The organism is Gottfriedia acidiceleris, from assembly GCF_004138285.1.
Classification (GTDB): domain Bacteria; phylum Bacillota; class Bacilli; order Bacillales; family Bacillaceae_G; genus Gottfriedia; species Gottfriedia acidiceleris_A.
The window spans coordinates 57672-115342 of the sequence record NZ_SCFN01000012.1; the positions used below are offsets into that span (position 1 = coordinate 57672).

Genomic DNA, 57671 nt, shown 5'->3' on the forward strand with positions numbered 1-57671 from the left:
AAAAAGTTACCTATCGTTTACGCGATTGGTTATTCTCTCGTCAAAGATATTGGGGAGAGCCAATTCCAGTAATTTTCTGGGAAGATGGTACTATGACAGTTGTTCCTGATGAGGAATTACCATTAATTCTTCCGAAAACAGAAGATATTCGCCCAAGTGGTACTGGAGAGTCACCATTAGCGAATATTACTGAATGGGTTAATGTAGTTGATCCAGTAACAGGTAAAAAAGGAAGACGTGAAACAAATACAATGCCACAATGGGGCGGAAGCTGCTGGTATTACTTACGTTATATTGATCCAAATAATAACGAAGCAATCGCAGATTCTGAATTACTAAAGCATTGGTTACCAGTTGATGTATATATTGGAGGAGCAGAGCATGCAGTGCTTCACTTACTATACGCTCGTTTCTGGCATAAATTCCTTTATGATTTAGGTGTAGTTCCTACAAAAGAGCCATTCCAAAAGCTATTCAACCAAGGAATGATCTTAGGGGAAAATAATGAAAAAATGTCTAAGTCTAAAGGAAACGTTGTAAATCCTGATGATATCGTTGCTAGCCACGGTGCTGATACATTACGCTTATATGAAATGTTTATGGGTCCATTAGATGCATCAATCGCTTGGTCAGAAAATGGATTAGATGGTTCTCGTCGCTTCTTAGACCGAGTATGGCGTTTATTTGTTACTGATAATGAAGAGCTTTCAGATAAAATTGTTGAAGGCGTTACTTCTAGCAGTCTTGAAAAAACATATCACCAAACAGTAAAGAAAGTAACAGAGGACTTTGAAGGTTTACGCTTTAACACTGCAATTTCACAAATGATGGTGTTTATTAACGAAGCATATAAAGCTGACCAATTACCAAAAGAAATGGTTGAAGGTTTCGTAAAATTAATAGCACCAGTTGCTCCTCATATCGGTGAAGAGCTTTGGAGTAAACTAGGGGCTAGTGATTCAATCGCATATGCTACATGGCCAGCATACGATGAAGCTAAACTTGTAGAAGACGAAATTGAAATCGTAGTACAAATTAATGGTAAAGTAAAAGCGAAATTACTTGTTGCAAAAGATGCTTCTCGTGAGCAAATGGAGCAAATTGCATTATCAGACGATGCAGTTAAGGAACAAGTTGAAGGTAAAACTGTTCGAAAAATCATTGCTGTACCAGGTAAATTAGTAAATATCGTTGCTAACTAAATAGCTAATTCGAAAAAACCTCTTATGAGGTTTTTTCTTTGTTTATTACTTATTACCTAACTCAAGATCCCTATATGAGTAAGTAAATTTCATCATTTTGCTTATTTACTAACGCATGAACCCTTTAAGAAAGAATCAAGTTGGCAAGAAAATTGTGTTTACTTTGCCCTAAAGACTTTTGTAAATAGAACTACTTATGTTTAATCTGCAAATTTATCCAATTAAACTTACTTTTTGCATAGAAAATAATTAGTTGTTAAGATGTTGCTATAAAGAAAGGATGAATAAAGATGAATACGATTTCTGCAAATGAAGTTAAAGAGCGTTTAGAATCAGGAGAAACGCTATTTTTAGTAGATGTACGAGAGGACTATGAGGTTGAGTACGGGAAAATTCCTGAAGCAGTTCATATTCCAATGGGGCAAATTCCTAGCAAATTAGATGTTTTTAATAAAGAATTTGAATACATTTTTATTTGTAAGGCAGGCGTTCGTAGTGAGAATGTTTGTGAATATTTAAATGAGTTAGGCTATAAAGCGATCAACATGGAAGGTGGAATGATGGCCTGGGAAGGCGAGATCGAATAAAAAAATCAGTCTGTATCCATATTTTGTCTAACTACTGAAATCCAACGTTTTTGTTGGATTTTTTTATTTTTTTGGTTTAAATTGGGCTAATGTTTTTTGACATAATGTATATTAACCATGGAGTTGTGACATATATTAAAGTAGAACCTCATATATTTTTTCATTGAGGTCTTTGCTTGTTAGAAAGGAGGGGGTTGATTTGCCTAAAACATTAAAAATTGATATTACCGATAAAATAATTGGTAAATTTAAAGATGGGCATATGGAGTTGTATTCTTCAAAGTATTTAATTGGAAAGTTTTACTTTAAAGACTTAAAACAATCTTTCCAATTGGCAGATGGGTATGTTGAAGAGGATGGACGATTCTATTTATTAGTGAACTTGCAACACGAACAATCGAACGCTCGCCTTTGACCTTAAATTAGGGACGGTGGATTTGTGCCAAAGAAAAATATAATAATTGAAAAGCATAAGTTAATATTAGAAAATCAGTTTGATTGTTTTTCGAATACAACTATGGCAATAACCTTGGGGAATAACAGTTTAACTTTTATAAAGTTTCTTATGAAACAATCCTTATGCTTTTCTATATGTAAAGATTATAGGACCTAGCGAAAAAATGTATTCGTTCGGTCCTTTGTTTATTTGTTAAAAATTCGTTTGAGAGTATTCTGCAGCTGATGCTCCTGCTAATCTACCAGTTACCAAAGCAGCGGTTATGTTGTAGCCACCAGTGTAACCATGAATATCTAATATTTCTCCACAAAAATAAAGACCATTCATGATTTTAGATGACATTTCTTTTGGATGAACTTCCTTTGTTGATACGCCACCACCTGTAACGAATGCTTTCTCAATTGAAAGAGTGCCGTTTACTACAAATGAAAAGCTCTTAAATAATTGGACAAGCTCTCTTAATTTCATAGTAGCGATTTCATTACAAGGAGTTGCCTCATCAATTCCACATTTTGAAAGCAGAAATAGTAAATATCTTTCAGGTACATAACCTTTAAGTACGTTCTTAATCGCTTTTTTTGGTTCTTCTTTTAGAATACTGTTTACTTCTTGAAATAGTGATTCCTCGTTTTGCTCTGGGAAACAATCAATCGCCATCAATACATTTTTTGTTTTAAACTTTTGTTGTACTTTATATACAAATTGGCTACAACGTAGTGCGGCTGGGCCTGAAATTCCAAAATGAGTAAAGAGCATGTCCATTTTATGGGCTATCACTTTTTTGCCTTTTGGATTTAATACACTTAATTCTATGTCTCTTAAAGCAAGGCCTTGCAATGATTTATTTTGAATGAATTCTTCGCTTGAAGTAATAGGTACTTCTGTAGGAAAGAGTTCAGTAATTGTATGACCAGCTTTTTTTGCCCAAGCATACCCGTCACCCGTCGAACCAGTGTGTGGAACAGATTTACCACCTACCGCAAGGACTACACTTTTTGAGTGAATGACTGTTCGATCATCCAATAAGATTCCTACTACTTTACCATCTTCATAGAGTACGTCTTTAACGGTTCTATTCGTTTGAATATCTACATGATGTTTTTTTAGTTTTTGCATTAATGCATTTAATACTGATTTTGAGTCATTTGAAACAGGAAACATTCTCCCGTGATCCTCTTCTTTTAATGCGACTCCCATGTTTTCAAAAAACTGTATGATATCCTCGTTATTATATATAGAGAATGCGCTATATAAAAACCGGCCATTTCCAGGTATATGCTTAATCACTTCCTCTATAGGTAAGCGATTTGTTACGTTACAACGACCACCACCTGATATAAGGAGTTTTTGTCCTAATTTAGTTCCTTTTTCAAGTAAAAGTACTTTAGCTTTGTTTTCAGCAGCGCTAATTGCGGCCATCAGACCAGAAGTTCCGCCACCAATTACAATCACGTCATAAACCATTATTTCACTACTTTCGTTACAAATTTCTTTTAGTAAGTTTACCATTATTTCAAGTAAGCTCCAACTTCTTATCATTTTTTAATTTTTTCTTTTTATATGATATGGTAAGATAGATTAGTTAGTTTGATCGAGAATTGGTAGGAGGCAGTTTATGTCAGATTCAAAATTGCTACGAGGTACCTTCATATTAACTGCTGGTACGTTTTTAATAAAATTTCTAGGAATGATTTATACATTCCCTTTTTATGCGTTAGTTGGTTCAAAAGGGTCTGCATTATATAATTATGGCTACGTTCCATATACATTGTTCATCAGTATAGCAACTGCAGGTGTTCCGTTAGCTGTTGCAAAGTTCGTTTCGAAGTACAATGCTATTGAAGAATATGAAACAAGTAGAAGGCTTTTTCATGCAAGTCAGCTACTCCTAATATGTACAGGTATTTTTTCATTTTTAACGTTATATATCATTGCACCTTATATTGCACCTCTTATGATTCCAAAGGATTCAAAAGGTAATAGTGTAGAAGATGTAGTTACAGTTATGCGAATAGTAAGTACTGCATTAATATTAGTACCTTCTCAAAGTTTATATAGAGGTTTTTTCCAGGGGCATCAATCAACAGGCCCAACTACTGTTTCTCAGCTAATTGAACAAATTGTACGTATTGTTTTTACACTAGTTGGAAGTTATATCATTCTAAAAGTTATGGGTGGAACAATTACTCAAGCAGTAGGCTTATCGACGTTTGCAGCTACAATTGGTGCTGTAGGTGGTATTTTAAACTTACTATGGTATTGGAGAAAGCGAAAAGTTCATTTAGATGAACTTCTACCAAAATCAAAAGGATTAATCTATCCTACTAAAATAGAAATGTTTAAAGAGTTATTTTCTTATTCAATTCCATATGTGTTTGTTGGACTTGCAATCCCGTTATATCAGTTAGTGGATCAGTTTACATACAATAGAGCAATGGAATCAATTGGATTAAAAGATATTGCAGAGAATACTTATGTAATGTTTTCATACACAAGTCACAAACTAGTAATGATTCCAGTGTCATTAGCAACGGCATTTGGTTTAACACTTGTTCCCGCTATAACTGAAGCATTCGTAAATAACAATCATAAAAAGCTACAAAGTCAAATTACCCAAACCTACCAGGTTGTATTTTTCCTTACTCTTCCTGCTGTAGTAGGTATATCAGTTTTGGCTGAACCGATTTATAGTGCTTTTTATCAAAAAAGTACACTTGGTGGAAGTATACTAGGCTTTTATGCTCCAGTAGCTTTATTGTATTCACTTTTCACAGTAAATGTAGCCATTTTACAAGGTTTAGATAAACAAAAATATGCGATTATTGGTTTAATAGGCGGAGTAATATTAAAAATTGTATTAAATGTTCCATTAATCTATTTATTTAAAACATATGGTGCGGTATTAGCGACCGCGTTAGGCTATTTATTTTCAATCGTATACAATTTCTATTATATTCGTAAAAATGCGCAGTTCTCTTTCAATAAAGTGTTTAGAAGGATCATCTTTATGATTATCTTATCTGGAATAATGGCCGGAGCGGTTTATGCTGTAGAATACTTATTAGGATTCTGGTGGACTTATAAAGATGGTAGAATGATTTCAATGTTCCTTGTCATCATTGGAGCAATTGTAGGGGCTATTGTTTATTTAGGTGTTGCATACAAATTAAACTTATTTGAAATTATTTTAGGAGCTCGTTTAAAGAATCGTTTTAAGTTTGGAAAAAGAGGATAAAAATATATGGTGAACCTTCTTTTGTAGTGGTTCACCTTTTTTTACACATTAAGAAAGTATAAATTGACAGCGGAGAAAAAAACGACGTAGTAGCTAATTTCAGGGATTAATTATAAGTGCAACTACGTCTGGTGACTACGCTAAAAAGCTCGCTAATCGGCGAGTTTTCTTAAACTTTTATTTAGAAAGAAAAGGTGCTAATTAATGAGAATTGATAAAATTTTAGCCAATATGGGATATGGCAGTAGAAAAGAAGTAAAGTCTCTACTAAAACAAGGTGTTGTAAAAGTTGGAGATAATATTGTAAAAAGTCCAAAAGAGCATGTTGATATTGAACAGCAGGTTGTAACGGTAAATGGTGAAGTAGTGGAGTATAAAGAGTTTGTTTATTTAATGATGAACAAACCACCAGGTGTTATATCTGCCACAGAAGATTCTGAGCATGAAACTGTAATCGGATTATTAGAATATGAAGATATCATTTTCGAGCCATTTCCAGTTGGACGTTTAGATAAAGATACTGAAGGATTGTTATTAATAACGAATGATGGTCATTTGGCACATCAATTACTTTCTCCTAAAAAACACGTACCAAAGAAATATTATGCAACGATTGATGGAGTAGTAACCGAAACTGACATTAAAGCATTTGAAAAAGGCGTAACACTAGAGGATGGTTATTTAACGAAACCTGGTTATCTTACTATTCTTAAATCCGGAGAAGAATCTGAGATCGAATTAGTTATTATGGAAGGTAAATTCCATCAAGTAAAAAGAATGTTTGAAGCAGTAGGAAAGAAAGTTACTTATTTAAAAAGGCTAGAGATGGGTCCTTTAAAGTTAGATGAAGATTTAGAATTAGGTGAATATCGAGAACTGACTGATGGAGAGATTGACCTACTAAAGTCGGTTAACGAAGAGAAATAAAGTGTTACTTAAAAATGGGTTAAGCTGAGTCAAAATGTAATTATTGGAGCATTTTGTGTGATCAGGTGTGACCTACGAAAAACGAGCAACCGTAAAACGGATATTAACTAATATAATTCTTAATAGAGAGCCAAAAGAAAAACAAAAACCCTTGATTAGACGTCAGACAAGACAATCATAGGTTTTTGTTTTTCTTTTTTACGAAGAAGCTTTTACTTTTTTCCCTGTTACGGCCCATTTTCCCCTACTTGGACTATAAACTAGATTATTAAACTCTAAAATGTTTAAATCTCGTTGGATTGTTCTAGGTGTAATACCAAACTCCTCCACTAGGTCTTTTGTAGAAACGGTGCCATTTTCACTAATATACATGTAAATGGCTTTAATTCGAGTCAGCATTCGAGAAGTTCCAGAATTCAAAAAACCACTCCTTTACCTACCGCATTGTTTCATAACAGGTTAGTTAAGTATATTACTAGTTAAGCTTATATTTTCATTTTACTCTTTTTCAGTAGTTTCATAACGAAATTTATGAAAATAATACAAAAATTTAATGAAAATTTGCGCAAACGTAATCATTTTGCAAGTTTAAGGTAATATATTCTACAAAGAGTGTCATATTCCTTCTTTTTTCGTTCCATTTATTAATAAATTATGTTTAAATTTTAAAAGATGATAAACTAATTATATTAAAGGAGGTATTTCTATGACACAAATTAATTGGATGGAAGAAGTTTTAAAACGTAAAGAAGAATATTTAAAGCAAACGATTGAACTTCTTAATATTGAAAGCGTTTATGATGAAGCGACAATTTCAAAAGAAGCACCTATGGGTAAAGGTATTAATGAAGCACTTACATACATGTTAAATTTAGGTGAAAAAGACGGTTTTATTCCAAAAAATGTTGATGGATATGCTGGCCACTTAGAAATGGGAAGCGGCGAAGAACTAGTAGGAATTCTTTGTCACTTAGATGTTGTACCTGCTGGCGATGGCTGGTCTCATGATCCATTTGATGCAATTATTAAAGATGGAAATATTTATGCACGTGGCGCAATTGATGATAAGGGTCCTACAATGGCTGCTTATTATGCAATGAAGATTGTTAAAGAATTAGGTTTGCCTATTAATAAACGCGTACGTATGATTCTTGGAACAGATGAAGAAAGCCAATGGCGTTGTGTTGATCACTACTTTGAAAAAGAAGAAATGCCAACAATGGGCTTTGCACCTGATGCAGATTTCCCGATTATTTACGCTGAAAAGGGCATATTAGATATTAATTTTAAACAAGTACAATTAAATGAAGATAACGAGAGTGAATATAAATTAGTATCATTCTCTTCAGGTAGAAGAGTAAATATGGTACCTGATTATGCAAAAGCAATCGTTTCAGGACCAAACTTTGATCAAGAAGCATTTACAAAACATATTAGTGAGTTAGGTTGCAAAGCTCAGGTTTCTGAAGAAAATGGACACCAAGTTTTAGCAGTAGAAGGCGTTTCAGTACATGGAATGGAACCTGATAAAGGTAAGAATGCGGGTATTGCATTAGCAAGCTTCTTAAATCAATTTGAATTTAATGTTAATGCTGATCGTTTCTTAAAATTTATCGTTGATAACTTCAAAGGTGACTCTCGTGGCAAAAACATGGGCGTTGCGTTTAATGATGATATTACTGGAGATTTAACAATTAATTTAGGAATTATGCAATACGAAGAAAATAATGGTGGTTCATTTGGTTTAACTTTACGTTATCCAGTGACAACTGATATTGACTTTGTTATTTCAACACTTACTGAACGCGGAAGTAAATATAGCTTTGAGTATAATGAAATTAAAAATTCGAAGCCTCACCATGTTCCAAAGGATCACCCATTAATTCAAACTTTACAAAAAGTATATGAAGAGCAAACGGGTGAGGAAGCAACGTTGTTAACAATCGGTGGTGGCACATACGCACGCTCATTAAGTGCAGGTGTAGCTTTTGGACCATTATTCTTAGGGAAACCGGAAGTAGCTCACCAAAAAGACGAATATGCTGAAATTGATGATTTATTAAAAGCAATTGCAATTTATGCACAATCGATTGCTGAATTAGTTAAGTAATGATAGTTTTTAGACTGATTAAACGACTCGATTTTTTGAGACAATAAGGTGTAACGAGCGTTTTTCGTCAGTAAGGGGAGAAATTTCCTCCCCTTTTTTATGTATTTTTTTAGGAGTTGAGAATAATTTTGAACACATTACAAGCACGTAAAAATAGCATCTTACTAATTTTTAAGGGCTATTATTTTTGTTTATTTTTTGCAATAGGATCGCTAGGACCTTTACTTTCTTCTTACTTTAAAAATGTGTTGGATTTATCAACTTCACAAATTGGAATATTAATGTCTCTAACACCAATCGTTGCTATTTTTTCACAGCCACTATGGGGAATGGTTAGTGACATGACGCTTAATCCTAAAAAAATGTTGCTTATAGCGCAAATCTCCACAATCGTAATTGCACTTTTCTATTCTACAATCACTTCGTATGGCATGCTTTTATTTGTTGTCATCATGTTATCAATGACACAAAGTGCTTTAATTCCTCTGTCAGATAGTATTGCACTGAATTATGTCCAAAAAATTGGTGGGAATTACGGAGCTATTCGATTATATGGCTCAATTGGTTTTGCTTTTGCTGTATTAGTTTCGGGAAGATTAGCTGAAGTTTTCGGTTTAGTCATTATATTTTTCGTATTTGCTTTTTGTATTTTAGTCGGTTTAGGTATTTCAATCTTTATTCCTAACGCTACGACAATTAGCAAAAGGGAGCCAATCTTAAAAGGGGTCCCGATTTTGCTATCTAATAAAAGATTTTTACTATTTTTAATTTGTGCCTTTTTAGTTTTTGGACCAATTAGTGCAAATAATACTTACTTCGGTTTATATATTCAATCTTTAGGTGGAACATTAACAGGTGTTGGTATTGCATTCTTAATTTCTGCAGGTAGTGAAGCACCATTTTTGCAAGTAGCCAAGAGATTAATTAATCGATTTGGGATATATAATATATTAATTGCAACCGCTTTAGTATCAGCCTTAAGATGGTATTTTTATTTTACAAATCCTCCGATTTCGATTCTTTTTATATCCTGTCTTACACAAGGGCTATCGGTTGGATTATTTATTCCTGCAGCTCTCCAGTTTGTGAGAGATCAAGCACCGGATTCTTTAAAAGCAACAGCTGTTACAATTTATTCTGGTTTAGGTCTAGGGATGGGAGAATGGTTCTGTACTTTCATAAGTGGATTCATATCAGAGGCATTTTCAATTAAAGCAATTTATATTTTATTTGGCTCTCTTAGTATAGTTGCAGTTGGAATCATGCAATACTTAAAAAAGGATTCTAACATAAATGATAAAAAGGAGATTGCGTAATTTGAGTGAACATTATTTTCTTGCTGTTCCTTTGCCTATACAAATAAAAGAAATTTTAGATGATTTTTCAAAAAAATGGTATACAAAATTACCTTTAAAGAAATGGACTTTTAAAGATGATTTTCATATTACTTTATCTTTTTTAGGTCCAGTTACATATACAAAAAGTGTAGAGCTTATGAATCAATTACAAAAAGAGCTTAACGAGTTTAAAACTTTTGATTTGTCGATTCATCAGTTAGGTGTTTTTGGGAGTACTGTACAGCCACGTGTATGGTGGTTTGGTTTAGAGAATAGTGTTGAATTAATGGAGTTACAAAATAGAATTCGTAAGATATGTGAAGAAATCGGTTTTTCAATTGATAAACGTCCATATAATCCGCATATTACAATTGCAAAGAAATATAATGATAGGTTTGATAAAGAATTTGAAATCCCACTTAGTTGGGAAGAAAAACCTTTAAATTTCAAAGTGAATGAAGTCGTTTTATATAAGATTCAACCTTCTAAAAAACCGAGTTACCACATTGCTGAATCAATTAAATTAAAGTAAATAAATATTACCCGAAAATCTTGAACAAATTGATGAAATATAAGAAATATTTGAAGAAACTAACGAATACTTTCAGTAGAAGCATTAAAGCGGAATGAATTGACATTCAAAATAAGTGGGTAGCAAATCATTAAGTATTTGTTTTGAATCCATTTTATCTATTTGTGAATATACTAATCATATCGATTTAATAAATAACGAAAATGCATAGTTTTTATCTAAAAGGTTTAAATTTATAGTCTGGATGGTGAATAGCGTTGTTTCATATTAAAAGGGCTTTTGAAGCTTATATAGATGGATTTCAAGAAATAACAATGATTATTCCCAAATCGAACAAACATACAGTGCAGTCATATTTTGAACTAATTGAAGAGGATGGTCGGAAAACTAGGCTTCCTGTCGTATCTCGAATAGAGTTTGATAGATTTTTTAAATATACTGTTTTGACTACTGAAGTCCTTTTGTTAGAAAAAAAGTATGAGATTGAAGATGAATTTGGTATTCGCACAGATTTACAAGTAGGTGGAGTTATTCGTTCAAAGGACTTTGATGAAAAATATGCCTATGATGGAGAGGATTTAGGTGCGATTTACACACGTAAATCTACACAATTTAAATTATGGGCACCTACTGCTTCTAAGGTTAAGTTAAGAATTTATCAAGAATACGGTGAAGAAGAAAAGTTTACTGAAATGTTTATGGAGCGAGATGGAAAAGGGACATGGAAAGCAGTAATCGATCGTGATTGTGACGGTTTAATATATAATTTTTTAGTATGTGTGAATCTGATTTGGAGAGAGGCTGTCGATCCTTATGCAAAAGCAGTTACTGTAAATGGTAAACATAGTGTAGTGATTGATTTATCAAAGAGTAGCAAAGTTAGTAAAGTAAATAGTACACCACCCAGTAAGTATACTGATTGTATTATTTACGAAGCCAGTATTCGAGATTTCACTTCACATCCACTAAGCGGTATTCAAAAAAAGGGGTCTTTTCAAGGATTTCATGAAAAAGATACGATGTACAATGGTTTTTCAACAGGTTTGGATTATATATGCAAGCTAGGAGTTACACATATTGAATTATTACCATTTTTTGATTTTGAAGGAATAGATGAAAATAACCCTTTCCAAGGCTATAATTGGGGCTACAATCCATTGAATTTCAATGCACCAGAAGGTAGCTATAGTTTAAAACCGGATGAACCAATCCAAAGAATAAATGAATTAAAGAAACTTATTTCAGTTTATCATGAACATGGTTTACGGATTATCATGGATGTAGTTTATAATCATGTTTATGAATTACAAACTAGCCAATTCGAAAAAATTGTGCCAGGATATTATTTTAGACAAGATGAACGTGGTTTACCATCGAATGGAACAGGTGTAGGGAATGACTTTGCATCTGAAAGGTTGATGGCTAGACGTTTTATACTGCAATCAATAAAATATTGGACTAAAGAATATGACATCGATGGGTTTAGGTTTGATTTAATGGGAATATTGGATACGGTTACAATGAATGAAATTGTAACTGAACTGACAATCTTAAAACCAGAAATAATCATTTTTGGAGAAGGTTGGGATTTAAATACATCATTAAGTCCATCTTCTCGAAAAGCAACAATAAACGAAAGTCATCAACTATCAATGGTAGGGTTTTTTAATGATAAATTTCGCGATGGAATAAAAGGAAGTACTTTTTCATTTCAGGAAATAGGGTTTATACAAGGCAATAACATTCATAATGAATACTTGTCCGACTTACTTTTAGGAAGTGTTGGGATTAATAAACAAGTAAATTTATTTAAAGAGCCATATCAATCGATAAATTATGTAGAATCACATGATAATCACACTATGTGGGATAGATTAAAGCTTTCCAATCAGAAAGAGTGTGAGGAAATACTAAAGAAAAGGCATATACTTGGAACAAGTATTGTATTATTTTCGTTTGGTGTACCGTTTCTTCATAGTGGCCAGGAGTTTTTTCGAACAAAAAAGGGGATAGAAAACAGTTATAATTCAGGCGACACAATAAATAGTATTGATTGGGCAAGAGCTGAACGCGAAGCGTCATCGATCAAAATTGTTAAAGAATTTATCGCAATTCGAAAGCGCTTTAAATGTTTCCGTTTTTCTTTAAGAGAAGAAATAGAAAAGTATGTAACGCCAGTCAATCTTCATCGAGATCTAATTGGTTACCGAATTAGCGGATTAGAAGAAATCGACCAAGTTAAAGAGATAATGGTGTTATTTCATAATGGTCTTATTGATAATTATATTGATTTAGGAAATGAAGAAGACAATTGGGAATATATATGGGATGGACATAATCATTATGTTAATAAAGGGATGAAAGTGGAATGTAATAAATTACCAATACCATCGCTTTCGACTGTTGTATTAGTAAAATACTAGCAACTACTTGCAGATTCTAATTAAACAATGTAAACTTGTAAAAGATGGCTTATTACAGCTGATTGTAATAGGCTATCTTTCTTTTTGTAATAAAATAATTTTAAATACAAACATATATAACAACAAGGAACGGAAGAACAATGGATAATTATATAAAAGAAATACTCGGAAAAGAATGGACAATCTCGCCAGCCGGTGGTTTTACTGGTGAAGCGTATATAGCAGAAAATAATGATAAGAGATTATTTCTAAAACGAAATTCTTCTCCTTTTTTGGCAGTTTTATCAGCAGCTGGCTTTGTTCCAAAATTAGTTTGGACTAGAAGACTAGAAAATGGTGATGTACTTACTGCTCAAGAGTGGGTGATCGCACGTAGTTTAGAACCTTTTGAGCTCTCTGCGAAAGGGGTTGCGCAATTTTTATATCGCATCCATTCTTCCAAAGAATTGTTATATATGTTAACGAAGCTAGGGATTAATCCATTAGAACCTCAGGATTTACTGCAAACAATTGTAGGCAATCTTACTGAAGAGTTTACACAAAGCCAGATAATTGTAAAAGGCATCGAATATTTAGAGGAAAATATGCCATCTTTTGATTCAGAGGATTTAGTCGTTTGTCATAGTGATTTAAATCATCATAATTGGTTACTTACTGAGACAAATAATTTATATTTAATCGATTGGGATGAGGCAATCATTGCTGATAAAGCATTTGATTTGGGCATGTTTTTATTCACTTATGTAGAGCAGAACGATTGGGACAAATGGCTTCGAAATTATGGAATAAAATTAACTGAAGACCTATTAAATCGAATGACTTGGTATGTAGTCGCTCAAACAATCATTTGGATTAAATGGTATACTCTTCGTGAAAATGAAAAGCAGACTCAAAAAATGAAGAGCCTGCTAGAGAAGATACTAGATTAAATAAAAATTTCCTCGGAAATTGTCATATAGATTAAGAATAAGAATTGAAATCAGTCACCCATTGAGAGAGTTGATTTTGGTGGTTTGTAATGTGCTGATCTAAATCAGCAGAATACTTTCCAGACTGACTATAATAATAAACGTCATTTAACATGCTTTTTACATCATCTGTTATTTGGTCGTTCGTTAATAAGGATTGAACAAGTCTTTCTAATTGCTCACATTCTGATATAGTTCCACAACAGTCAGATTGGTGATTCATTAAAATATCACGTAAAATTGTTAATTGATGTTCATGATTTAAAGGCATAAATTCACATCCTTTTTTTAATAAGTACACTTGAAATAGTTTGTGTTACAAGAAATGATTTTATACTATACCTGAATAACCGAGTGCCATAGTGCTTGGTTTTTTCTTTGAGTAAATATAAATTGCAAAATCGAGAGGGAGTAAAATCTTATGAGATTAAGACATAAGCCAGGTGCGGCAGATCAAGTTAAACAAAATGCTCATTATGTAATTCCAAATCCGTCTGAACAAAAAGGAAAGTGGAAAGAAGTTTTCCAAAATGATCAACCAATTCATATCGAGGTTGGTACGGGTAGAGGTCGTTTTATGGTCGGTATGGCTAAAGCCAATCCTCATATTAACTATATTGGCATTGAGAAATATACAAGTGTAATTTCTGATGCATTAGATAAATTAATTGAAGCTGAAGTTCCGAACTTAAAGCTGTTAAATGTAGATGCTCAAAAATTAACGGATTTCTTTGAGGACGGAGAAATAGATCGAGTATATTTAAACTTTTCTGATCCATGGCCAAAGGTTCGTCATGAAAAACGTCGATTAACACATAAAACATTTTTAAATATGTATCAACAAATCTTGAAAAATGATGGGGAAATTCATTTTAAAACAGATAATCAAGATTTATTTGAGTTTTCAATCATGAGTATGGCGAACTATGGAATGACAATGCATTTCTTAAGCTTAGACCTTCATAATAGTGATTTTGAAGGAAATATTATGACTGAATATGAAGAAAAGTTTTCTTCAAAAGGTAACCGTATTTACCGAGTTGAAGCTGCTTATAGAGACTAAACTAAAAACAAAAGACTATCGTGATATATTTAATCATGATAGTCTTTTTTATTTTGCTACAACACAAGAAATTTTAATAAAATCTTTATGTTTAAGCAATCAAAACGATTTTTCATTTTATATTCACTATGGATTCCTTTCTTTTGCCTATTCCTGCTCTTAAAATATTCAGTAAATTCGTAAAAGTGGTATAATATTTAGGTCTAGTAAAACAGAAGGGGGATAAGTATGGAACAGTTAAAAATTGGAACTTGTACAATTCAATGGCTTACTGGAGGAAATACCCATTTAGATGGTGGAGCAATGTTTGGAGTTGTTCCAAAGGCACTTTGGTCAAAAAAATATATTGTTAATGAGAAAAACCAAATTCCTTTACGAACTGATCCGGTATTTATTCAAACAAATAGTTTAAACATTATCATTGATAGTGGCATCGGTGTTAACAAATTAAATGAGAAACAAAAAAGAAATTTTGGCGTTACCGAGGATTCAGCGGTAGAAGAATCATTAGCGAAGCACGGATTAAAACTAGACGATATTGATTATGTCATTATGACGCATTTGCATTTTGATCATGCTAGTGGATTAACTAAATTTGTAAATGGTGAATTCAAACCTGTATTTTCGAATGCAAAAATTATTACATCTCAAATTGAATGGGATGAGATGAGAAATCCGAATATTCGTTCAAGTAATACTTATTGGAAAGAAAATTGGGAAGCAATTCAGCACCAAGTAATTGCATTTGAAAAAGAATATTCCTTAACGGATGAAATAACGATTATTCACACAGGTGGACATAGCGATGGGCACAGTATTATAAAAATTGAAACTGAAGATGAGCTATTATTGCATATGGGAGATTTAATGCCTACACATGCACATCAATCACCATTATGGGTTATGGCATATGATGATTACCCAATGACATCTATTTATGCAAAAGAAAAATGGGTTAATTTTGGTTTGCAAAAAAAATCTTGGTTTACGTTCTATCATGACGATGTAATTAGAGCAATAAAATGGAGCGCTGAAGGACAAGTATTACAGTCGATCGAACGCTCCAAATAATTTGGCTAGTGTTGTTAAACAATTTGAGCAGAAATTAGCTCACCATTTACTGCATTAATGATGAATGAATAGTTTGTAGTATCATTATCTGATTCTACTACTGTAAAACCACCTTCATAAACATCACCTTCATAATCAGGTAAATCTGCCCACTTTGGTTCTGAATGAATCCAAGTTCCAGTTACATTACCATATGAAAGAAATACTGGTTTAATTGTTTTTAATGCTTTTTCTGCTGGAATATATTGTGAAGATAATTTTTTTTGTAAATATAGTCCACCAGCAACACCTAAACCTAAGCCAATTAAGACGCGTTTAAGTTTCATTTGTACCACCTCTATTTATGTATTATGCGCTTGAAAAAATATTCTACTACTTATCTTAGTCAAACCGGGGCAACATTTCAACGGTTAGCATTGGTATTATGTGATATTTTTAGATAAAATAAAAAAAGAAGTTATGTTTTGTACAGAGAGGAACGAAATTATGAATCAAGACACTCTACAGCTTTTTAAATTTTTAACAGAATTACAAGGTGCACCAGGATTTGAGCATGAAGTTCGTCACTTCATGAGAAAAGAACTTGAGAAATATACAAATGAGATTGTGCAAGATCGTTTAGGAAGTATTTTTGGAGTTAAACGTGGAACTGAAGATGGACCTACTGTAATGGTGGCAGGTCATATGGATGAAGTTGGTTTCATGGTTACTCAAATTACAGAAAACGGGATGTTAAGATTTCAACCACTAGGAGGCTGGTGGAACCAAGTATTGCTTGCTCAAAGAGTTCAAGTAATGACAGAACAAGGACCAGTTATTGGAGTGATTGGTTCAATTCCACCGCATTTATTAAGCGATGAGTTAAGAGCTAGACCAATGGATATGAAAAATATGCTAATCGATATTGGTGCAGATAATAAAGAAGATGCAATAAATATTGGTGTTCGTCCAGGTCAACAAATTGTTCCAGTATGTCCGTTCACTCCTATGGCTAATGAGAAAAAAATCATGGCAAAAGCTTGGGATAACCGTTACGGCTGTGGACTTGCGATTGAATTATTAAAAGAAGTTCAAAACGAGACATTACCAAATATTTTATATTCAGGTGCTACTGTTCAAGAAGAAGTTGGACTAAGAGGGGCACAAACAGCTGCAAATATGATTAAACCTGATATCTTTTACGCACTAGATGCAAGCCCAGCTAATGATATGTCAGGATCGAAATCCGAGTTCGGTCAATTAGGTAAAGGTGTTTTATTACGAATTTTAGACCGCACGATGGTTACTCATAAAGGAATCCGTGAATTTATTTTAGATACTGCAGAAACGAATAAAATTCCTTACCAATATTTTGTTTCACAAGGTGGAACAGATGCTGGACGAGTTCATGTTTCAAACGATGGCGTACCATCTGCTGTAATTGGTATTTGCTCACGTTACATTCACACTGCAGCATCAATTATTCATGTTGATGATTATTTAGCTGCAAAGGAATTACTGGTTAAGCTAGTTAAAGCGACTGATAAAACAACCGTTGAAACATTACGTAATTATTAAAAAAGTAAGAAAGAAGCCTAAAAAAGAGGCTTCTTTTTTTATTGAAAAACCTTGATCTTGCCTTTCTTAATCCTCCACTTTATATCTTTTCCAATCCTTATCCCTTTGATCTTTGAGCCTTAACTCTTCTTTAAATTAATGTTATTAATAAATTCTTAACATGCAGTTAATGTGGGTTTTACGAAGTTGTTTTATGATAAAACCGTAATAATCATTAATGAAAATTAAACAATCCACATTATTAAGAGGAGATTAAACATGAAAACTGATTTTAAGAAGAAAAGTTACAAGGCGATTCAAGGTGTTGTTATAGGTATGACAGTTCTAGGATTAACAGCATGCGGAAAAGCTGTGGATTCGAAAAGTGAATCTGTATTAAATCCAAATTCATTAACTCTTAATGAAATTCAAGCAAAAGCAAAAAAAGAAGGTGAAATTAATAGTGTTGGTATGCCTGATTCATGGGCTAACTGGGGTGAAACTTGGAATGAAGTTAATGAAAATTATAATTTAAAACATATTGATACGGATTTGTCTAGTGCAGAAGAGATTGCAAAAATGGAATCTGAAAAAGAAAATGCTACTGCGGATATTGGGGATGTTGGAATGTCTTTTGGTCCAATTGCTGAACAAAAGGAATTAACTATTCCTTACAAAACATCTTACTGGGACGAGATTCCTGATTGGGCAAAGGATGATAATGGAGACTGGGTAGTTGGATATCAGGGAACTATTTCTTTTATGACAAATAAAGAATTAGTAAAAACACCTCCTAAGTCTTGGGACGATATTTTAAAAGGAAAATATAAAGTAACAGTTGGAGATGTTCAGCGTGGTACTCAGAACCAAATGGCCGTACTTGCAGCAGCTATTGCATACGGTGGTGATGAAAAAAATATCCAACCGGGAATCGACTTTTTTATAAAGCTAGCAAAGCAAGGTCGTTTAAGCTTAACGGATGCTAAACCAGCAAATATCGAAAAAGGAGAGGTTGAAGTAGCGCTTGTTTGGGACTTTAATGCGCTTGGATATGCTGAAGCTATTAATCGTAATCAATTTGATGTATCTATACCTAGTGATGGCTCAGTGGTTAGTGGATACTCAACTATTATCAATAAATACGCTAAACATCCTTATGCTGCTATGGCTACAAGAGAATATATTTTAAGTGATGAAGGACAAATAAACTTAGCAAAAGGATTTGCACGTCCTATTCGTGACGTAGAACTTCCAAAAGATGTAGCTGAAAAAATGATTCCAAAAGAGCAGTACAAAAATGCAAAACCAATAAGAGATTTTAAAGCTTGGGAAGAAACAGCAAAAACATTACCACAAATCTGGCAAGAAGAGGTGTTAGTAAATGTCAAATAAAGTTATAGCTATTGTTGTTGATGGTATGAGATATGACAAAGCATGTGAAGCTCTCGGGTATGTACAACATTTGGTTGAATTAAATCAAGCGGCACTTTACAAAATGAAATCGGAGCTTCCTAGTCTTTCACGCCCATTATATGAAGTGTTATTGACCGGAACACCATCATCAGTAAATGGAATTACCTCTAATCAAGCAGTTCGTTTATCTAATGAAAAAAGTATCTTTCACCTTACAAAGGAAAATGGATTGAGAAACGGAGCGGTATCTTATTATTGGGTAAGTGAGTTATATAATCGAGCACCATTTAATTTTATTGAAGATCGAGAACAAGATGATATCTCTAAAGCGATTCAATATGGGAAATTCTATTGGGATGATGACTATCCAGACTGTCACGTTTTTGCGGATGCAGAAACTTTACGTAGAAAATATGATCCCAACTTTTTATACATTCACCCTTTAGGTGTAGATGTTAAAGGAGAAAAATATGGTTCGGAATCAAAAGAATATCGTGAACAAATTTTAAAAATAGGAAGCTTGTTAGCGCAACTTCTTCCAATTTGGATGTCAGAAGGTTATCACATATTAATTACATCTGATCATGGAATGAGTGAAACTGGAAATCATGGAGGAATAACAGCAGGCGAACGAGATGTACCACTGTTTATCATCAGTCCGAAAGTTGAGCCTGGTGTTTATGACGAAGTAATTCCTCAGTTGGCATTTGCACCCCTTGTTTGTGAACTCTTAAATATTGAGCCGTCGGATAAGATGATTTCATATCGTTTACCCGGATATAAGGAAAAAAGTGAAGTTTATTGAAATGAAAATTTTAAGGGAAGGAGAATTGGTTTAGCGAAATTTTACCAATTCTCTAATGTTTAAAGAATTTAAGGGAGCGAGAAGTTTTGCAAAAAATAAAAAAACATAAGATTTACTTATTAGCTCTTTTATTGCCATTTGTATTGTTTGTAATAGGTTTTGAATTAGGGCCAATGATGGCAATGATTAAGAATGGTTTTTATGCTGATGACGGAAAACATCTTACTATTAATCAATATATAACTATATTTAAAAGTAAGTTTTACTTACAAGCTATTAAAAATAGTATAGTTATTTCTATTATTTCGGCAGTTATTTCGATTCTAATAGCTGTTGTCATGGCTTATTCTTTTACAAAGTTTTCACGTAAAATACAAAATCGTCTATTAATGATTGCTAATATGACTTCAAATTTTGAAGGAATCCCTCTTTCTTTCTCATATATTATTTTACTTGGAAACAACGGATTGTTTACTTTGCTTTTTGCAAAACTTGGTTGGAATTTATTTTCTGATTTTAATTTATATTCATGGACCGGACTGATACTTGTCTATATTTATTTCCAAATTCCTCTAGCAATATTGTTGATTTATCCTTCGTTTCAAGGAATTAAACAACAATGGAAAGAAGCCTCTGCGTTATTAGGAGGATCAACAATATCATTTTGGCTAAGAATTGGAATTCCAGTACTCTTACCAAGTATAGTAGGTACATTTAGTATTTTATTTGCTAACGCTATGGGAGCTTATGCTACAGCCTACGCATTAGTTGGTAGCAATTATAATTTATTGTCATTGCAAATTGCCTCACTTGTCGCAAGTGATGTTACATTAAAACCACAATTAGGTAGCGCACTAGGAGTCCTTCTAGCAACTACAATGATAGGTTCGATGTGGATTAATGAAAGAATGATGCGTCGCATTAGGAGGGATTTACGATGAAATTATCATCAACGTATTTTAAATTATTAGTTGGATTACTTGTAATCTATTTATTAATTCCGCTAGTAGGTACATTTTTATTTTCAATTGCAAATAAATGGGATCATTCAATATTACCTGAAAGTTATACATTAAATTGGTATATTGAATTATTTCAAGATGGACGATTTTTTGATGCTTTTCAACGAACATTATTTTTAATTGTCATAACTGTCTTTCTAAGTGTTTCAATCATGCTTCCAACAATCTTTATCATAACGGTATATTTTAGTAAATTTGAAGGAATTCTCCAAGCAATTGCGATGCTTCCATATGGCATTCCACCTATTGTAGGAGCAGTTGGGTTAATTAAGCTATATTCTGATGGCCCATTGCAAATTGCAGGTACTCCATGGATATTAATTGGAGCTTACTTTATAACGATTCTGCCATTTATGTATCAAGGTATTCGTAATAGTCTTAGAACATTAAATGCCATTCAACTTGTAGATGCAGCAGAGTTACTTGGTGCAACTAAATTTCAAGCATTTAGAACTGTTGTACTTCCTAATATCTTATCTGGAATATTAGTTTCAAGTTTATTATCTGTAGCTCTTTTATTTAGTGAATTTGCTTTTGCTAATTTACTAGTAGGAGGAAGATTTGAGACCCTGCAAATATATCTTGTCGATAAATTAAATAGCAGTGGACATTTAACAAGTGCCATAGTTATTACTTATTATTTAGTGATTTTACTCTTAACTGGAACGGTCTTAAAACTCTCGTTTAGAGCTAAAAAAAATCCAGTTATGTTAAATAAAAAGTGGTCTATTTTAAAAAAACAAAGTCATTATAAAAATACAGCAATAGAAGGTGAAGTTAAATGAGTTTCGTAACTATTGATCAAGTGACTAAAAAATTTCAAAATCAAGTCGTATTAAATAATATTTCCTTAACATTTAATAAAGGTGAATTCGTGACGCTTCTAGGTCAAAGCGGATGCGGAAAGAGTACTTTATTACGTTCTATTGCTGGTCTTGAAGAAGTTGATGTAGGAAATATATTAATTGATGAGAAAAACATAACAAATTTACCTCCACGCCAACGTGAAGTAGGTATGGTATTTCAGTCTTACGCACTTTTTCCAAATATGACAGTGATTGAAAATATTGCATATGGTCTAAAAATGAAAAAAGCTAAAAACATTCATGTAAGAGTAAAAGAGATGATTGGATTAGTAGATTTATTAGGTAAAGAAGAATCATACCCTCACCAATTATCAGGAGGACAACAACAAAGAGTTGCTTTAGCTCGAGCGCTTGTCATGGAACCAAAAGTACTTTTATTAGATGAACCGTTAAGCGCATTAGATGCAAAAATTCGAAAAAGCTTACAAAAGGAACTAAAAAGAATACAGAAAGAATTAGATATTACAACAATTTTCGTTACACATGATCAAGAGGAAGCAATGACAATGTCCGATCGAATTTTTGTTATGAATAATGGAAATGTAGTACAAGCAGGTACGCCTTCTGAAATATATACAACACCAGTAAATAAATTCGTAGCAAAATTCATCGGAAATTATAATGTTTATGAGATGGACGTTTTCAATAAACTTATTCGTAGTAATGAATTAATTGGAAATGATGTAGCTATACGACCTGAAGTTTTAAAAATAGTAGCTGTAGGGGATGATCGAATGGATTTACAGCGAAACTGGGGAATTAAGGGGGTTATTACAGATGTTACTATGACTGGTAATGTTTTAAGGTACGAAGTTGAAACCGAAGAATCTTCATTTCTAGTAGACAATCTTAACCACCGAGGAGAAATGTTTCAGCAAGGGGCGCATGTTAACATTGTTGTACCAAAGAAAGAATGCGTTATTTTATAAATTATTAAAGTTTCTGGAGGATTAAAATGTCTGTTTTACCTGAGGAAAGAAAAAACGAGATTTTAAAAGAACTTCATAAAAATGGAAAAGTTAAAGTTGTTGAATTAGTTGAACAATTTAATGTATCAGAGGAAACGATTCGTCGAGATTTAATGATATTAGAGGAAAAAGGTCTTTTAAAAAAGGTGTACGGTGGAGCAATAAAAGCAGTTTATCAAAATGAGGAACCTCCTTTTATGCAGCGTACGACTGTGAATCAGGAAGCAAAAGTTAAAATTGGTAAAAAAGCCATAGATCTAATTTCCAATGGAGATGTAATTGCAATTGATGTAGGCACAACAATGCTTGAATTTGCTCAGTGTATTGAAAATAAAAAAGACATTACGATATTGACTAATTCATTACCAGTGTCTTCTCTGTTAACAGAATCATTAAATCAAAATAAATTTACCGGACAAATACTATTACTAGGTGGAATAGTTGATCCAAAGCAACAGTCAATTAGTGGAAGTATTACAGAACAACTATTGAGTCAATTTAATATTGATAAGGCATTTATTTCAGCGGGTGGAGTTTCAACTCAAAACGGAGTAAGCAATTATCATTTACATGAAACCTTAGTTTCTCGAAAAATGGTGGAAGTATCAAAGCAAGTCATTTTATTAACAGATTACTCGAAAATTGGTGTAGATACATTTTGTAAAGTTTGTTCTCTTGAAAAAGTAGATGTAATCGTGTGTGATCATTCATTTCCTGAAGAATGGAATGAGCATGCAAAATTGGAAGAAATCAAATGGATTCAAGCAAATTAAAAAAAACGGACAATATAAAAATTATTTTTTTATGTTAAATGGACAAGAACGTAACTAATGAACCGTTTTTGTCCTTCCTAAGCATGCAATTCGAGTGATGCCCGATTTTTGAACACTATTAAACTATATGAAAAGCATAATGGATTAAAGGGGATATAATCAATGAGTTTCATTGCAATAGATTTAGATGGAACATTATTAAATAACGAGAATGAAATTAGTGAGGAAAATATTAAAGCAATTAAATTTGCTGGTGAAAATGGAATTGAAATAGTTATTTCAACCGGTCGAGCGTATTTTGATGTTCAAAAAATTTGTGGAGAATCTAGGCTATCATCATATGTGATCGGAACAAATGGAGCAACTATCCATTCTAAAAACGGAGAATGTATCTCCTCAATTACAATTTCAAAAACTAATGCTGAACAAATCATAAAGTGGCTTGATGAGGGAAACTATTATTTTGAAGTTTTTACAGATAAAGGCATTTACGCTCTTAAAGAAAGAAGAGAACTTTTCCAAAATGAGATTAATAGCCTTAAAAAAGTTGAGTTAGATAAAGAAATGAAGGAATTAGTTAATGTTGCTGAAAGACAATTCGATCAGTTTGGGTATGTTTTAGTTGATCATTATCAAGAAATAATTCAACGAAATGAAGAAGTTAATAATATATTAGCATGTACGTTTGATAAGAAAAAATTAGAAGAAGCTAGAAATCAATTTAATAAATGTAATGAGTTAATGGTTGTTTCATCTGCGGAGCATAATATTGAGATTACGAGTCGCTCTGCATCAAAAGGATTAGCATTAGAAAAATTAGTTTTTTTATTGAGGGGTTCATTAGACCAGTCCATGGCTATTGGAGACAGTAATAATGATATTTCGATGTTTGAAAAAGTAGGATATAGTGTTGCAATGGGGAATGCAAAAGAAGATATCAAAGCAATTTGTACAGAGACAACTCTAAATAATTATGAAAATGGTGTTGCTCATGCTATTTATCGATATATTGATACTTTTGTAGTTCAGAAATAAAAAGTTTGGAAATAGTGTTTCTATGTTAAATTGATAGTGAACTTTTTGCTCTAATCGAAGCAATGGTAATCGAGTAAACAGAAACATGCCATAGATATAATTAATAGGCGAGATAATTGGAAAGGTGCTTTCATTTTGAAAGTATCTTTTTTATTGTATATTAAAAATATATTTAAATAACTTAATAAAACATTAGACCAGTGAATGGGAGTTACAGCAATGAAAATAATAATAGGTTCTTTAAATCCGACAAAAGTAGAAGCGGTACAAAAAGTCTTTAAACAGTTTAAAGTTGAGGGACTAGATGTTCCATCCAATGTTTCAAACCAACCGATGACTGACCGTGAAACGATGGAAGGTGCGATTAATCGAGCACACAATGCGAAACGGGATGGGAATTCTGATATTGGCATAGGTTTGGAAGGGGGAGTAATCATTGAAGATGATCGATTATTTCTTTGTAACTGGGGAGCACTTGTATATGAAGATGAAGTAATATTAGCCAGCGGAGCAAAAATTTTATTACCTAGCGAATTTATTAATGAGCTACGAAATGGAACTGAGCTAGCTCTATTAATGGAACGATATACGAATGAAAAAGATATACGTAGTAAAGAAGGGGCAGTAGGTGTATTTACAAATGGCCGAATTACTAGGACAGAAATCTTTGAACATATTTGTGAATTACTATTTGGACAATATGAATTCAAGAAACGAAAAGAAGAAAACAATTGAGAGTCGTCCTTTTTGCATATCGATAAAAATAAGATAAAATAAAAGAAAATGAATTAAGCGAGGGAAAAAGAATGGAAAAGATTACATCAGTTGAACAATTCGAACAAGCGAAACAAGGAGAAAAAGTGGTTTTCCAATTTTCAGCAGATTGGTGTCCAGATTGCAGATTTTTAGATATGTTCTTTCAAGAAATAATTGATGAAAATAAAGATTTTACGTTTTATTATGTAGATCGTGACCAATTTATTGAATTATGCCAAAATCTAGATATTTTTGGCATACCAAGCTTTGTAGCGTTTAATAATGGTGAAGAAATCGGTCGTTATGTAAATAAGGATCGTAAAACAAAAGAACAAGTAGAACAGTTTCTTGAAGGATTAAGAGGCTAATAAGGTAGGTAAAACAATTGGCTAAAAAAACAACACTAGACTTAAAAAAAATGATAGAAAACCGCCTTGGAAATGAAGATTGGCGTTTTATCTATGATCGTGAAAAAGAAGACCTTCGAATTGAAGGGATTGAAAGTAATAAAGGGATGAGTGTCTCTTTAAATAGTGCAGTAGCAAAGTATGAAGCAGAAGGCGAAGAGGCATTTAATGAATTAATTTATTATATAAAAGAAGCACTTTCTGCAATGCACTCTGAAACTGTATTTCTTGAAGAACAAATTCGACCAGTTATTCGAGCTACATCGTTTCCGACAGAAAAGGAAGAAGGAAATTTATTTGTAACTGATGAGCATACTGCAGAAACTAGAATTTACTATGCTATTGATTCAGAAAAAACGTATCAACTAATCGATGAAAATTTATTAGTAAAGTCAGGTTATACAAAAGAGCAGCTCCATTCTATTGCTTTATTTAATTTAAGAAAAATGCCTGTTCAAGTAAAAGAAGATATTGTTGCCGATAATACTTTTTATTTTGTACGTACAAATGATGGATACGATGCGAGCAGAGTACTGAACAGTACTTTTATAAAAGAAATTCAATCAAAAGTAAAAGGTGAATTATTAGTAGGAATTCCTCATGGAGATGTACTAATCCTTGCTGACATTCGAAATAACATAGGTTATGATATAATGGCGCAAATGAATATGAGTTTCTTTGCAAGTGGGAAAATACCAATTACATCATTGTCATTTGCTTACGAAAATGAGAAGCTAATGCCAGTATTTATTTTAGGGAAACAAAAGAAGCAATAGAGAGGAAGAAATCAGTGAATATTTTTTATAACAAAGAGGGAATCGGCGATACTCTATTAATTACATTAAAACAAATTCCATCAGAAGATCGTCAAGTTGAACGAAAAGGGAATATTGCACGCGTATATAGTGTAGTTACGAATGAAACGGTTGCTATTAATGTATTTGAGGCGTCTACTTATGTAGATGTTCAAGAAAATGGTATCGTTACGATTACTGAACACATTGTTAATACGGTTAATGAACTACTAGCAAAAGAAGGATTTGAAGATACATTAGTATTGGATCTTTCACCTAAATTCGTTATTGGATATGTGATCGAAAAAGAAAAACATCCAAATGCTGATAAATTAAATATTTGCAAAGTAGATGTTGGAACAGATACATTACAAATTGTTTGTGGTGCTCCAAATGTTGAACAAGGACAAAAGGTTGTTGTTGCAAAAGTTGGTGCAGTTATGCCATCTGGATTAGTCATTAAGGATGCTAATTTACGTGGAGTGGATTCATTCGGTATGATTTGCTCTGCACGTGAACTTGATCTACCTGACGCTCCACAAGAAAAAGGGATATTAGTTCTAGAAGCTGATGCTGAAGTTGGAAAAGCTTTTTTTAACTAAATAATTGATCGTATAAATGCTAGGCCATTAATTGGTCTAGTATTTTTTTATGTTTTTCAATAAAAGAATTATTATTTTAATAATAATTTGATTAAATTATATATTTGATATGGAAATATGATTGAACTAGCGCAATTTGTAATAATAATGTGTTTTTTGTCATTATGTCACATGGTAAAATAAAAGGTATGAAAAGAAATAGAGAGAGTGAGAAAAATGAAAAAATGGTTAAAAAGCCTTTTTAAGGCGAATAGCCTTAATGAGATTGAAGATGAGTTTGAAGAAGGGTTTGAAGAAAATCCTGTTGAGGAGAAAGTATATCAATCACACTCTATCGAAAAAAAGAGAAACGCTTTAAATGAGCGTCCGAAATTTAGATTTCCAATTGAATTAGATGAAGAATTACCGTCACAAAAGCCGATAAAGGAAACAAAAATTGAACCAGTTTTTAAACAAGAAAAAAATGATGATATTTGGCAAAAGTCACCAAACAATTTATCACCAAACAATTTAAATAAAGAATATAAACCTACATATAATCAGAGTAATAATTTTGTAAGAAATACTTTTCAAAGTAATCAATACGATAAAAGTAATTTATCTAGTCGACTTGAAAAAAATCAGGTCTCGAAAAGTGAAGAACCAGCTAAAGTAGAAAAAGAAGAAAAGGTCGATATTGTATTTCGTCCAAAAAGAAAAACACCATTTCGACCAAGTGAATATATTTCACCAATTTATGGTTATCAAAAGCCTACGATAAAAGAAGAAAATGCTACTGATTCTGACCTTTCTTCAACTAAAGAAGAAATGAGAGTTGAAGCTTCTCAAATAAATAATGAACTTGAAAATTCATTTGAAAAAATTGAAATCGACACTTTCGAAAAAGGAAGTTTCGGCATTCAAAATCAAGAAATAATTGAAGTATTAAATCTAGTCGAAAAAGAAGACATTCAAACTGTAGCTAATCAAGTTGAAAAAGAAGATTTACAAACTGAAGTACATCAAAATGAAATAGAACATGCGTTAAAAGTTGAAGAAGTTGAAACTCATGTAATTGAAGCTGAAGAGAAGTATGAAGATTTAGAACCTGTTGATGACAAGACGAGTGAAGGTGCACAGAATGAGGCCCTTCAAATTGAAGCAGCAGTAGAAGTGAAAGATGAAGAAGTACAACTCGACACCTTTAAAATCAAAGCAGAGGCTGATGTTGAGGTTAAAGAAGCACAGCTTGAAGTAAATATTCATGAGTCGGATTTTGTCTCCATTAAAGAAGACGGAGTAAACGATGACCATACTCTTATTAATCTAAATATGGAAGACATCATTGAACAAAATGAGTCGAATGATCACAATGTTGAGACTTTGGTCCAATTTGATGAAAAAGAAGACAAAGGTATTGAGCTCGTACAAAATAATGAAGCGTATGATGTAGCGTCGGAATTAACAGAAGAGTCAGATGTGGATCTAATAGAGATTAAAGAAGAAGTGGTACAGCATGAAAGTGCAAATGAAGAAACTAAAGTAGAAGGATCCGTTGAAATTAATCAACATTCTGATACGAATTCTAATGAACAGATAAAAACTGAAATTGAAACTAATAAAGAGGAATCTGAACCTAAACCAATCGAGAAACGTCAGAAAAAACGCCATTTTCCTTTTAATGTAATGATGCTTAGAAGTGACGTAGAGGCGTCAAGAAAAGCAAATATAATGAAACAACTTCGTGAATTACAAAATGAATCTGTTGCAACAGTAGAAAAGGTAAATGAAGAAGTTGAGACAAAACAAAATGAACAGATGTTCGAGAATGCTAGTTTATCTGTACAAAGTGAAATTTTAACTTCAGAGAAAGTTCAACCAAGTGAAATAATTGCTGAAGCAGTAATTCATGAAATTACTCCTGAAGGAATTCAAGATAAGCCAGTTCTTGAAAATGAAGAAAGTAAAACAGAAACGAATTTAACTAAAGAGATTGGTCAGGCTGATGAGACTAATAGTATAGATAAATTGCCACCAGTACTTTATGAATTACCAGAATTAGATTTATTAGTTGAACCCCCAATTGAACAATTTAATGATGGAGATTGGGTTGAAGATCAAAAACAGCTACTTCAAGAAACATTACTCAATTTTAATGTAGGAGCTAAAGTAATTGCCGCAACTCAAGGTCCAACAGTAACTCGTTTCGAAGTACAGCCTGATCCTGGCGTGAAAGTAAATAAAATAACGAACTTACAAGACGATATTAAATTGAGCTTAGCAGCTAGAGATATTCGAATTGAAGCACCGATTCCTGGTAGAAGTGCCATTGGCATAGAGGTACCAAATAAAGAAAGTAAGCCTGTGTACTTAAGAGAATTAGTTAATCAGGATAAATTTTTGCAAAGCGAGTCACCTTTAACTGTTGCGCTAGGACTTGATATAGGTGGTGAGCCTGTCTTTGCAGATATTTCAAAAATGCCACACGGGCTAATTGCCGGGGCAACAGGATCTGGAAAGAGTGTATGTATTAATTCAATTTTAGTTAGCATTTTATATAAAGCGAAACCTCATGAAGTGAAATTAATTTTAATCGATCCTAAGATGGTTGAGCTTGCACCGTACAATCATATTCCACATCTTATTTCGCCAGTTATTACTGATGCTAGAGCCGCGACTGCAGCTTTAAAGTGGGCATGTGATGAGATGGATCGACGTTATGATTTATTTGCTCATGCTGGTGCAAGAGATATTAAGCGATTCAATGATTTAGCGAAGAAAAAAGGTGCTTATAATGATGAGTTACCTTACTTAGTCATTATTATCGATGAATTAGCGGATTTAATGATGGTATCTCCTGGAGATGTAGAAACTTATATTTGTCGTATTGCCCAAAAAGCGAGAGCATGCGGAATCCATTTATTAGTTGCAACTCAAAGACCTTCAGTTGATGTTATTACAGGTATTATTAAATCAAATATACCGACACGTATTGCGTTTACAGTTTCTTCACAAGTAGATTCTAGAACTATTATTGATATTGGCGGAGCTGAAAAGTTACTTGGACGAGGAGATATGTTATTCTTAGATAATGGAAAATCTCAAGCAATTCGATTACAAGGAGTTTATGTTTCGGATGATGAAATCGAACATGTTGTAGAGATTGTTAAAGACCAACAAAAACCGAATTACTTATTTAACCAAGAGGAACTTGTAGCAAAAGCGGATGCACATGATGTTGATGATGAACTTTTTGAAGAAGCAGTGGAGTTTGTCATTGATCAAAAAGGTGCTTCTGTTTCAATGTTACAAAGACGTTTTCGAATTGGATACAACCGTGCAGCTAGATTAATTGACCTAATGTTTGATCACGGGATCGTATCGAATCAAAATGGAAGTAAACCTCGTGATGTACTGATTACATCATTAGAGGAGTTTCGTTCTGAGTGATAAATTAGAAATTCGATAAAAATTAAGTAACGAATGTTAAAGTTTTTTTAACCCATACTAGAAAAAAAAGAACGATACTTTTCAGCAGGTGAAGATTCATGGAAAAAGAATTAGATTTAAAATTACAAGGTAAAATAAGCCGATTAACGAACCAAACATTTAAATTTGATGAGAGAATCGGAGAGGGCTGGTTTTCAGCTGTATATTTTTTAAAAACTAGAGAAATCATTCGAAAAAAGAAGCCAGATACAGAAGTAACAATGCAATTTTTCCAAAGAGAAAGTGCAGTATTATGTGGCACGGATGAAGCAATTGCGATTTTACAAACTTTTGCAGATCATCCAGAAAATCTTATTGTTCATTCATTAAAGGATGGAGATATGATTGAACCATTTGAAACTGTATTAACAATTAAAGGTAAATATGCTGATTTTGGCTATTTAGAGGGAATTATTGATGGTATTTTGGCTAGACGTACTTCTGTTGCTACTAATGTATACAATGTAAAACATTCTGCAAAATCTGCAGGCATTAAAAAGCCTGTTATTTTCATGGGAGATCGTGATGATCATTTCACGACACAAGCAGGTGACGGTTATGCTGCATTTATCGGTGGAGCAACTGCACAAGCAACTCATGCAATGAATGAATGGTGGGGCAATGAAGGTATGGGTACAATGCCTCATGCACTGATCCAAATGTATAATGGTGATGTTGTGGAAGCTGCGCGTGCATACACAGAAGTTTATCCACAAGATGATTTAATTGTCTTAGTAGATTATAATAATGATGTCATAAATGACGCTTTAAAGGTTGCACGAGAATATGGTAGTAAATTAAAGGCTGTACGTGTAGATACATCGAAAACAATGATTGATCAGTATTTTATTGGTAATCCAGAATTATTAGGAAGTTTTGACCCTAGGGGTGTAAATCCTCCATTAATTTTTGCTTTACGAAATGCACTAGATCAAGAAGGGTATCAGCATGTACAAATTGTAGTAAGCGGTGGATTTACTGTAGAAAGAATCTTAGCTTTTGAGAAACAAGGTGTACCAGTAGATTTATATGGTGTAGGCGGAAGTTTATTAAAAGTTAATGTAGGCTTTACAGGAGATAATGTCGAGTTAAATGGTGTGCAACAAGCGAAAGCTGGAAGAAAGCTTCGTGAAAATCCTCGATTAGAAAGAGTAGAAATGAGCCCTAGACTATAAAGGGACAAAAAAATCAATTTAAGATTGATAGTATTTTAATATAAGCAAATAACTTAAAGTATTTATCTTTCCATCTATTTCCTAATAGTGTGACTTAAAATAAATAGTCCTATGGGAGTTAAAGTGATATAATACTAATTGCGTAAAAATTTAAGTTAGTTATCATTTAAAAAATAACTAGACTCGGCAAAGTAACAATGCATCAAATTTATAAAATATTGATGCCATTTCTTTTATTCACACATATACTGTCTAAGAGATAGGCCGTTGTATTAGTGATCGATTTTGGAGGTTCTTTTAATATGACAGTTTACCATTTTGTAGGAATTAAAGGTACTGGAATGAGTGCTTTGGCACAAATATTACATGATTCTGGTTTGACCGTGCAGGGATCAGATTATGAAAAGCACTTTTTCACTGAAAATGAATTACGAAAAAAAAATATTACGATTTTACCATTTGATAAAGCAAATATTAAAGAAGGCCAATTCGTTATAGCAGGTAATGCATTTCCTGATACTCATGAAGAAATTGCAGCTGCTATTGAAAAAGGAATTCCGATGGCACGCTATCATAAATTCCTAGGGGAATATATGAATAAATTTACTAGCGTTGCAATTACTGGAGCACATGGTAAAACCTCTACGACAGGTTTATTAGCCCATGTAGTTTCTGGTGCGCGTCCAACTTCTTTTTTAATTGGAGATGGTACTGGTAAAGGTGAAAAGGACAGCGAGTATTTCGTATTTGAAGCTTGTGAATACCGTCGTCATTTTCTTTCATACTTTCCAGACTATTGCATCATGACTAATATTGATTTTGATCATCCGGATTATTATAAGAGTGTAGATGATGTATTCGATGCTTTCCAACAAATGGCTGATCAAGTAAAGAAAGGTATTATTGCATGTGGAGATGACGAACATCTTCAACGAATTTATGCAAAAGTACCTGTAATGTATTATGGATTTAACGAGGACAATGATTTCCAAGCTCGTAATATCGAAAAACATACAAATGGTACAACATTTGATGTATTCGTCCGTAATACGTATTACGCTACTTTTGATATTACAGGATATGGTGATCATAGTATTTTAAATGCTTTAGCAGTAATTGCGCTTTGCCATTATGAAGAAATCGATGTTAATATTATTAAAGCAAGATTATTAACATACGGTGGCGTAAAGCGTCGTTTCAGTGAAAAACGCTTCGGAGATCAAATGTTAATTGATGATTATGCTCATCATCCAACTGAGATCCAAGCGACGATTCAAGCAGCACGTCAAAAATATCCTGATCGTGAAATCGTAGCAGTGTTCCAACCACATACATTTACACGCACAAGTAAATTTTTAGATGAATTTGCTGGTACATTAGAAAAAGCAGATAAAGTTTACTTATGTGATATTTTTGGTTCTGCAAGAGAAGATAAAGGTACTTTAACAATTGAAGACCTTTCTTGTAAAATTGCAGGTGCTGAACTATTGACTGATGACAATATCAGCAATTTACAAAATCATAAAAATAGCGTATTAATTTTTATGGGTGCTGGAGATATCCAAAAATACCAAGCAGCATACGAAAAACTATAAAAACTATAAAACCCGTTTATGAATAATCATAGACGGGTTTTTTGTTTTATAGAAAAAGCTTGTTTTACAAAAATTGCTTAGTTAAGAAGGTAAATTGTAAAAACAAAAAGAATATGTCATACGAATGAAGTAGGTAAGGAGTGAAATGATTGAATAATCATTATGATGTAATTATTGTTGGAGCGGGCTCTATGGGAATGGCAGCAGGATACTACTTATCAAAAGGAAATCAAAATACATTATTAATAGATTCTTTTGATCCACCTCATAGCTTAGGTAGCCACCATGGCGATACTAGAATCATTCGTCATGCATATGGAGAAAGTAGAGAATACGTGCCGCTAGCATTGCGAGCACAACAATTATGGGAAGAACTAGAACAATTGTCTGGAAAACAATTATTCTCGAGAACAGGCGTTTTATGTGCTGGTGCACCTGGCTCGACTTTTACTAATGAAGTAATAAATAGTGCAAAAGAATTTTCGTTGCCGCTAGAAATAATAAATAGTGAAGAGATTAATGCAAGATGGCCGGGCTTACGTTTACCTGAAGGATTTATTGGTTGTTTAGAAACGTCTTCCGGAATTCTTTTTAGTGAAGAATGTATTCGAGCGTATAGAGAACTATATATCCAGAAAGGAAATAGTCTTAAAACAAACTCGCCTGTTATAGATGTTGAAGTAGGTACTAATAAGACACTAGTTCGTACAGAGAATGCTGTTTACACAGCAGATAAACTTGTAGTATGTGCAGGAGCTTGGTCTGGTAAAATTCTTGAAAAGACTGGTATTTATATACCTGTAAAACCTATACGTAAAACAGTTGCTTGGTTTGAATGTGATCATCAGCTATATGATTCGAGTTCGCTACCGGCATTTACAATCGATCTAATTGATCGACATTATTACGGCTTTCCAAGTCTGCATAATAGCGGACTGAAAATTGGTCGACATGATGGAGGACAAATTGTCGATCCGAATCAATTTAATCGAGAATTTGGAGAGTTCATAGAAGATGAAACGGACCTGAGAAATTTCTTAAGCGAGTATATGCCACTTGCAAATGGTAGATTAGTAAAAGGTAAAACATGCTTATATACAATGACTCCGGACGAGCATTTCATTATTGATCAGCATCCAGAATACAAAAATTTAATCATTGCCACTGGTTTCTCTGGACATGGCTTTAAGTTTGCAAGTGTTGTAGGTGAGATTATTGCAGACCTAGTAACAAATCAGAAATCTGCTTTTGATTTGAGTATGTTTTCATTAAATCGTTTTTTAAGCAAGAGATTGTAAATTTTTGGAGTACAAATAAAAATGTTCAAACTGCAAATAAGCCTACGAATCATGTAGAAAAGGTGTGAATGGATCAAAAAATAGAAGGAATAACAGTAAAACAGATTGAGATACAGTCTAATCTATAGAAAATCGATTAAATATAAAAATACTTCTAAATTAATGTTGAAAAAATGGTTCGAAAATTATATCACTAAAGTTCATCGTTTATACGAAGTTCACATTGTGTTCGTCTTTCCCGATGTTGAGTATGTTAGATTGATTATGATAGATTTCTGAGAGATAGCCAATAAGCTATCTCTTATTCTTTTAAATTCTTTTCCACTTACCTTCATCATTCTCATAAATCCTTCATCCCCTGCACTTAATATTTCAGCAATATTGTGCTAGTAATCCGAAACTTTATCTAGAGATAATTTAAAGAGTAATAATTATAATTTATTAAAAATACTGAAAATTTTGGAAGCGCTTTAGGAACGGTTTAGTAAGTAGTTATTTTAATACTTACTATTTTTTACAATTTATTTTATCTGAAAAATCAAAAAGGGGGTATTCTTTTGAAGGAAAAAAAATTTATGATGGATGATGCACCGCTTAATAAATTCCATATTCGGATTACGACACTTACTTTTGGATCAAATTTTTCGGATGGTTATGCTTTAGGAATTATAGGCATGGCACTTTCACTCCTAGGTCCACAGATGAAATTAAATTCTGTATGGGAAGGATTAATCGGTAGTTCCGCATTAATCGGACTTTTTTTCGGTAGTTTGTTTCTTGGCGGATTATCAGATCGCATTGGTAGGCAAAAAATCTATTTAGCAAACTTTGTTATTATTACAATCGCATCTGCCCTGCAGTTTTTTGTTCACGACCCATATACGCTTTTTGCATTAAGGATTTTAATCGGTATTGCACTTGGAGGAGATTATGCTGTAGGGTCTACTTTACTAGCTGAGTTTGCACCTAGAAAGTATAGAGGTATGTTATTATCTTCATTAAACGTTTTATGGACAGTTGGATATGTTGCTTCAAATCTAGTTGGTTATTATTTAGAAAAAACAGGGCCAGACGCATGGCGTTGGATGTTAGTGAGTGCAGCAATTCCTGGTCTAGTTGTTTTGCTTTTACGTTTTGGAACACCTGAGTCTCCACGCTGGTTATTAAAGATGGGCCGTGTTGAAGAAGCACGTGCTATTGTAAGAAAGTATATTGGTGAAAATGCTGTAATGGATGAATCAGTGGATAATTCTAAACATGCATACAAGGTTAGAGATTTATTCAATAAGCAGCTTTGGAAACGTACAACATTCGGATCACTTTTTTATATGTGTCAGGTTGTTCCATATTTCGCAATCTATACATTCCTACCAACTATTTTAAGTAAATTGGGATTTGAAGAAACATTTGGTGTAGACATAGTTCTAAACCTGTTCCTTCTGGTAGGAGCGTTAGCGGGTGTATGGTGTACTGAAAAGTTAACTCGTAGAGGTTTTACTATTAATACATTTATTATTTTAACGATTTCATTATTCGCATTAACAGTTTTACCACAAGGTCTACATACAATTGCAATTATTGTGTTTGCAATCTTTACATTTGTAATGTCGGCGGCTTCTAATTTAACATTAGTGTATCCTGCTGAACTATTTCCAACCGAGGTTCGTGGAACTGGAGTTGGTTTGACAACAGCAGTTAGTCGAATTGGCTCAGCTATTGGAACATTCCTTTTACCGATAAGCGTTAGCTCAATGGGGATGGCACCTTCTATGATTGGAATGTCTATTATTCTATTCATCGGTACAATTGTTTCGATCGCTTGGGCTCCAGAAACAAAATCACTTTCATTAAATGAAGCTAGCAATCCGTTACTTGAAGAGGATCAGCCTGAGCCAAATCAACAATCCGTTTCAAGTCACTAACTTAAGATAGTTCAAAGTAAGAGGTGTTTTGATGACCAAGAACGATTTTATTCATCCAAAAAATATTAAAGAGGTTATTCTTGGAGACCATGAGTTATCAATTAATGAAGTAATTGCTGTTGCAAGATATGGTGCAAAAGTATCATTTACAGAAAACTATTATCTTAGAATAAATATGTCTCGTAATTTAATTGAAAAGTTTCTTGAAGAAGAAAGAGCGGTTTATGGGGTAACTACAGGATTTGGAAGCAATGTAACCGAAGTGATTTCAAAGGAAGATGCTCATACACTTCAACGAAATATTGTTCGTTCTCATGCTGTTTCTGTGGGTGAACCACTTGAGAAAGAAGTGGTAAGAGCCATTCAATTAATGGTTTTAAATAATATAGGTAAAGGTTATTCAGGCGTTAGAATAGAAGTGTTAGATCTAATAGCTGCCATACTTAATCATGATATATTGCCGTTTGTACCTGGTGAGGGATCTGTAGCATATTTATCACCTGAGGCTCATATGGCGCTAGTGTTAATGGGCGAGGGAAAAGCTTGGTATAAGGATGAGTTATTAAGCGGCCACGAAGCATTGGAGCGGGCTGGACTAAAGTCAGTGACCTTCGAGTGTAAAGAAGGACTAGCACTATTAAGCGGTACTACATCTGTAACAGCATTCGCTATACTTTCGATATATAATGCAATTCAAGCCGTTAAAACAGCGGATGTCACTGGTGCTATGTCATTAGAAGCACTAAAGGGAACGATAAAAGCCTTAGATCCTCGTCTGCACTCGGTAAAAAAACATGTGGAACAAGCAAAGACAGCTAGAATCGTTTCAAAAATACTAGATGGAAGTGAGATTGCCGAACAGTATAAAGACTATCGATTACAAGATGCACTAAGTCTTAGATGTATACCGCAAGTTCATGGAGCAGTTAAAAAGGTATTTAAAAATGCATTGGAAAATATTCAAAATGAAATGAAGTCTTCAAGTGATAATCCGATTATATGGCCAGAGGAAGAAGACGGGCTTGCATTAATGGGTGGAAATTTTGATGCTTCCTATGTGGGGATTGATGCAGACACTATTTGTATAGGTATGGCAAACTTAGCAAAAATAACAGAACGTCGTATTGATCGATTAGTAAATTATCATGTAAGTGAGCTTCCTAGTTTCTTAGTTGTCGATCCTGGTTTAAATAGCGGATATATGATTCCACAATATACTGCGGCAGGATTACTCAATGAAATAAGGGTTCTGTCGCATCCAGCAACGATTGATAATACATCTACATGTGCAAATCAAGAGGATGTTGTTAGCTTTGCTTATTTTGCTGCTAGGAAAGCTTATCAGATTTCAAAAAAACTTGAACATATAGTAGCAATCGAACTAATGGTTGCCACTCAAGCACTAGAATTCCATGATTCACTAAAACCATCACCGGTAACAGCAAGTGTACATCAGTTAATTAGAAATCAAGTTCCAGCAGTTGAAGAGGATCGCTATTTTTATCATGATATTGAAACAATACGTAATCAAATTCATGATGGAGACATTGTTAAACTTGTTGAAGAGAAAATAGGCGCTATGGAATTATGAAATTTTTAAGGGAGCAGTTATACTCTAAGAGTACGACAGCTTCTTTTTTTATGGATCAATCATTTTCGATACTACTACTAGATGTTCAACTAAGAAAAATCATAGGCTAAAAAGGAGATATTAAGATGAATCGAAATGCTACTCAATCAGCTTTTTCAAATTTGTTACTCTCTGGTACGCTCGTCCATATAGGAACTTTTGATGAAGTTCAAAAAAGATGTGGCATTAATACTTATCCAAATGTTGTAATGGTGATTTCAATCGATCGCTATCCTGATTTAGCAGTAGAAAACCCAATTCAGTGGAAAAAAGAAATTGGCCATGAACTAATAAATCAAATTGATCAGACGATCGGAGTTTCTTATTTATGGAACTGGGTAGAGGAAGGTGTGCTTGCACTTCTAATTGAGCTAGATCATAAAGATAGTGAAATCGAGTTCAATAAAAAGATTTATAGAATGGCAGAAGAAATTCAAAATTCATTGGATAGGGCTCAGATTACCGTTTCAATTGGAATAGGTAAAAAATATAGTGATCCTTATTTGTTATACCACTCTTTTGAAGAGGCTAGAAAGTCAATGTCAGGTCGTTTTTTTCAAGGGAACAAACTGATATTTCATAGTGGTATTAAACCAGTGGAAGAAAATACACTAAGAGCACTATCAACCGAGGATCGTATTGAATTATTAGCACTTGTACGAATTGGTGATGAAGAAGGTGTAGTGAATCAATTAAAAAGTTTCCTCGAAAAGGTAGCAAATGCATGCCGATTAAATGAAGATGTATTTAAGACTGAGGTAGTCGATTTAATTATGTTAATTTCTAGGGTTGTAGTAGAGTCAGGCGTGAATGCAACACTCATCATGTCAAAAAACGCTCAAATAATCCAGGAACTATATCATATTATTCGCTATGATAAATTTGTAAAAAAGGTTTGCGAATATGCTTACTGGCTAACGATTCAAATAGCCAATTCATTTAATAATCAGATGACTCCTGTTATTCGTAAAGCAACTAAGTATATTCGAGAAAATCATCAAACTAGTATAACACTAGAAGAAATTGCTCAATATTGTTGCGTAAGTAAATATCATTTCAGTCACCTTTTCAAAAAAGAAATTGGCACTAGTGTGATCGATTTTTTAAATAGAATAAGGATTGAAAAATCAATGTTTTATTTAGAAATGACTGATTTAACCATGCAAGAAATTGCTACACGAATTGGTTTTCAAGATTCGAATTACTTTAGTCGTATATTTAAAAAATACATAAAAAATAGCCCTTCTGAATATAGGGCTACTAAATATCCACATTTAAATTTAGTGTTAGAAAATTAAAATTAGGATGCAGAGTTTAAGGTTAAGGAAATTGTTTTAATAAACTATTTTTTACCCTTAATCCTGCCTTTCTAATCTTGTTGCATAAGGGTAAAGTGGATCTAATAATTGGAATTCATAAGTAATTCCGTCAACTTTACCTACCACTTTTTCACTGTCATAAAGGTCCAACATGAAACCGGCCATTTCTTTTGCAGTATGATATTTTGGTAGAACGCCTTCAAATTTAATATTTTCTTCTAAATCATATGATACTTTTGCAAATTCTGTTTCAGTTGCAGCTGGTGCTAATACTTTTGCTTGCATTTTTGCACCTTTCTCTTTTAATTCATGAGCTAGCCCTTCTGTAAAGGCACTTACATAGAATTTAGTCGCACAATATGTGATGGCGTTACCAATAATTGTATATCCTCCACCAGATGAAACATTGATGACTTTCGTACCTTCGACTGTTGAATAATCGCGTACATATAGTGAAGTTAAAATCGTTAAAGCTTCAATATTCAAATTAAGCATACTTTCAATCTTTGCTAAATTTTGTTCACCAACTGAAGCGAAATTACCAAAGCCTGCATTATTAATCCAAGTTTCAATATCATATTCTTTAAGGTCTTCATATAATTTAAATGCATTTTTAACAACAGATAAATCTGCAGTTTTTATGACTACATCAAGATCTGTATTCAATTTAGCGATTTCTGATTTTAATTTTTCAAGTTCTTCCGTTCTACGAGCAACGATGACTAAATTTTTTCCACGTGCAGCAAACGCAAGAGCTGATTCATAACCAATTCCTGAACTAGCACCTGTAATGACAGTATATTTTTTCATCTAAATTCCTCCCAATAATTTGGTTTATACTAAAATTAAATTAATTGTGTAACAGTTACGGATTCATTATACTGGTTAGAGTAAACTCTAAGTCAAACTGTTTTTATTTTTGACTCAAACTGGAGGTACTTATGTATTTAATTGGTGAAGTCGCTCAGATGTTAGGAATAAGCACACATACATTACGCTATTATGAAAAAGAACATATCATTCTTCCTAATCGAAATGCAAATGGTGAAAGAATGTATTCTGAATCACACATTCAGTGGTTAAAATTTGTACTAAAGTTAAAAGAAACACAAATGCCAGTTAATAAGATTAAGGAGTATGCTCATTTATATACAGAAGGTGAGCACACATCTTTGGCTAGGTTGAATCTATTAGTTGAGCATAAACAGTCTATTGAACATCAGCTTAAAACATTAGAAGAAACGAATAAAATGTTAGAGAATAAAATTAATTCTTATAAAGAGGTAATTCATAATAAAAACATAATCAATAAATAAAACCTTATTGGAGACTATCCCAATAAGGTTTTTATTTTATTCAACTCTTTCTTTTTTTCTTAAACCCGCAAATCCTAATAATCCAAGAAGTCCAAGCCAGCCATAATTGAAATGGTTATTATCGGTATTGTCAGTTGTATTTAAAGTGTTAGTAACAGGAGTAGGCGTTACACTTACATTTCGACGATAATAATTTCCATCATTATTAACAGGATTATTTACTCCATTATTGTTATTTAACATGTCATTTGTTGTATTTTTTATATTATTTTTAGTATTATAATACCCTTCTTTAACCGTATTTTTTGTATCATAATACCCTTCTTTAACCGTGTTTTTCGTATTATTTACAACGTGGTTTGGATCATTAAAATCATTGTCAAAATCTCTTTTGATATGTTTACCATTATGATCATAGCTTGGTTCTAATTGTGTAGCGTCAGGTCCCGTTGAAGCAGCATGAACATTGGCTGAAATGATAAATGATAATGATACAGTGCATAATGTAAGACAAATTTTATTCATCTTTAACCCTCCTTCTTTATGCATTAATATTTTGTGCATCTTTAGAAGGAATATATGTGGCAAAAAAGTCCATTAAATAAAAGCTCTAGTTTTATTTGAATTTGATGAATTGTACCAGAAATAACAAAGTGCGGTAATTAATAACAAATCAACAAAGTCCCCTCCATAATACATTAAGACTGCACCAAATTGAACATCATTAAAATCGAAACTGTCTAATGGATTTGAAAAAAGCAACTTCGATAAAATATCATGACCTGCTAATGCAAGAACCATAATAAATGAGCGAAAGAAATAACTGTATTTATGAGAGATCGGTTCAATCGCAATGATTGAGATTGTAAAAAGATATCCTGCAAAAAACAAATGGATATGTACAAAATTTAACCAAAAGGTACTTTCATGAATTACATTAAACACTGTAGAGGTATACAATACCCAAAGTCCTCCGATATTTAAAAGCAATGTACTAATAGGATGAGTTAATAGTCGAACAGGAGCACATCTTAAAAGACGGGACACACGCCTTGCATGTTGTGTTTTTAATGATGTTAATAATAATGTAATCGGTCTAGATAAAGCGATAAAAAAGGGAGCGAGCATTCCTAGTAACAAATGCATTATCATATGGAAAACAAAAAGATGGTGACTTAGTTTTGCAATTGGTCCAACTATAGAAACTAAAATACAAACAAACCCTGTTACCCATAAAATAGAGCGTAATTTTGGCCATGGCTTTTTTTTATGTTTCATTGCAGCAGCCAAATATACAACAATAGAAAGTAAAATTAGTAAAATAATGAATAGATCATACGAATTGAAGTAATTATCTCTCAAAATGACCACCTTTATTTCGAGTTTTAAATATTAGAATGCAACCTATTAAAGTCATAATAGTAGCAGTAATATTCCAAGTTAAATCATATGGCATAATATCGACGTTATATCTAATTTGATGAAGCTTCATCCATTTATGCTGTACTGTTCCATCATAGAGTTGAAACAAACCTGCTCCGAGTAAAACTCCGCCTATCCATCTTTTAATATAGAGTGATTTTTTTCTCCTTAAATTTGCAAACATAAATAAGGAGCCAATCGTTGCGAACCAACTAAAGGCATGAAAAAGACCATCAGAGATAAGCCCTAGACTTGTTGTAGACTTATCGTAAAAATGATGCCAATGAAGAAGTTGATGAAAAACTGCTTCGTCAAAAAATGCTACCAATCCAAGGCCAAATAAAATTCCAGACCATAAATTTAATTGAAAATAATTAGCTGAATTCTCTTGAGTAGTTATAAATACTCCTCCTTTTAAAAATGGTATATTTTTCATTTTGCCCCACTTTTACCTATCAAATCGCAATTAGTAAAAATTACAATTCGACCAAAAAGGTTACTTGGGAAATATAAAGATTGTGATTGTTTTTAGTTACACAAAACGCGGAGGTTATATGGATAAAACACAAACGCGGAGTTTATGGGCGCTATCTACAGTACCTCTAGTAATGACTTTAGGTAATTCAATGTTGATTCCCGTACTTCCAAAATTAGAACAACAATTAAATATATCTGGCCTTAAAGTTTCAATGATTATAACTGTTTATTCAGTTTTTGCAATCATTCTTATCCCTATAGCTGGTTATCTATCGGATTTATTTGGAAGAAAAAAAGTAATCATTCCAAGTTTAATTATTGCGGGAATTGGTGGGTCCCTAGCCGGCTTTGTTTGTTGGAAACTAGAAAATCCATACGCGTGGTTAATTGTTGGGAGAATCATTCAGGGTATTGGTTCTGCAGGGGCAATGCCAGTTGTTATTCCTTGTGTGGGAGATATGTTTAAGGATGAAAATGAAGTTAGTAAAGGATTAGGCTTAGTTGAGACATCGAATACCTTTGGGAAAGTACTTAGCCCAATACTTGGTTCTGCATTAGCAGCGATAGTTTGGTATTTACCATTTTTATCAATACCGTTCCTTTGCTTAATATCAATTATTTTAATTTTAATTTTTGTAAAACCTCCAAAACAACCTATGAGATCAAAAAGAAAAGATAAAAGAAAGAAAAAGTTTAAAATGTTTATCAGATCAATTCGGAAAATATTTCGAAATAATGGTAAATGGCTTTATACCATATTTATATTAGGTGCCATTATAATGTTTATTTTATTTGGTATGCTTTTTTATTTATCAAAAATTTTAGAAAAGCGTTATCACATAATTGGAATATGGAAAGGTTGTGTGTTAGCGATCCCACTTGCTGCTTTATCCTACACATCTTATAAAACAGGTAAAAAAATTGGAAATCAAAAAGGTGCAATGAAAAAATGCATTGTCATTGGGTTTATCTTCATAAGTCTTTCTTTTGTAGTGCCTATTATCAACAAAGATATCTATATGATTATCACAAGTTTATTGATCAGTGGGATTGGAATCGGAATGTCTCTACCAAGCTTAGATGCATTAATAACAGAGGGGATTGAAAAAGAAGAAAGAGGAACAATTACTTCTCTTTATAGTTCTTTACGCTTTGTAGGTGTAGCAGCAGGTCCACCTACTTTTGCATACTTAATGAAAAAACCAGATAATTATATGATGTATTTTTCCATCTTATTAGCTGTAATTGGACTTTTTTTATCCATAAGGTATATTAAGCCTAAACAAGAACCTATGCCAAAAGTAAAGAAAAAGTTCACTTAATTGAGAGTGAACTTTTCTATTTAGAAAATCATGTTTAGACATTCTAGTAAAGCAAATTGAATTAAACCCTTTCTTTTAACAAAAGCTATTGTAAAAATAACAAAGGTAGTGAATATATGCATACAGTTTGGAAAGGTACAATCAGTATGGGATTAGTTACAATTCCTGTGAAGTTATTTTCAGCAGTTGAGGATAAGGATATAAAGTTTCGCCAATATCATAAGGATTGTAAAACACCGATCTCCTATAAAAAAGTTGCTAGTTGTGACGATGAAGTTACTCCCGAAGAAATTATTAAAGTATTTGAAACACCGAATGGAAGAGTTGTAGAAATAACTGAAGAAGAGATGAATAAATTAAAAGAAGAATTTGAACTGAAAACTGTATCAATTATTGATTTTGTCAAACTTGCAGAAATTGATCCAGTTTATTTTGATCGAACATATTATATTGGTCCGGATTCCGGTGGAACAAAGGCATATGCTTTACTTTCAGAAATATTAAAGAAAAGTAAGAAAATCGGACTCGCAAAAATTACCATTCGTAGCAAACAGCATTTAGCTGCTATTAGGCCATATAAAAACGCGATTATTCTTGAAACATTACATTTTCCAGATGAGATTAGAGCAATCGAAAATCTTCCTGGCGGTGTACCTGAAAAGGCAGGATTGGCGGAGCGTGAATTACAGGCTGGTATGATGCTAGTTGAACAATTAACGACAACGTTTAATCCAGAAAACTATACCGATACATATCGTACAGCTTTAGAGCAATTAATTTCGGAAAAAGTTAATAAAAATGATTATATCGCGACAGGTCAGGAGAAACCGGCAGAACAAAAAAATGTTGTTGATTTAATGTCTGCATTACAAGCAAGTATCGATCGAACAAAAGGACAAGCAACACCTCCGAAAAAGCCTAAAACAAAAGCACCCAAAAAAGCAACAAGCTAAATAGGAGGTAGTAATGGAGCTAAATCCAATTTTTCCTTTTGAGCCTATTTCTTCAGATATTGTACCAATTGGTCCTGAGTGGATTTCGCAAATAAAATGGGACGGTGTTAGAATCCTAACCTATTTTGATGGGAAAGAAGTTAAATTATTTAACCGCAAATTAAATGATCGTACAAATATTTTTCCAGAGCTAACAAATATAAAATCCTATACGACTGCTCAATCAATCATTTTAGATGGGGAGGTCATCGCCCTCGATCAAAATGGTAATCCATCGTTTCATGAGGTAATGCGTAGAGATGGAATCAGGCGCATGGATCGCATTGATTCAGCTATAGAAGCTGTACCAATTTTCTATATGATTTTTGATATTCTTTTTTACAATGGAGAATGGGTTACTCAATTACCTCTTCAAGAGAGACAAAATTTATTATTAGAAACGATTCAACCTAGTAAGCAGATTCAATTAGTTCCAAATAATACTGATGGAGTTGCTTTATTTGAGGTTGCGAAACAACATAATTTAGAAGGAATCGTATGTAAAAATTTAAATAGTAAATACTTGATCAATGGAAAGCACAATGCGTGGCAAAAAGTAAAAAATTATAAGGATATTATTGCTGTAATTGGTGGGGTAACGTATCGTTCTGGAATTGTTAATTCTATTTTAGTAGGACTTTATGATGAAAAGAATCAACTCGTGTTTATCGGTCATGTTGGAACAGGAAAATTATCAAAATCAGAATGGAAAGACCTGACTACAGTCATTAATACAATAAAAATAGAAAACAATCCATTTAGTAGCCAACCAAAAAGAATAAAGGAAATTCAGTGGATTCAACCATTGTTAACTGTTAAAGTTCAATTCATTGAATGGACTGAAGGTCATTCATTAAGACAACCAAGTATCCAAGCGTTTGTCGAAAAAGATCCTAAAGAATGTACTCTTACAGATTAGGGGATTATGATATGAATCATTACTTTTTTCAAAAACGTAATAAAATTTATGCAGGCTTTTTCTTTATTTTAGGTTTCCATTTAAAAGAGAAGACCTTTTTAGTGGGACTTAAAAAAGATAATGATATTTTACAAATAGGGTCTTTCTCAAATGGAATAAGCGAGGAAGAGAAGGGCATTTTGATTAAAGCAATCGAAGCAAATAAAAAAAGCAAAAAAGGTAATATTCAATTTGTTGAGCCTGGGATCTGTATTGAACTTGAGTTTCAAAGTATAGAAAACAACCAATTAACAAATGCAAAATTTATATCTTTTCAATTACAGCATGCATGGAATGAATGTACTTGGGATGGTTTACTATTGGGTAATCTTAATTTGGAGGAAGAATTAACACTAACTAGTCCTGAAAAAGTAATATGGAAGGATCCATATATAAATAAAGAGAGCTTTGTTTCATATTTAGCTCAAATATCTACTTATATGCTTCCATTTCTAAAAAATCGTTTATTGACAACAATCCGTTTTCCGAATGGAATAGACAGTGAATCTTTTTTTCAAAAAAATCGTCCAGATTATGCTCCGAGTTTTATTAAAACTGAAGAACATGAGGGAAATAATTTTATTATCTGCAATGATGTATCAACATTGCTATGGTTAGGAAATCAATTAGCGATTGAATACCATATTCCTTTTCAAACATATAAAGCCAATAACCCGATTGAAATCGTATTCGATTTGGATCCACCTAATGCAGATGCATTTCCTTTAGCAATAAAAGCCGCATTGGAAATGAAATTAATCTTTGATTCTTTTCAAATAAAAAGCTACCCAAAAGTGTCTGGAAGTAAAGGGATTCAAATTCATATTCCAATTAAAGAAAACTCGCTTACCTATGATGATACAAGAGTATTTACATCTTTTATTGCACATTATTTAATTGAAAAATTTCCAGATGATTTTACGATCGAAAGATTTAAAAAAAATCGAGGGAATCGACTTTATATTGATTATGTACAGCATGCAAAGGGAAAGACCATTATTTCCCCATACTCTACAAGGGGAAAGGAAAAACCAACTGTTGCAACGCCTCTATTTTGGGATGAGGTAAATGATGAATTAAAAATGGAAACATACACAATCCCTTTTGTACTAAATCGATTAGAAAATAGTTCATGTCCAATGCACGAATATTTTGATCAAGAAAACAATTTTTTAAACGAGTTAATTTCTAAAATTAAAGAAAACCAATCTAAGTAAAAACTCCCTAATGATTATGAGTAGGGAGTTTCTTTGATTCTATATTTCAATGATAATTGGTAAAATCATCGGTTTTCTCTTAGTTTTCGTAAATAAAAATTGTCCAAGAGACTTTTTAATGTTTTGCTTCATAACTCCCCATTGGAGTTTGTTTTCATCAAGTAATTCATTTATGGAAGATGTGACGATTTGATTTACTTCTTTAAGTAAACTTTCAGAGTCACGTGCATAGACAAATCCTCTTGAAATTGTATCGGGACCAGAGATAATTTTTCTTTCCATTTTATTAATGGTAATTACGATTACAAGCATACCATCTTCAGCAAGCTGTTTACGATCTCTTAATACGATGTTGCCGACATCACCAATGCCCATGCCATCTACATAAATATTTCCAGCTGGAATTCTCCGGCTTTGGATTGCTTCAGATTGTAGTATATCTACAACATCACCATTTTTAATAATAAAGATATTTTTTCGTTCTACGCCAACGGATTCAGCAAGAGAGCGGTGGTGATGAAGCATTCTGTATTCACCGTGGATTGGAATAAAGTATTTTGGCTTCATAAGTGTAAGCATGAGCTTAAGTTCTTCTTGATAGGCATGGCCTGAAACGTGCATTCCTGTTGAGCTTCCTGAACCATAAATAACATTTGCTCCGAGATTGTAAAAATTATCGATAATTCGGGAAACACTTCGCTCATTACCGGGTATTGGTGAGGCAGCTAAAATCACGGTATCACCTGGATAAACATCAACACCTCTAAAACTAGAGCTTGCTAGTCGAGCAAGAGCTGCAAGCGGTTCTCCTTGACTACCTGTGCATAATATTGTAATAGATTCTGGTGCAAAACTATTAATTTCATCAGTTTCAATTAACATACCTTCAGGAACTGTTAAGTAACCTTGCTCCATCGCAACTTGAACAACATTAACCATACTTCTACCTAGTAGTGCTAACTTTCGATTTGTGATAATCGATGCATCAACGATTTGTTGCACACGATGGACATTAGAGGCAAATGTTGAAATAATGACTCTCTGTTTTGCTTTCATAAAAGCATCTACAATATGCTCTCCAACAATCCGTTCAGAAGGGGTCGAGCCAGGTCGTTCAGCGTTAGTGCTCTCAGATAAAAGTAATAAAACACCTTTACTACCTATTTCGGCCATTTTATGAATATCTGGATATTGATTGTTAACAGGAGTTAAGTCGAATTTAAAATCCCCGGTATGTACTACAGTTCCTTCAGGAGTATCAAATACGATGCCTAAGCAATCAGGAATACTATGATTTGTTTTAAAAAATGAAATCGAAAAATGTTCAAATTTAATAATCGAATCAGAGTCTATTAAAATTAGTTCAGTTTCTCCTAATAGTCCGTGCTCTTTTAATTTTAGCTCAATTAATCCAAGCGTTAATCTTGTTGCATAGACTGGGATATTCAATTGCTTCAAAAGATACGGGATTCCACCAATATGGTCTTCATGACCGTGCGTAACAAATAAGCCTTTAATCTTTTCTTGATTTTCTTTTAGATAAGTAATATCTGGGATAATCAAGTCAACGCCTAATAAACTCTCGTCCGGAAATTTCGAACCACAGTCTATTAGAATGATTTCTTTTAAATATTGAATGGCATACATATTTTTACCAATTTCATTAATGCCACCTAAGGCAAAGACTGATAGCATACTTTTTGTTGGACTCAAAATCTTATTCCTCCTAGTACATTGAAAAGTATAAACATTTTCTCTTTAGAAATTGCCATATTTTTCTTAGTATGTACGTAAGAGTAAAAATCATTCAATCGACGGTTTTCATAAAAAAAATGAGTCGGTGTAAACCGAGCTCATTTTTAAATTACTCTTCGAAATAATTTTTAAATGGTTTTTTAGGTGTATGCGTTTCGTTACGATAATAAGGATTATCTACAGTAGAATCTTTAGGATCCAAGTTTGTTTTAATCACTAATGTCGGTCCGGTTGTACCATGCTCAGCAATAATCCGATCATTTAATTCATTAAAATCAGGTAGTTTTTTATTCCCTGGTTGTAATGGTTCAGACATATTACCACCTCCTGACAATAGGATGGTTTCTTCAAGAAAAATTATGTATATAGACTAGAGTTGATTTGTTATTAAAAGTTAGAACTTAAATAAGTATCAGGAAGTGTACTTGCTTTTGTCAATGTACATACTGATTAGCATAATGATCAAAGCGATAGTTCAACTAAAAAGGTGGAAATATGAATGACAGTAATAGAGAAATTAGCAAGTTCTTTAAGCCGTAGAGATGAAGAGCCTAACATCGAATTAGCGATTCAAGTTGTGGATCAAAATGATGAAAGTGCTGTAAAAGAACTGATCGAAAATCTTACAAACAAAAATAAAAACATCCAGAATGATTGTATAAAAGTTTTATATGAAATCGGTGAACGCAGCCCATCTTTAATATCCGATTATACTAATGAATTTTTTTCACTTTTAGAAAGTAGAAGTAATAGACTTCAATGGGGAGCAATGACTGCTCTAAACAGTATTACAAGTGACGTTCCTGAAATAATATTTTCAAATATCCAAAAAATCATTGTTGCAGGTGATAATGGTACAGTTATTACAAAAGATCAAGTTGTAAATATCCTTATAAAATTATGTTCCATTAAGACATATGCAGAAGAGTCATTTAATTTGCTTATTGATCAATTAGTTAAAAGTCCAACAAACCAACTCCCGATGTATGCGGAAAGATCGATGCCTATTATTAATGAAGAAAATAAAAATTTATTTATTAAAACATTAACTTCTAGGTTGGATGAAATTGAAAAAGAGTCTAAAAGAAAACGAGTTGAAAAGGTTATTAAAAAGATTAGTTAAAAAAACAAAATAGTCGATATTGTCACAAATGATTAATATTTGTGTTGAATTTGAACCGAACAAAATGTGTACTTTGTTGATAAAGCTGTGAACTTTATTGATAAGGTACTTATTTTTGTAGTTGTTTTAGCTATGACACTTAAAATTGATGAATTATATTAAACCTATCGTTGGACATAAATTTAACTTTCGATTAGAGCAGTACAATTTAATTCTTGATTGTGAAGTTCTTGAAGTAGAAGAACTAAATAAGCTTTCTTACACATGGGTCGGTGGTGGAATAAACACTACCATTACATGGACATTGAAGCATGAAGATGGAAACTTATTTACATCTTGAACAAACAGGATTCGAAAAAGAAGATCAAGCTTTCAATGGTGCGAAATTTGGTTGGGTGAGAATGGGCGACGAGCTTAAAAAATTGTTAGGAAATATGTAAGATAAAACCTCTAAACTATGTATTAAGCTAATATAGGAAAAACAAACGGATCAGTTTAGGGCTGGTCCGTTTTTTTTTTCTATCCTTTTTGTTGAAAATATTCGAATTATAAAAAAATTTGTATTTGATAAAATTTATGAAATCTAAAATTCTGTCAAATCTCAATATAATGAGACTATCAAGAGAGAGAGGAAGATGGGGGAAAGATGAAAAAAATCAAAAAAAATGTTACAACTGTGGCACTTACAACAGGTCTTGTAGCTAGCGTATTCAATCCGATTTCGATTACACACAATGTTCATGCACAACCAGTTTCAAAAGTGGAGCAAGTTTTATCAACTCTTACACCAGCTCAACGTGAGGCAATTAAACAATTAAAAGTTAGTGACAAAGAAGGACTTCAAGTAGCTCCTGATTTAGATTTAACAAGTGATGCACAAACAACAGTTATTGTTGAATTTAAGGACAAGCCTGTACAAACAGCAGTAATGGTAGCTGAGACAGCAGGTTCAAATCTTTCTGAATCAGATGCACAAGCAAAAGTAGATGCTTCACACGAAACGTTTGATCAAGATCTAAAAACGATCTTCAGTAAAGAACTAAAAGAGAAGAAAAATCCTTACAAAATTAAACGTTCATACAAAAAAGCATTTAATGGGGTTTCAATGACACTCCCTGCTAATAAAGTAAAATCATTACTTAAATCGAATGCCGTTCAAGCAGTATGGAGTGATTTGCAAGTTCAATTAGATGATCCGACTGTTAAAGAACAAGCTTCTGGTCAGCAAGGTCCAACTCATAATATGGTAACTTTCCCTGGCGTTGAAAAACTTCATGAAGAAGGTTATACAGGAAAAGGTGTAAAAATTGGTATTCTTGATACGGGAATCGATTATAATCATCCAGATTTAAAAGGTGCTTTTAAAGGTGGATACGATTTCGTTGATAATGATAATGATCCAATGGAGACAACATATGCGGATTGGAAGAAATCTGGATTGCCTGAAACAAATGGTGGTGAAGCCTACTATACTGAGCATGGAACGCATGTAGCTGGAATTATTGCTGGACAAGGTAAAAACAATGCAGATTATGCGGTTACGGGTGTTGCACCAGATGCTGACATTTATGCTTATCGTGTGTTAGGTCGATACGGATCTGGTCAAACTTCAGCAATTTTAGCTGGTATTGACAAAGCAGTATCAGACGGTATGGATATTATCAGTATGTCACTTGGAGCAAACTACAACGATCCATTATATCCTACGGCAATTGCAGTAAATAATGCCGTACTTTCAGGTGTAACAGCAGTAGTTGCAGCAGGTAATTCTGGAAATAAAATGTATACATTAGGTTCTCCAGGAAATGCACCATTGGCAATAACAGTTGGAGCAAGTGATACATCTGTTACGATTCCACAATATACAGCAACAGCTCATTTATCAACAGGTGATTCACCTGCAGATCTGAAGTTAGCTGGACAAGGAAATACTGATAACATCGCTGATTTCCAAGGACAAACATTGCAAATGGTCAATGTAAGTTTTGGTGCAGACACTTCATATTATAAAAAAGATGCGGATGGGAATACAGTACCAATAGATGTAAAAGGAAAAGTTGTACTTGCGCAACGTGGTAGCATAGGCATTGCTGATATCGTAAGAATAGCTAAATCACACGGAGCGAAAGCCGTTGTTTTATACAATACTTCTGGAGATACTTTACAAGATGTATTTTTAGGGAACACATATGGTTATATTCCAACGTTCTTATTAAATAATAAACAAGGTTATGCTATTGCTAGTCAGTTACCTTTAACTGCAGCAAAGATAGGAACTTCAATCGACTTTACTTTCGGTAATATGAGTCAAACCGTTACAACTGGGAATAAATTAGCGGACTTTAGTTCCCGTGGTCCTTCACGCGTACTTTATGATATTAAACCTGAAGTAACAGCACCGGGTGTTTCTGTATTCTCTACTGTTCCTGCCTATATGCATAAGGATGATAATGGAAATGCATTAACTGATTATCAAAATGCTTATGAACGTTTATCCGGTACATCAATGGCTACACCGAATGTTTCTGGGGTAGCGGCATTATTAAAGCAAGCTCATCCAGACATGACGCCAGCAGATATTAAAGCATCACTTATGAATACAGCAGATCCACTAAATGATAAATATAGTGTATATGAAGTAGGTGCTGGTCTTGTTAATCCATACAAAGCTGTTCATGCACAAATGGAGATTCAAGTAAAAGACAAGACTAAAACGTTAGGTAGTAACGCTAATAATTCAGATAGTACAATTACCCTTGCAAGTAAAGGTATTAGAACAATTAAAAATATTACTGGAGCATTAAGCTTTGGTGAACAAGCTATTGATGGAAAAAATCTTACAGATTCACGTTCAATGACTTTATTTAATAAAAATTCAGAAGATAAAACTTTTGATGTAAAAGTTCAATTCCAGACATTGGATGGCCGATTTACAAATGACTCTAGAGCAGACCAAGATGCTGCTGCTAACGGCGTTACATTAGATGTGAAATCATCTGTAAAAGTGAAACGATATAGCAGTGCGAATATGGATGCTACAATTAATGTTCCGAAAACTGCAAAACTTGGAACATACGAAGGCTATGTAGTATATACGAATCAAAAAAATCCTGATGAATCATATAAAATTCCATTCGCTATTCATACAGTAAAAGAAGGAATCGACTATGTTAAGGGAGCTCCAGCCGCTTTTACCCTACCATATGAAGCTGGTAGCAATGCGACAAGATGGTCTGTTGGAGTAAACTTTAAACTAAACTCCCATATGCGTAACTTTGATTTCTTCCTAGTAGATCCAAAAACAAACGAAGAGATTGGTTACCTTGGTTCAGCTGATGGAATGGGTGCTGATGAAAATATTGAATACTATTTCCAAGGTGTATTGAATAATGGCCAGTATTATCCGTTAACTGGAAATCCGGATAACCCAATTGCATTTGATTATAAGGAAGTTGACCCTGGATTATGGAAAATTAGATTAGTAGGTACAAATGATAATGGTGAAACCTTCTCTAGTGATGCACCTGTTTATTATGGAGAGAAAGAGCCAAAGGTTACGATGAACTATGAAGCTGGCCAAATCGTTGAAACAGCTAATCCAACTGATAAATCTGTTTCAGTATCAGGTGCGGCATTTGATAAAGACATAGCTGAAATGCAAGCAGCAGGTATTAGTGCTTCACAAGGCGATAATAAAATGTATTATTATAATCCAAATAATTCAAGTGAAATAAACATTCCTGTAGATCAAAATGGAAAATTTAATTCAACAATACCATTGGCTACAGCTGGTCCAGTATCATTACCAATTACACATTATGATTTTTATGACAGAAATAAATCAACTGTTGAAAATTATGGAAGTGTAAAAGATGTCTATTTCGTGAAAAAAGGAACTGCTTATACTACAGCAATTGCTGATAAACAAAGAATCAACATGGGAGATTCAACGACTGTTACATTCTCATCAAAAAATGTAACTACAAATGTAAAGCAAGTGGTATATTCTTTCCTATATCCAAGTCAGTTCCTTGATGTAACGAAAGTACAACCGAACGATGGATTCAAAGATAAACTTAATGTTCAATATACTACAGAACCTTTTAATGGCTCGCTTACTAAAATGACGATTACTGCAACGGCGACTGGAGACCTAGCGAATACTGGAATAGCTGGGGATGCATCATTAGTAGATGTGACATTTAAGGCAAAAGATAAATACTATAAAGGTCCGATGAATTTCTACGATCCAACGGGTGCAAGTTTATTCTTTAAAGCAGTTTATACAAATGTAGATAATAGTACAGTAACTACTCAAGGTATCCAACCTTATTTCTATATTACTCCTACTTATTCTCTAATGAGGGGAGCGGTTCAGGCGGAAGGATTAGTTACAGGTATTGGCACTGCAGGAGAAATTGTTGCGAAAAAGATTGACTATAACAAAGCCGGAACAAAAATTAGTGTGAAAGATTCCGATGGAAAAGAGTACGGGGTATCTGATTCTTTAGGATATAGTGTAACCGCTCCAAATGGATTTACAACTAAATTGCCGATTACGGATAAGCCGTTTACATTATCAATTGACGTTCCAGGGCATTTCAAATTCAAGCAAGACTTTACAGTTGGCTTAAAAGAAGACGGTAAGGTAACAGCGGGATCTAAACCAGTTGATTATGATTATATCCCTGGTGGAGATGTAGATAAAAATAATGTAATCGACGTGAAAGATGCTCTTTACATCCAAACATATTGGGGCACAAATAAACGTGATGCAGATATCAACTATGATGGTGTAGTTGATGAGCAAGATATGCAGTATGTAATTAATAATTACTTTATGCAAAATCCATGGAATGACAATGCACCAAAGGCAGTCAAGAAATATAAAGGTGAAACTTTAGATGATGTTTTAAAGGATCTTGGATTAGAGTAATGGAATAGTATTTATATATTTTTAGTTGGTAACGATCTATCTTCGTTACCGATTTTTTTATTCCCTGTGGAAGGGAATAGGTTTAAATCAATTAAGTGTGTAGCTTTTTTTATGAAGAAACTTAGTTTAAATAATTAGGCACACAATCTGATTTTATTTCATAATACTACGATAAAGGTTTCTTTAGCAGGTTGGTGGTTAAAATGGGAAGCGAATCTAAAGCGATAGTAGGTTCTGTGATCGTATCAATTGGAACAATAGTAGCTGCAGTTGGTTCTACTCCGTCCCACTATTTAAATAGTAGTGTTCGAGATGATTTAACACTGATCGGTAACGTTTTACAGGCTGAAGGAAATGCGATTGATGCTGAGGCAAAGGGTTCTGTTCTTAGAGCAGTCGGAAAAGAAATAACAGCAAGTGGAAATTTGACCGTTATAACAGGTCTAGTTTTTGACATCGGGAAAGAAGCCTCCTATAAATTATTCATTGCAGGTAACTTGTTACAAGCGTTAGGGTTAGGAGTTAACACTGGAGAAACAATTGATACCACTCCATTCCCTGGTCAATCCGAAACCATTGTTGGAGGCATAACACAAATTATAGGTAACACTTTACAGGCAATTGGGTGGTCAGAGGCACTTTTTGAAATTAGAGAAGATGTGAATAAGCAAAAAGAGGTAGGCTATTACGAGGACTATATTAAAAAAAGTAATGTACCATCCGAATCAGAATCGTTGGTAGCAACAGGTAGCTGGATCCAAGCAATTGGCTCTGTTATTTCAGTGATTGGAGCAATTAAAGAAGGTACTCAGGCTAATTAACTGGAAAAAGGACTTACGTTTTTAATTACTAGAAGCCCCTTATTTTCTAAGGATTCATCGTTTAAACTTAAAAATTATTAACCGCTAATGTGTACGTTAAATACAAACAGAAGCGGGGATAAATGGTTCACGCTTTTTTGTGTTGCTAGATTTTTTAAAAATTATGTTAAAATGCATTAAAGTAGAAAACAAAGGATAAATTTAGAAGAGTTTTTATTTAAATTACATAAATTAAATAAAAAAACTTTTTGACCCCGTATCTTTTTATACATCCTGAACGTTTATAGGGTAGAGAGTGTTGAAAAAGGAGTGAACAGGAATGTTAAGTAAGCATAATCTGCACAGCATTGAAAAGGGAAATCAAGTTGAAAAGTCTGATGAATATTATTGGAAGGAGTACTATCCAAAATTGCAACGCTATTGTCGTTTTCTTACCCAAAATGAATGGGATGGTGACGATGTTGCTCAAGAAGCATTTTTTAAAGCGGTAAAATACTATCATCATGAGAAATTGAGCTCGGCTTTATTAAATAAAATAGCTTACAATCACTGGATCGATACTTTGCGAAAAAGAAAAGATGAAACAGTTAGTACTAATATCGAAATTTCTCAATATACAACAAATTTTCCAATTGATAATAAAATCAATAGTGTAGAGCTCTTACTTAAACATTTCACTCCAAAACAAGCGGTTATCTTTTTTCTAAAAGAAGCATTCCAATATAAACTTAAGGAAATTGCAGACATCTTAGGAACAACAGAAATAGCCATTAAGTCTAGTCTTCATCGTGCAAAGAAGCGTTTGGAAAAAACTAACAAAGATGAGCAAACACTTTCTATTGAATATTTTTGGAATGAGGAAGAGCGCGAGAAGCTTGATGAGCTTTTTCAGATGGCTTTAGAAGTTCAAGATCCTGCTATTCTTATTGAAGCTTTACCTTCTTTAGATAGTCTAGCTGATAGTCCTAAAATGGTTTTCTGTAATTTCCAATCAAGTCGAAAACAATCTCCTTCAAGCACTCTCTGCATGGCTGCATAGCCAATTAACGCTTTCAAGGAGGATTTTTAAATGACAACTGTTCCTTATGTAATAGAACAATCTAATCGTGGTGAACGTTCATATGATATTTATTCCCGTTTGTTAAAAGATCGGATTATTATCATCGGTGATGAAATAAATGATCATGTAGCAAATAGTGTAGTTGCACAATTATTATTTTTAGCTGCAGATGCACCTGATAAAGAAATTTCACTTTATATTAATAGCCCTGGAGGGTCGACTTCAGCGGGATTTGCGATTTATGATACGATGCAATATATAAAGCCCGATGTTAGAACAATTTGTACAGGAATGGCAGCTTCCTTTGGTGCAATGCTTTTACTAGCAGGAACAAAGGGTAAGCGTTTTGCTCTTCCGAACAGTGAAATCATGATCCATCAACCATTAGGTGGGGCAAGGGGCCAGGCAACAGAAATCGAAATATCTGCTCGTCGAATATTAAAATTACGTGAGCATATTAATCAAATAATTGCCGACCGAACAGGTCAATCAGTTGAAAAGGTTGCAAAGGATACAGATCGAGATTATTTTATGAGTGCAGAAGAAGCTAAAGAATATGGAATCATTGATGAGATACTCTATCCTAATAATTAACTTAAATTGTTCAGAGAAGAAGGGTTAGCAATGCTAGCCTTTTTTTGTGCAATTAGACGAATTTCAGTAATAGGGGATTTTAATAATTTAAGGCATGTTAAACAACTATTATTTAGTATTATTAAAACTTTACAAGGAATGAATATGTGAAATTTTTATGAATAGCATTAATTAGTACGTTAAAAGTTCAAGATCAAACTATATATGTCTAAGTAGAGGGGGGATAAAAATGACATTCGAACAAAAGAGTATAGCTGGCTTTATGCACCGAGGTATAACAGAAGAGAATACTTACTTCTTTTTGAATGACTTTACTTCCATACTAGTAAGCGGGGAAGACACAAACGGAGCTTTTTGTGTTTTGCATTGTAATGGTAAAAAA

54 protein-coding genes (2 of these 54 cut by a window edge) are annotated in these 57671 nt (G+C 33.2%); 44 read left to right on the forward strand and 10 right to left on the reverse strand.

The window, feature by feature from the left end; all coding sequences use genetic code 11:
* The 3 genes from leuS to EP747_RS16570 form a co-directional block, all read left to right on the forward strand.
* Nucleotides 1–1202 carry the end of a leucine--tRNA ligase gene (gene leuS / locus EP747_RS16560; protein WP_129691218.1) on the forward strand. Its footprint begins 1216 nt before the window's first position, so only the last 1202 of its 2418 coding nucleotides appear in the window; the start codon falls outside the window, past its left edge; it ends in the stop codon at nt 1200–1202.
* A gap of 290 nt (nt 1203–1492) precedes the next feature.
* On the forward strand, nt 1493–1789 hold the full coding sequence (locus EP747_RS16565) for a rhodanese-like domain-containing protein (RefSeq protein WP_129691219.1): 297 nt from the start codon (nt 1493–1495) through the stop codon (nt 1787–1789).
* Nucleotides 1790–1988: 199 nt separating this feature from the next.
* Entirely contained in the window at nt 1989–2204 is a 216-nt protein-coding gene (locus EP747_RS16570) for a DUF2553 family protein (protein ID WP_069034724.1), read from the forward strand.
* 234 nt (nt 2205–2438) lie between these two features.
* Here the strand turns inward: EP747_RS16570 and EP747_RS16575 are convergent, their stop codons facing one another.
* Nucleotides 2439–3710 (reverse strand): NAD(P)/FAD-dependent oxidoreductase, encoded by a 1272-nt coding sequence (locus EP747_RS16575; RefSeq protein WP_129691322.1) that lies wholly within the window; start codon nt 3708–3710, stop codon nt 2439–2441.
* Between the two features lie 151 nt (nt 3711–3861).
* On the opposite strand from EP747_RS16575, the gene EP747_RS16580 reads away from it, so the two are divergent.
* On the forward strand, nt 3862–5481 hold the full coding sequence (locus EP747_RS16580) for a putative polysaccharide biosynthesis protein (RefSeq protein WP_129691220.1): 1620 nt from the start codon (nt 3862–3864) through the stop codon (nt 5479–5481).
* Between the two features lie 204 nt (nt 5482–5685).
* Nucleotides 5686–6408, forward strand: coding sequence for a pseudouridine synthase (locus tag EP747_RS16585; RefSeq protein WP_129691221.1), 723 nt, complete (start codon nt 5686–5688; stop codon nt 6406–6408).
* Nucleotides 6409–6606: 198 nt separating this feature from the next.
* Here EP747_RS16585 and EP747_RS16590 read toward each other — a convergent pair whose 3' ends face one another.
* Nucleotides 6607–6807, reverse strand: coding sequence for a DeoR family transcriptional regulator (locus tag EP747_RS16590; protein WP_056473526.1), 201 nt, complete (start codon nt 6805–6807; stop codon nt 6607–6609).
* A 307-nt stretch (nt 6808–7114) separates the two neighbouring features.
* Here EP747_RS16590 and pepV point away from each other — a divergent pair, with 307 nt between their 5' ends.
* The 5 genes from pepV to EP747_RS16615 all read left to right on the forward strand — a co-directional run bounded on the left by pepV (nt 7115) and on the right by EP747_RS16615 (nt 13739).
* Nucleotides 7115–8518, forward strand: a complete 1404-nt coding sequence (gene pepV, locus EP747_RS16595) for a dipeptidase PepV (RefSeq protein WP_129691222.1) — start codon at nt 7115–7117, stop codon at nt 8516–8518.
* A 128-nt stretch (nt 8519–8646) separates the two neighbouring features.
* Complete coding sequence (locus tag EP747_RS16600; RefSeq protein ID WP_165347109.1) at nt 8647–9834, forward strand: MFS transporter; 1188 nt, start codon at nt 8647–8649, stop codon at nt 9832–9834.
* 1 nt (nt 9835) lies between these two features.
* Complete coding sequence (gene thpR, locus EP747_RS16605; RefSeq protein WP_165347111.1) at nt 9836–10387, forward strand: RNA 2',3'-cyclic phosphodiesterase; 552 nt, start codon at nt 9836–9838, stop codon at nt 10385–10387.
* Between the two features lie 257 nt (nt 10388–10644).
* Nucleotides 10645–12810, forward strand: coding sequence for a type I pullulanase (gene pulA, locus EP747_RS16610; protein ID WP_129691225.1), 2166 nt, complete (start codon nt 10645–10647; stop codon nt 12808–12810).
* A gap of 140 nt (nt 12811–12950) precedes the next feature.
* Nucleotides 12951–13739, forward strand: coding sequence for a phosphotransferase family protein (locus EP747_RS16615; protein ID WP_205753842.1), 789 nt, complete (start codon nt 12951–12953; stop codon nt 13737–13739).
* Nucleotides 13740–13770: 31 nt separating this feature from the next.
* On the opposite strand, the gene EP747_RS16620 is transcribed toward EP747_RS16615, so the two are convergent.
* Nucleotides 13771–14049, reverse strand: a complete 279-nt coding sequence (locus EP747_RS16620; RefSeq protein ID WP_129691226.1) for a YtzH-like family protein — start codon at nt 14047–14049, stop codon at nt 13771–13773.
* 150 nt (nt 14050–14199) lie between these two features.
* Here EP747_RS16620 and trmB point away from each other — a divergent pair, with 150 nt between their 5' ends.
* Together trmB and EP747_RS16630 are read left to right on the forward strand one after the other, a co-directional pair.
* Nucleotides 14200–14841 (forward strand): tRNA (guanosine(46)-N7)-methyltransferase TrmB, encoded by a 642-nt coding sequence (gene trmB / locus EP747_RS16625; protein WP_129691227.1) that lies wholly within the window; start codon nt 14200–14202, stop codon nt 14839–14841.
* 228 nt (nt 14842–15069) lie between these two features.
* Nucleotides 15070–15912 (forward strand): YtnP family quorum-quenching lactonase, encoded by an 843-nt coding sequence (locus EP747_RS16630; RefSeq protein ID WP_129691228.1) that lies wholly within the window; start codon nt 15070–15072, stop codon nt 15910–15912.
* A 14-nt stretch (nt 15913–15926) separates the two neighbouring features.
* Here the strand turns inward: EP747_RS16630 and EP747_RS16635 are convergent, their stop codons facing one another.
* Nucleotides 15927–16238 carry a PepSY domain-containing protein gene (locus EP747_RS16635; RefSeq protein WP_056473349.1) on the reverse strand — a complete coding sequence of 104 codons (312 nt, stop codon included), beginning with the start codon at nt 16236–16238 and terminating at the stop codon, nt 15927–15929.
* A gap of 160 nt (nt 16239–16398) precedes the next feature.
* Between EP747_RS16635 and EP747_RS16640 the strand changes: the two genes are divergently transcribed.
* The 19 genes from EP747_RS16640 (at nt 16399) to EP747_RS16730 (ending at nt 39275) form a co-directional block, all read left to right on the forward strand.
* Nucleotides 16399–17469, forward strand: a complete 1071-nt coding sequence (locus EP747_RS16640; protein WP_129691229.1) for a M42 family metallopeptidase — start codon at nt 16399–16401, stop codon at nt 17467–17469.
* Nucleotides 17470–17727: 258 nt separating this feature from the next.
* On the forward strand, nt 17728–18840 hold the full coding sequence (locus EP747_RS16645; protein ID WP_129691230.1) for an ABC transporter substrate-binding protein: 1113 nt from the start codon (nt 17728–17730) through the stop codon (nt 18838–18840).
* Nucleotides 18830–19666, forward strand: a complete 837-nt coding sequence (locus EP747_RS16650; protein ID WP_129691231.1) for an alkaline phosphatase family protein — start codon at nt 18830–18832, stop codon at nt 19664–19666. Before EP747_RS16645 ends, EP747_RS16650 begins: the two co-directional genes overlap by 11 nt.
* A 182-nt stretch (nt 19667–19848) precedes the next feature.
* Entirely contained in the window at nt 19849–20607 is a 759-nt protein-coding gene (locus EP747_RS16655; protein ID WP_419179321.1) for an ABC transporter permease, read from the forward strand.
* Nucleotides 20604–21473 (forward strand): ABC transporter permease, encoded by an 870-nt coding sequence (locus tag EP747_RS16660; RefSeq protein WP_129691233.1) that lies wholly within the window; start codon nt 20604–20606, stop codon nt 21471–21473. The genes EP747_RS16655 and EP747_RS16660 overlap by 4 nt, the downstream gene beginning before the upstream one ends.
* Nucleotides 21470–22483: an ABC transporter ATP-binding protein gene (locus tag EP747_RS16665; protein WP_129691234.1), complete on the forward strand. Its 1014-nt coding sequence runs from the start codon at nt 21470–21472 to the stop codon at nt 22481–22483. Before EP747_RS16660 ends, EP747_RS16665 begins: the two co-directional genes overlap by 4 nt.
* Nucleotides 22484–22509: 26 nt before the next feature.
* The gene (locus tag EP747_RS16670) at nt 22510–23295 is read left to right on the forward strand and encodes a DeoR/GlpR family DNA-binding transcription regulator (protein ID WP_129691235.1); all 786 of its coding nucleotides are present in this window, start codon (nt 22510–22512) and stop codon (nt 23293–23295) included.
* A 162-nt stretch (nt 23296–23457) separates the two neighbouring features.
* A complete protein-coding gene (locus tag EP747_RS16675) occupies nt 23458–24330 on the forward strand; it encodes an HAD family hydrolase (protein ID WP_129691236.1) in 873 nt (290 codons plus the stop codon).
* Between the two features lie 219 nt (nt 24331–24549).
* Entirely contained in the window at nt 24550–25065 is a 516-nt protein-coding gene (locus EP747_RS16680; RefSeq protein WP_129691237.1) for a DUF84 family protein, read from the forward strand.
* Between the two features lie 71 nt (nt 25066–25136).
* Nucleotides 25137–25454 (forward strand): thioredoxin family protein, encoded by a 318-nt coding sequence (locus EP747_RS16685; RefSeq protein ID WP_129691238.1) that lies wholly within the window; start codon nt 25137–25139, stop codon nt 25452–25454.
* A gap of 17 nt (nt 25455–25471) precedes the next feature.
* Nucleotides 25472–26269: a DUF1444 family protein gene (locus tag EP747_RS16690; RefSeq protein WP_268895667.1), complete on the forward strand. Its 798-nt coding sequence runs from the start codon at nt 25472–25474 to the stop codon at nt 26267–26269.
* A gap of 14 nt (nt 26270–26283) precedes the next feature.
* Nucleotides 26284–26889, forward strand: coding sequence for a YtpR family tRNA-binding protein (ytpR, locus tag EP747_RS16695; protein ID WP_129691239.1), 606 nt, complete (start codon nt 26284–26286; stop codon nt 26887–26889).
* 216 nt (nt 26890–27105) lie between these two features.
* Entirely contained in the window at nt 27106–30318 is a 3213-nt protein-coding gene (locus EP747_RS16700; protein WP_129691240.1) for a DNA translocase FtsK, read from the forward strand.
* A gap of 98 nt (nt 30319–30416) precedes the next feature.
* A complete protein-coding gene (locus tag EP747_RS16705) occupies nt 30417–31532 on the forward strand; it encodes a nicotinate phosphoribosyltransferase (protein WP_129691241.1) in 1116 nt (371 codons plus the stop codon).
* 302 nt (nt 31533–31834) lie between these two features.
* Nucleotides 31835–33127, forward strand: coding sequence for a UDP-N-acetylmuramate--L-alanine ligase (gene murC / locus EP747_RS16710; protein ID WP_097979199.1), 1293 nt, complete (start codon nt 31835–31837; stop codon nt 33125–33127).
* A gap of 149 nt (nt 33128–33276) precedes the next feature.
* The gene (solA, locus tag EP747_RS16715) at nt 33277–34425 is read left to right on the forward strand and encodes an N-methyl-L-tryptophan oxidase (RefSeq protein ID WP_129691242.1); all 1149 of its coding nucleotides are present in this window, start codon (nt 33277–33279) and stop codon (nt 34423–34425) included.
* Nucleotides 34426–34982: 557 nt separating this feature from the next.
* Entirely contained in the window at nt 34983–36347 is a 1365-nt protein-coding gene (locus EP747_RS16720) for an MFS transporter (protein ID WP_235832914.1), read from the forward strand.
* A gap of 31 nt (nt 36348–36378) precedes the next feature.
* Nucleotides 36379–37938 carry a histidine ammonia-lyase gene (gene hutH, locus EP747_RS16725; RefSeq protein ID WP_129691243.1) on the forward strand — a complete coding sequence of 520 codons (1560 nt, stop codon included), beginning with the start codon at nt 36379–36381 and terminating at the stop codon, nt 37936–37938.
* A 125-nt stretch (nt 37939–38063) separates the two neighbouring features.
* Complete coding sequence (locus EP747_RS16730; protein ID WP_129691244.1) at nt 38064–39275, forward strand: helix-turn-helix domain-containing protein; 1212 nt, start codon at nt 38064–38066, stop codon at nt 39273–39275.
* Between the two features lie 57 nt (nt 39276–39332).
* Here the strand turns inward: EP747_RS16730 and EP747_RS16735 are convergent, their stop codons facing one another.
* Nucleotides 39333–40106: an SDR family NAD(P)-dependent oxidoreductase gene (locus EP747_RS16735; RefSeq protein ID WP_129691245.1), complete on the reverse strand. Its 774-nt coding sequence runs from the start codon at nt 40104–40106 to the stop codon at nt 39333–39335.
* Nucleotides 40107–40237: 131 nt separating this feature from the next.
* Between EP747_RS16735 and EP747_RS16740 the strand changes: the two genes are divergently transcribed.
* The gene (locus tag EP747_RS16740) at nt 40238–40612 is read left to right on the forward strand and encodes a MerR family transcriptional regulator (protein ID WP_129691246.1); all 375 of its coding nucleotides are present in this window, start codon (nt 40238–40240) and stop codon (nt 40610–40612) included.
* A 36-nt stretch (nt 40613–40648) separates the two neighbouring features.
* On the opposite strand, the gene EP747_RS24900 is transcribed toward EP747_RS16740, so the two are convergent.
* The 3 genes from EP747_RS24900 to EP747_RS16755 form a co-directional block, all read right to left on the reverse strand.
* Nucleotides 40649–41137, reverse strand: coding sequence for a WGxxGxxG family protein (locus tag EP747_RS24900; protein WP_235832915.1), 489 nt, complete (start codon nt 41135–41137; stop codon nt 40649–40651).
* Between the two features lie 72 nt (nt 41138–41209).
* Complete coding sequence (locus tag EP747_RS16750) at nt 41210–41974, reverse strand: cytochrome c oxidase assembly protein (protein ID WP_129691247.1); 765 nt, start codon at nt 41972–41974, stop codon at nt 41210–41212.
* The gene (locus EP747_RS16755; RefSeq protein ID WP_129691248.1) at nt 41964–42470 is read right to left on the reverse strand and encodes a DUF2243 domain-containing protein; all 507 of its coding nucleotides are present in this window, start codon (nt 42468–42470) and stop codon (nt 41964–41966) included. The genes EP747_RS16750 and EP747_RS16755 overlap by 11 nt, the downstream gene beginning before the upstream one ends.
* 118 nt (nt 42471–42588) lie before the next feature.
* Between EP747_RS16755 and EP747_RS16760 the strand changes: the two genes are divergently transcribed.
* The 4 genes from EP747_RS16760 (at nt 42589) to ligD (EP747_RS16775) (ending at nt 47000) form a co-directional block, all read left to right on the forward strand.
* The gene (locus EP747_RS16760) at nt 42589–43833 is read left to right on the forward strand and encodes an MFS transporter (protein WP_235832916.1); all 1245 of its coding nucleotides are present in this window, start codon (nt 42589–42591) and stop codon (nt 43831–43833) included.
* A gap of 116 nt (nt 43834–43949) precedes the next feature.
* Entirely contained in the window at nt 43950–44786 is an 837-nt protein-coding gene (locus EP747_RS16765) for a Ku protein (protein ID WP_098565907.1), read from the forward strand.
* 13 nt (nt 44787–44799) lie between these two features.
* Nucleotides 44800–45744: a non-homologous end-joining DNA ligase gene (ligD, locus tag EP747_RS16770; protein WP_129691249.1), complete on the forward strand. Its 945-nt coding sequence runs from the start codon at nt 44800–44802 to the stop codon at nt 45742–45744.
* Between the two features lie 11 nt (nt 45745–45755).
* On the forward strand, nt 45756–47000 hold the full coding sequence (gene ligD, locus EP747_RS16775; RefSeq protein WP_129691250.1) for a DNA ligase D: 1245 nt from the start codon (nt 45756–45758) through the stop codon (nt 46998–47000).
* A 39-nt stretch (nt 47001–47039) separates the two neighbouring features.
* Here the strand turns inward: ligD (EP747_RS16775) and EP747_RS16780 are convergent, their stop codons facing one another.
* The gene (locus EP747_RS16780) at nt 47040–48713 is read right to left on the reverse strand and encodes a ribonuclease J (RefSeq protein ID WP_129691251.1); all 1674 of its coding nucleotides are present in this window, start codon (nt 48711–48713) and stop codon (nt 47040–47042) included.
* Nucleotides 48714–48864: 151 nt separating this feature from the next.
* Nucleotides 48865–49071 (reverse strand): hypothetical protein, encoded by a 207-nt coding sequence (locus tag EP747_RS16785; RefSeq protein WP_088013536.1) that lies wholly within the window; start codon nt 49069–49071, stop codon nt 48865–48867.
* 183 nt (nt 49072–49254) lie between these two features.
* On the opposite strand from EP747_RS16785, the gene EP747_RS16790 reads away from it, so the two are divergent.
* From EP747_RS16790 to EP747_RS16820, 8 genes are all read left to right on the forward strand, one after another.
* Nucleotides 49255–49878, forward strand: a complete 624-nt coding sequence (locus EP747_RS16790) for a hypothetical protein (protein WP_129691252.1) — start codon at nt 49255–49257, stop codon at nt 49876–49878.
* Nucleotides 49879–50026: 148 nt separating this feature from the next.
* Nucleotides 50027–50218: an SRPBCC family protein gene (locus tag EP747_RS24905; RefSeq protein WP_235832917.1), complete on the forward strand. Its 192-nt coding sequence runs from the start codon at nt 50027–50029 to the stop codon at nt 50216–50218.
* Nucleotides 50196–50318 (forward strand): SRPBCC domain-containing protein, encoded by a 123-nt coding sequence (locus EP747_RS24910; RefSeq protein ID WP_235832918.1) that lies wholly within the window; start codon nt 50196–50198, stop codon nt 50316–50318. Before EP747_RS24905 ends, EP747_RS24910 begins: the two co-directional genes overlap by 23 nt.
* Before the next feature lie 206 nt (nt 50319–50524).
* Nucleotides 50525–54814, forward strand: a complete 4290-nt coding sequence (locus EP747_RS16800; RefSeq protein ID WP_129691253.1) for a S8 family serine peptidase — start codon at nt 50525–50527, stop codon at nt 54812–54814.
* Between the two features lie 203 nt (nt 54815–55017).
* On the forward strand, nt 55018–55635 hold the full coding sequence (locus EP747_RS16805; RefSeq protein ID WP_129691254.1) for a DUF6944 family repetitive protein: 618 nt from the start codon (nt 55018–55020) through the stop codon (nt 55633–55635).
* A 319-nt stretch (nt 55636–55954) separates the two neighbouring features.
* Nucleotides 55955–56674 carry a sigma-70 family RNA polymerase sigma factor gene (locus tag EP747_RS16810; protein WP_129691255.1) on the forward strand — a complete coding sequence of 240 codons (720 nt, stop codon included), beginning with the start codon at nt 55955–55957 and terminating at the stop codon, nt 56672–56674.
* A gap of 30 nt (nt 56675–56704) precedes the next feature.
* On the forward strand, nt 56705–57289 hold the full coding sequence (gene clpP, locus EP747_RS16815; protein ID WP_129691256.1) for an ATP-dependent Clp endopeptidase proteolytic subunit ClpP: 585 nt from the start codon (nt 56705–56707) through the stop codon (nt 57287–57289).
* Nucleotides 57290–57518: 229 nt separating this feature from the next.
* On the forward strand, nt 57519–57671 hold the 5' portion of the coding sequence (locus EP747_RS16820) for a quercetin 2,3-dioxygenase (protein ID WP_129691257.1). It continues 339 nt past the right edge of the window; 153 of the gene's 492 nt are visible here — the first part of the coding sequence; the start codon lies at nt 57519–57521; its stop codon lies off the right edge, out of view.

Bases quoted from the DNA above. Each gene is read 5' to 3' on its own strand.
- EP747_RS16735 (WP_129691245.1), bottom strand. From the start codon at position 40,106: ATGAAAAAATATACTGTCATTACAGGTGCTAGTTCAGGAATTGGTTAT.
- EP747_RS16665 (WP_129691234.1), top strand. From the start codon at position 21,470: ATGAGTTTCGTAACTATTGATCAAGTGACTAAAAAATTTCAAAATCAA.
- ligD (WP_129691249.1), top strand. From the start codon at position 44,800: ATGGAGCTAAATCCAATTTTTCCTTTTGAGCCTATTTCTTCAGATATT.
- EP747_RS16645 (WP_129691230.1), top strand. From the start codon at position 17,728: ATGAAAACTGATTTTAAGAAGAAAAGTTACAAGGCGATTCAAGGTGTT.
- EP747_RS16575 (WP_129691322.1), bottom strand. From the start codon at position 3,710: ATGGTTTATGACGTGATTGTAATTGGTGGCGGAACTTCTGGTCTGATG.
- EP747_RS16630 (WP_129691228.1), top strand. From the start codon at position 15,070: ATGGAACAGTTAAAAATTGGAACTTGTACAATTCAATGGCTTACTGGA.
- EP747_RS16800 (WP_129691253.1), top strand. From the start codon at position 50,525: ATGAAAAAAATCAAAAAAAATGTTACAACTGTGGCACTTACAACAGGT.
- EP747_RS16785 (WP_088013536.1), bottom strand. From the start codon at position 49,071: ATGTCTGAACCATTACAACCAGGGAATAAAAAACTACCTGATTTTAAT.
- EP747_RS16760 (WP_235832916.1), top strand. From the start codon at position 42,589: ATGGATAAAACACAAACGCGGAGTTTATGGGCGCTATCTACAGTACCT.
- EP747_RS16805 (WP_129691254.1), top strand. From the start codon at position 55,018: ATGGGAAGCGAATCTAAAGCGATAGTAGGTTCTGTGATCGTATCAATT.
- hutH (WP_129691243.1), top strand. From the start codon at position 36,379: ATGACCAAGAACGATTTTATTCATCCAAAAAATATTAAAGAGGTTATT.
- EP747_RS16675 (WP_129691236.1), top strand. From the start codon at position 23,458: ATGAGTTTCATTGCAATAGATTTAGATGGAACATTATTAAATAACGAG.
- EP747_RS16585 (WP_129691221.1), top strand. From the start codon at position 5,686: ATGAGAATTGATAAAATTTTAGCCAATATGGGATATGGCAGTAGAAAA.
- EP747_RS16620 (WP_129691226.1), bottom strand. From the start codon at position 14,049: ATGCCTTTAAATCATGAACATCAATTAACAATTTTACGTGATATTTTA.
- EP747_RS16660 (WP_129691233.1), top strand. From the start codon at position 20,604: ATGAAATTATCATCAACGTATTTTAAATTATTAGTTGGATTACTTGTA.
- EP747_RS16590 (WP_056473526.1), bottom strand. From the start codon at position 6,807: ATGCTGACTCGAATTAAAGCCATTTACATGTATATTAGTGAAAATGGC.
- murC (WP_097979199.1), top strand. From the start codon at position 31,835: ATGACAGTTTACCATTTTGTAGGAATTAAAGGTACTGGAATGAGTGCT.
- EP747_RS16670 (WP_129691235.1), top strand. From the start codon at position 22,510: ATGTCTGTTTTACCTGAGGAAAGAAAAAACGAGATTTTAAAAGAACTT.
- EP747_RS16730 (WP_129691244.1), top strand. From the start codon at position 38,064: ATGAATCGAAATGCTACTCAATCAGCTTTTTCAAATTTGTTACTCTCT.
- ligD (WP_129691250.1), top strand. From the start codon at position 45,756: ATGAATCATTACTTTTTTCAAAAACGTAATAAAATTTATGCAGGCTTT.
- EP747_RS16810 (WP_129691255.1), top strand. From the start codon at position 55,955: ATGTTAAGTAAGCATAATCTGCACAGCATTGAAAAGGGAAATCAAGTT.
- EP747_RS24905 (WP_235832917.1), top strand. From the start codon at position 50,027: ATGAATTATATTAAACCTATCGTTGGACATAAATTTAACTTTCGATTA.
- EP747_RS16635 (WP_056473349.1), bottom strand. From the start codon at position 16,238: ATGAAACTTAAACGCGTCTTAATTGGCTTAGGTTTAGGTGTTGCTGGT.
- EP747_RS16580 (WP_129691220.1), top strand. From the start codon at position 3,862: ATGTCAGATTCAAAATTGCTACGAGGTACCTTCATATTAACTGCTGGT.
- clpP (WP_129691256.1), top strand. From the start codon at position 56,705: ATGACAACTGTTCCTTATGTAATAGAACAATCTAATCGTGGTGAACGT.
- EP747_RS16615 (WP_205753842.1), top strand. From the start codon at position 12,951: ATGGATAATTATATAAAAGAAATACTCGGAAAAGAATGGACAATCTCG.
- EP747_RS16565 (WP_129691219.1), top strand. From the start codon at position 1,493: ATGAATACGATTTCTGCAAATGAAGTTAAAGAGCGTTTAGAATCAGGA.
- EP747_RS16790 (WP_129691252.1), top strand. From the start codon at position 49,255: ATGACAGTAATAGAGAAATTAGCAAGTTCTTTAAGCCGTAGAGATGAA.
- EP747_RS16650 (WP_129691231.1), top strand. From the start codon at position 18,830: ATGTCAAATAAAGTTATAGCTATTGTTGTTGATGGTATGAGATATGAC.
- EP747_RS24910 (WP_235832918.1), top strand. From the start codon at position 50,196: ATGGAAACTTATTTACATCTTGAACAAACAGGATTCGAAAAAGAAGAT.
- trmB (WP_129691227.1), top strand. From the start codon at position 14,200: ATGAGATTAAGACATAAGCCAGGTGCGGCAGATCAAGTTAAACAAAAT.
- EP747_RS16755 (WP_129691248.1), bottom strand. From the start codon at position 42,470: ATGAAAAATATACCATTTTTAAAAGGAGGAGTATTTATAACTACTCAA.
- EP747_RS24900 (WP_235832915.1), bottom strand. From the start codon at position 41,137: ATGAATAAAATTTGTCTTACATTATGCACTGTATCATTATCATTTATC.
- EP747_RS16655 (WP_419179321.1), top strand. From the start codon at position 19,849: ATGATTAAGAATGGTTTTTATGCTGATGACGGAAAACATCTTACTATT.
- EP747_RS16680 (WP_129691237.1), top strand. From the start codon at position 24,550: ATGAAAATAATAATAGGTTCTTTAAATCCGACAAAAGTAGAAGCGGTA.
- pepV (WP_129691222.1), top strand. From the start codon at position 7,115: ATGACACAAATTAATTGGATGGAAGAAGTTTTAAAACGTAAAGAAGAA.
- EP747_RS16705 (WP_129691241.1), top strand. From the start codon at position 30,417: ATGGAAAAAGAATTAGATTTAAAATTACAAGGTAAAATAAGCCGATTA.
- EP747_RS16740 (WP_129691246.1), top strand. From the start codon at position 40,238: ATGTATTTAATTGGTGAAGTCGCTCAGATGTTAGGAATAAGCACACAT.
- EP747_RS16765 (WP_098565907.1), top strand. From the start codon at position 43,950: ATGCATACAGTTTGGAAAGGTACAATCAGTATGGGATTAGTTACAATT.
- EP747_RS16685 (WP_129691238.1), top strand. From the start codon at position 25,137: ATGGAAAAGATTACATCAGTTGAACAATTCGAACAAGCGAAACAAGGA.
- EP747_RS16640 (WP_129691229.1), top strand. From the start codon at position 16,399: ATGAATCAAGACACTCTACAGCTTTTTAAATTTTTAACAGAATTACAA.
- EP747_RS16700 (WP_129691240.1), top strand. From the start codon at position 27,106: ATGAAAAAATGGTTAAAAAGCCTTTTTAAGGCGAATAGCCTTAATGAG.